Source organism: Pseudomonas sp. NPDC086278, from assembly GCF_050280905.1.
Classification (GTDB): domain Bacteria; phylum Pseudomonadota; class Gammaproteobacteria; order Pseudomonadales; family Pseudomonadaceae; genus Aquipseudomonas.
Window position 1 is genome coordinate 1 of the sequence record NZ_JBNNWE010000045.1, and the last position, 45,979, is coordinate 45,979.

50 protein-coding genes and 5 pseudogenes are annotated in these 45,979 nt (G+C 53.2%); 22 read left to right on the forward strand and 33 right to left on the reverse strand.

Annotated features, from left to right (window positions below; genetic code table 11):
* On the forward strand, positions 1 to 945 hold a 945-nt coding region (locus ACQKP4_RS15620; RefSeq protein WP_427634499.1), incomplete at its 5' end, for a tyrosine-type recombinase/integrase.
* Positions 946 to 1,195: 250 nt separating this feature from the next.
* Here ACQKP4_RS15620 and ACQKP4_RS15625 read toward each other — a convergent pair.
* Positions 1,196 to 2,440 carry an RES family NAD+ phosphorylase gene (locus tag ACQKP4_RS15625; RefSeq protein WP_427634561.1) on the reverse strand — a complete coding sequence of 415 codons (1,245 nt, stop codon included), beginning with the start codon at positions 2,438 to 2,440 and terminating at the stop codon, positions 1,196 to 1,198.
* 435 nt (positions 2,441 to 2,875) lie between these two features.
* Here ACQKP4_RS15625 and ACQKP4_RS15630 point away from each other — a divergent pair, with 435 nt between their 5' ends.
* From ACQKP4_RS15630 to ACQKP4_RS15650, 5 genes and pseudogenes are all read left to right on the forward strand, one after another.
* Positions 2,876 to 3,835, forward strand: a complete 960-nt coding sequence (locus tag ACQKP4_RS15630) for a restriction endonuclease (protein WP_427634501.1) — start codon at positions 2,876 to 2,878, stop codon at positions 3,833 to 3,835.
* Positions 3,836 to 3,877: 42 nt separating this feature from the next.
* A complete protein-coding gene (locus ACQKP4_RS15635) occupies positions 3,878 to 4,636 on the forward strand; it encodes a hypothetical protein (protein WP_427634502.1) in 759 nt (252 codons plus the stop codon).
* 230 nt (positions 4,637 to 4,866) lie between these two features.
* Positions 4,867 to 5,361 carry a hypothetical protein gene (locus tag ACQKP4_RS15640; protein ID WP_427634504.1) on the forward strand — a complete coding sequence of 165 codons (495 nt, stop codon included), beginning with the start codon at positions 4,867 to 4,869 and terminating at the stop codon, positions 5,359 to 5,361.
* A gap of 247 nt (positions 5,362 to 5,608) precedes the next feature.
* Positions 5,609 to 5,804 (forward strand): annotated as a pseudogene (locus ACQKP4_RS15645) (hypothetical protein).
* A gap of 259 nt (positions 5,805 to 6,063) precedes the next feature.
* Positions 6,064 to 6,486, forward strand: a complete 423-nt coding sequence (locus tag ACQKP4_RS15650; protein WP_427634505.1) for a hypothetical protein — start codon at positions 6,064 to 6,066, stop codon at positions 6,484 to 6,486.
* 253 nt (positions 6,487 to 6,739) lie between these two features.
* Here ACQKP4_RS15650 and ACQKP4_RS15655 read toward each other — a convergent pair whose 3' ends face one another.
* The 3 genes from ACQKP4_RS15655 to ACQKP4_RS15665 all read right to left on the reverse strand — a co-directional run bounded on the left by ACQKP4_RS15655 (position 6,740) and on the right by ACQKP4_RS15665 (position 12,430).
* On the reverse strand, positions 6,740 to 9,106 hold the full coding sequence (locus ACQKP4_RS15655; RefSeq protein ID WP_427634507.1) for a hypothetical protein: 2,367 nt from the start codon (positions 9,104 to 9,106) through the stop codon (positions 6,740 to 6,742).
* A gap of 30 nt (positions 9,107 to 9,136) precedes the next feature.
* The gene (locus tag ACQKP4_RS15660; RefSeq protein ID WP_173149720.1) at positions 9,137 to 9,310 is read right to left on the reverse strand and encodes a hypothetical protein; all 174 of its coding nucleotides are present in this window, start codon (positions 9,308 to 9,310) and stop codon (positions 9,137 to 9,139) included.
* A gap of 597 nt (positions 9,311 to 9,907) precedes the next feature.
* Positions 9,908 to 12,430 carry a UvrD-helicase domain-containing protein gene (locus ACQKP4_RS15665; protein WP_427634509.1) on the reverse strand — a complete coding sequence of 841 codons (2,523 nt, stop codon included), beginning with the start codon at positions 12,428 to 12,430 and terminating at the stop codon, positions 9,908 to 9,910.
* A 291-nt stretch (positions 12,431 to 12,721) separates the two neighbouring features.
* Between ACQKP4_RS15665 and ACQKP4_RS15670 the strand changes: the two genes are divergently transcribed.
* A complete protein-coding gene (locus tag ACQKP4_RS15670) occupies positions 12,722 to 13,012 on the forward strand; it encodes a hypothetical protein (RefSeq protein WP_427634511.1) in 291 nt (96 codons plus the stop codon).
* 90 nt (positions 13,013 to 13,102) lie between these two features.
* Here the strand turns inward: ACQKP4_RS15670 and ACQKP4_RS15675 are convergent.
* The 6 genes and pseudogenes from ACQKP4_RS15675 to ACQKP4_RS15700 form a co-directional block, all read right to left on the reverse strand.
* Positions 13,103 to 13,329: pseudogene (locus tag ACQKP4_RS15675) on the reverse strand (LysR substrate-binding domain-containing protein); the annotation flags it as partial.
* A 530-nt stretch (positions 13,330 to 13,859) separates the two neighbouring features.
* Positions 13,860 to 14,717, reverse strand: coding sequence for a toll/interleukin-1 receptor domain-containing protein (locus tag ACQKP4_RS15680; RefSeq protein ID WP_427634513.1), 858 nt, complete (start codon positions 14,715 to 14,717; stop codon positions 13,860 to 13,862).
* Positions 14,718 to 14,977: 260 nt separating this feature from the next.
* On the reverse strand, positions 14,978 to 15,448 hold the full coding sequence (locus ACQKP4_RS15685) for a hypothetical protein (RefSeq protein WP_427634515.1): 471 nt from the start codon (positions 15,446 to 15,448) through the stop codon (positions 14,978 to 14,980).
* 252 nt (positions 15,449 to 15,700) lie between these two features.
* Positions 15,701 to 16,393 carry an ImmA/IrrE family metallo-endopeptidase gene (locus tag ACQKP4_RS15690; RefSeq protein WP_427634517.1) on the reverse strand — a complete coding sequence of 231 codons (693 nt, stop codon included), beginning with the start codon at positions 16,391 to 16,393 and terminating at the stop codon, positions 15,701 to 15,703.
* Positions 16,394 to 16,920: 527 nt separating this feature from the next.
* A complete protein-coding gene (locus tag ACQKP4_RS15695) occupies positions 16,921 to 17,139 on the reverse strand; it encodes a hypothetical protein (protein WP_427634518.1) in 219 nt (72 codons plus the stop codon).
* A gap of 150 nt (positions 17,140 to 17,289) precedes the next feature.
* Complete coding sequence (locus ACQKP4_RS15700) at positions 17,290 to 17,598, reverse strand: helix-turn-helix domain-containing protein (protein ID WP_427634520.1); 309 nt, start codon at positions 17,596 to 17,598, stop codon at positions 17,290 to 17,292.
* Positions 17,599 to 17,729: 131 nt separating this feature from the next.
* Between ACQKP4_RS15700 and ACQKP4_RS15705 the strand changes: the two genes are divergently transcribed.
* The 3 genes from ACQKP4_RS15705 (at position 17,730) to ACQKP4_RS15715 (ending at position 19,454) form a co-directional block, all read left to right on the forward strand.
* Positions 17,730 to 18,239, forward strand: a complete 510-nt coding sequence (locus ACQKP4_RS15705; protein WP_427634522.1) for a hypothetical protein — start codon at positions 17,730 to 17,732, stop codon at positions 18,237 to 18,239.
* Between the two features lie 38 nt (positions 18,240 to 18,277).
* Entirely contained in the window at positions 18,278 to 18,469 is a 192-nt protein-coding gene (locus ACQKP4_RS15710) for an antitoxin Xre/MbcA/ParS toxin-binding domain-containing protein (RefSeq protein WP_427634524.1), read from the forward strand.
* A 250-nt stretch (positions 18,470 to 18,719) separates the two neighbouring features.
* On the forward strand, positions 18,720 to 19,454 hold the full coding sequence (locus ACQKP4_RS15715; RefSeq protein WP_427634526.1) for an HAD family hydrolase: 735 nt from the start codon (positions 18,720 to 18,722) through the stop codon (positions 19,452 to 19,454).
* Between the two features lie 160 nt (positions 19,455 to 19,614).
* Here ACQKP4_RS15715 and ACQKP4_RS15720 read toward each other — a convergent pair whose 3' ends face one another.
* Entirely contained in the window at positions 19,615 to 19,761 is a 147-nt protein-coding gene (locus ACQKP4_RS15720) for a hypothetical protein (protein ID WP_427634528.1), read from the reverse strand.
* A gap of 144 nt (positions 19,762 to 19,905) precedes the next feature.
* Here ACQKP4_RS15720 and ACQKP4_RS15725 point away from each other — a divergent pair, with 144 nt between their 5' ends.
* A complete protein-coding gene (locus ACQKP4_RS15725; RefSeq protein WP_427634529.1) occupies positions 19,906 to 20,967 on the forward strand; it encodes an SDR family oxidoreductase in 1,062 nt (353 codons plus the stop codon).
* Between the two features lie 203 nt (positions 20,968 to 21,170).
* A complete protein-coding gene (locus tag ACQKP4_RS15730) occupies positions 21,171 to 21,698 on the forward strand; it encodes an SH3 domain-containing protein (RefSeq protein ID WP_427634563.1) in 528 nt (175 codons plus the stop codon).
* Between the two features lie 22 nt (positions 21,699 to 21,720).
* Here ACQKP4_RS15730 and ACQKP4_RS15735 read toward each other — a convergent pair whose 3' ends face one another.
* The 5 genes from ACQKP4_RS15735 to ACQKP4_RS15755 all read right to left on the reverse strand — a co-directional run bounded on the left by ACQKP4_RS15735 (position 21,721) and on the right by ACQKP4_RS15755 (position 24,308).
* Positions 21,721 to 21,963: a hypothetical protein gene (locus ACQKP4_RS15735; protein ID WP_427634531.1), complete on the reverse strand. Its 243-nt coding sequence runs from the start codon at positions 21,961 to 21,963 to the stop codon at positions 21,721 to 21,723.
* The gene (locus ACQKP4_RS15740; RefSeq protein WP_427634533.1) at positions 21,960 to 22,646 is read right to left on the reverse strand and encodes a hypothetical protein; all 687 of its coding nucleotides are present in this window, start codon (positions 22,644 to 22,646) and stop codon (positions 21,960 to 21,962) included. The genes ACQKP4_RS15735 and ACQKP4_RS15740 overlap by 4 nt, the downstream gene beginning before the upstream one ends.
* Complete coding sequence (locus ACQKP4_RS15745) at positions 22,615 to 22,839, reverse strand: DUF2188 domain-containing protein (RefSeq protein WP_427634535.1); 225 nt, start codon at positions 22,837 to 22,839, stop codon at positions 22,615 to 22,617. The genes ACQKP4_RS15740 and ACQKP4_RS15745 overlap by 32 nt, the downstream gene beginning before the upstream one ends.
* A 149-nt stretch (positions 22,840 to 22,988) precedes the next feature.
* Positions 22,989 to 23,819 (reverse strand): alpha/beta fold hydrolase, encoded by an 831-nt coding sequence (locus tag ACQKP4_RS15750; RefSeq protein WP_427634537.1) that lies wholly within the window; start codon positions 23,817 to 23,819, stop codon positions 22,989 to 22,991.
* A 45-nt stretch (positions 23,820 to 23,864) separates the two neighbouring features.
* Positions 23,865 to 24,308 (reverse strand): DNA methylase, encoded by a 444-nt coding sequence (locus ACQKP4_RS15755; protein WP_427634539.1) that lies wholly within the window; start codon positions 24,306 to 24,308, stop codon positions 23,865 to 23,867.
* A gap of 406 nt (positions 24,309 to 24,714) precedes the next feature.
* Here ACQKP4_RS15755 and ACQKP4_RS15760 point away from each other — a divergent pair, with 406 nt between their 5' ends.
* Complete coding sequence (locus ACQKP4_RS15760; protein ID WP_080896102.1) at positions 24,715 to 24,924, forward strand: hypothetical protein; 210 nt, start codon at positions 24,715 to 24,717, stop codon at positions 24,922 to 24,924.
* Positions 24,925 to 24,981: 57 nt separating this feature from the next.
* A complete protein-coding gene (locus ACQKP4_RS15765) occupies positions 24,982 to 25,842 on the forward strand; it encodes an alpha/beta fold hydrolase (RefSeq protein WP_427634540.1) in 861 nt (286 codons plus the stop codon).
* Between the two features lie 67 nt (positions 25,843 to 25,909).
* Here the strand turns inward: ACQKP4_RS15765 and ACQKP4_RS15770 are convergent, their stop codons facing one another.
* Positions 25,910 to 26,125 (reverse strand): hypothetical protein, encoded by a 216-nt coding sequence (locus tag ACQKP4_RS15770; protein ID WP_427634565.1) that lies wholly within the window; start codon positions 26,123 to 26,125, stop codon positions 25,910 to 25,912.
* Between the two features lie 59 nt (positions 26,126 to 26,184).
* Positions 26,185 to 26,886, reverse strand: coding sequence for a glycosyltransferase (locus tag ACQKP4_RS15775; protein ID WP_427634567.1), 702 nt, complete (start codon positions 26,884 to 26,886; stop codon positions 26,185 to 26,187).
* Positions 26,887 to 27,073: 187 nt separating this feature from the next.
* On the opposite strand from ACQKP4_RS15775, the gene ACQKP4_RS15780 reads away from it, so the two are divergent.
* Both ACQKP4_RS15780 and ACQKP4_RS15785 read left to right on the forward strand, forming a co-directional pair.
* Positions 27,074 to 28,297, forward strand: coding sequence for a zinc-dependent alcohol dehydrogenase (locus ACQKP4_RS15780; RefSeq protein ID WP_427634542.1), 1,224 nt, complete (start codon positions 27,074 to 27,076; stop codon positions 28,295 to 28,297).
* 266 nt (positions 28,298 to 28,563) lie between these two features.
* A complete protein-coding gene (locus ACQKP4_RS15785) occupies positions 28,564 to 28,974 on the forward strand; it encodes a response regulator (RefSeq protein WP_350600188.1) in 411 nt (136 codons plus the stop codon).
* Positions 28,975 to 29,324: 350 nt separating this feature from the next.
* Here the strand turns inward: ACQKP4_RS15785 and ACQKP4_RS15790 are convergent, their stop codons facing one another.
* Together ACQKP4_RS15790 and ACQKP4_RS15795 are read right to left on the reverse strand one after the other, a co-directional pair.
* Complete coding sequence (locus ACQKP4_RS15790) at positions 29,325 to 29,618, reverse strand: DUF1652 domain-containing protein (protein WP_427634544.1); 294 nt, start codon at positions 29,616 to 29,618, stop codon at positions 29,325 to 29,327.
* A gap of 504 nt (positions 29,619 to 30,122) precedes the next feature.
* Positions 30,123 to 30,353, reverse strand: a pseudogene (locus ACQKP4_RS15795) (transporter); the annotation flags it as partial.
* Between the two features lie 122 nt (positions 30,354 to 30,475).
* Between ACQKP4_RS15795 and ACQKP4_RS15800 the strand changes: the two are divergent.
* Together ACQKP4_RS15800 and ACQKP4_RS15805 are read left to right on the forward strand one after the other, a co-directional pair.
* Entirely contained in the window at positions 30,476 to 30,733 is a 258-nt protein-coding gene (locus tag ACQKP4_RS15800) for a hypothetical protein (RefSeq protein ID WP_225571045.1), read from the forward strand.
* A gap of 38 nt (positions 30,734 to 30,771) precedes the next feature.
* Positions 30,772 to 31,302, forward strand: a complete 531-nt coding sequence (locus ACQKP4_RS15805) for a cupin (RefSeq protein ID WP_427634546.1) — start codon at positions 30,772 to 30,774, stop codon at positions 31,300 to 31,302.
* 10 nt (positions 31,303 to 31,312) lie between these two features.
* Here ACQKP4_RS15805 and cydB read toward each other — a convergent pair whose 3' ends face one another.
* The 11 genes from cydB to ACQKP4_RS15860 form a co-directional block, all read right to left on the reverse strand.
* Positions 31,313 to 32,314 carry a cytochrome d ubiquinol oxidase subunit II gene (cydB, locus tag ACQKP4_RS15810; RefSeq protein ID WP_427634548.1) on the reverse strand — a complete coding sequence of 334 codons (1,002 nt, stop codon included), beginning with the start codon at positions 32,312 to 32,314 and terminating at the stop codon, positions 31,313 to 31,315.
* Positions 32,311 to 33,702, reverse strand: a complete 1,392-nt coding sequence (locus ACQKP4_RS15815) for a cytochrome ubiquinol oxidase subunit I (RefSeq protein WP_427634549.1) — start codon at positions 33,700 to 33,702, stop codon at positions 32,311 to 32,313. The genes cydB and ACQKP4_RS15815 overlap by 4 nt, the downstream gene beginning before the upstream one ends.
* Positions 33,703 to 33,877: 175 nt before the next feature.
* A complete protein-coding gene (locus ACQKP4_RS15820; protein ID WP_427634550.1) occupies positions 33,878 to 34,111 on the reverse strand; it encodes a DUF2934 domain-containing protein in 234 nt (77 codons plus the stop codon).
* Positions 34,112 to 34,278: 167 nt separating this feature from the next.
* Entirely contained in the window at positions 34,279 to 34,779 is a 501-nt protein-coding gene (locus tag ACQKP4_RS15825) for a ferritin-like domain-containing protein (protein ID WP_116030805.1), read from the reverse strand.
* 152 nt (positions 34,780 to 34,931) lie between these two features.
* On the reverse strand, positions 34,932 to 35,765 hold the full coding sequence (locus ACQKP4_RS15830) for a ZIP family metal transporter (RefSeq protein WP_427634569.1): 834 nt from the start codon (positions 35,763 to 35,765) through the stop codon (positions 34,932 to 34,934).
* Between the two features lie 318 nt (positions 35,766 to 36,083).
* A complete protein-coding gene (locus tag ACQKP4_RS15835) occupies positions 36,084 to 36,968 on the reverse strand; it encodes a manganese catalase family protein (RefSeq protein WP_116030808.1) in 885 nt (294 codons plus the stop codon).
* Between the two features lie 131 nt (positions 36,969 to 37,099).
* Positions 37,100 to 37,327: a PLD nuclease N-terminal domain-containing protein gene (locus ACQKP4_RS15840; RefSeq protein ID WP_367241857.1), complete on the reverse strand. Its 228-nt coding sequence runs from the start codon at positions 37,325 to 37,327 to the stop codon at positions 37,100 to 37,102.
* A gap of 90 nt (positions 37,328 to 37,417) precedes the next feature.
* Entirely contained in the window at positions 37,418 to 37,864 is a 447-nt protein-coding gene (locus ACQKP4_RS15845) for a DUF421 domain-containing protein (RefSeq protein WP_427634551.1), read from the reverse strand.
* Positions 37,865 to 37,871: 7 nt separating this feature from the next.
* Positions 37,872 to 38,390 carry a hypothetical protein gene (locus ACQKP4_RS15850; protein WP_116030814.1) on the reverse strand — a complete coding sequence of 173 codons (519 nt, stop codon included), beginning with the start codon at positions 38,388 to 38,390 and terminating at the stop codon, positions 37,872 to 37,874.
* Between the two features lie 5 nt (positions 38,391 to 38,395).
* Complete coding sequence (locus tag ACQKP4_RS15855; RefSeq protein ID WP_427634553.1) at positions 38,396 to 38,896, reverse strand: CinA family protein; 501 nt, start codon at positions 38,894 to 38,896, stop codon at positions 38,396 to 38,398.
* A 13-nt stretch (positions 38,897 to 38,909) separates the two neighbouring features.
* On the reverse strand, positions 38,910 to 39,158 hold the full coding sequence (locus tag ACQKP4_RS15860; protein WP_225571055.1) for a hypothetical protein: 249 nt from the start codon (positions 39,156 to 39,158) through the stop codon (positions 38,910 to 38,912).
* 327 nt (positions 39,159 to 39,485) lie between these two features.
* Between ACQKP4_RS15860 and ACQKP4_RS15865 the strand changes: the two are divergent.
* A pseudogene (locus ACQKP4_RS15865) lies at positions 39,486 to 39,806 on the forward strand (low affinity iron permease family protein); the annotation flags it as partial.
* Between the two features lie 183 nt (positions 39,807 to 39,989).
* On the opposite strand, the gene ACQKP4_RS15870 reads toward ACQKP4_RS15865, so the two are convergent.
* Complete coding sequence (locus ACQKP4_RS15870) at positions 39,990 to 40,388, reverse strand: hypothetical protein (protein WP_427634554.1); 399 nt, start codon at positions 40,386 to 40,388, stop codon at positions 39,990 to 39,992.
* A gap of 262 nt (positions 40,389 to 40,650) precedes the next feature.
* On the opposite strand from ACQKP4_RS15870, the gene ACQKP4_RS15875 reads away from it, so the two are divergent.
* Together ACQKP4_RS15875 and ACQKP4_RS15880 are read left to right on the forward strand one after the other, a co-directional pair.
* Positions 40,651 to 44,787: a CheR family methyltransferase gene (locus ACQKP4_RS15875; RefSeq protein WP_427634556.1), complete on the forward strand. Its 4,137-nt coding sequence runs from the start codon at positions 40,651 to 40,653 to the stop codon at positions 44,785 to 44,787.
* 85 nt (positions 44,788 to 44,872) lie between these two features.
* Entirely contained in the window at positions 44,873 to 45,094 is a 222-nt protein-coding gene (locus tag ACQKP4_RS15880; protein ID WP_427634558.1) for a hypothetical protein, read from the forward strand.
* 174 nt (positions 45,095 to 45,268) lie between these two features.
* Here the strand turns inward: ACQKP4_RS15880 and ACQKP4_RS15885 are convergent, their stop codons facing one another.
* A complete protein-coding gene (locus ACQKP4_RS15885) occupies positions 45,269 to 45,508 on the reverse strand; it encodes a hypothetical protein (protein ID WP_427634560.1) in 240 nt (79 codons plus the stop codon).
* Between the two features lie 184 nt (positions 45,509 to 45,692).
* Between ACQKP4_RS15885 and ACQKP4_RS15890 the strand changes: the two are divergent.
* Positions 45,693 to 45,884 (forward strand): annotated as a pseudogene (locus ACQKP4_RS15890) (short chain dehydrogenase); the annotation flags it as partial.
* Positions 45,885 to 45,979: the final 95 nt, after the last annotated feature.

A 45,979-nucleotide genomic window follows, 5' to 3' on the forward strand; every position in this document is an offset into this window, starting at 1 on the left:
CTGTCCGTCGGGCTCGGTTATGTCGACTACAGGCAAGTCCGTCACTTGTCCCTCACTTGCAGTCAAAACGCACAGACGCCTTCTGAAGCGGACGTGTACGTGAGCATTTCGTCTGCATTGTCCACCGTTCTTGAATCTGCCGCTGACAGCTCTATCCAACCGAGCGCCCTGGAATCATTCGTCAAAACTCTTCCGTTGAAGGCGCTCAGCACGTTCAAAATGGTTAAAGGCGAGGAGGCTCAATCGCTGGATCCCCGAGCTGAAAAAGTCGCCATCACGCACGATCAACCGAGGTCTGTGAATGTCAGAGTTCCCGAGCGGGTACCCTCGCCTTCCGTGGCCGCGACTATCCGCGTGAAAAAAACCAAGAACCTCGAAAGCCCGCTCCGTTCGATGAGCCAAGACGAAATTAACAGTATGAGAAGGGTAGTCGAGGGCTCAGCTAATCTTCGCGACCAGTGCATCTTTGCAATGCTGGAGTCCGGAATTCTCGGGCACGTCTTCCTTGGCGCGAAGGTTTCTGAAGTGACAGATCTCGCTGTTGAAAGCCCATCACCGGCGGCGGCCATGAAAAGCGGGCTACCGCTGGTCGGTAACAAGGCGGAGGTTTTCAAACGCTATATTACCTCCCGGAATCTCTCCCCCGACGAGTATCTCTTCCCGTCAAACCTTGACCCTAAGCACCCCATGTCTTCACGGGAGTTGTTGATGATTTTCAGATCTTGGGAAAAGAAGGCGCAGTTGCCACCTCTTCGGCGCACACCGCACAGCCTGCGCAAAAGCTTCGTCAGACAACTCATCGCTGACGCCTCATCGCAGCCTCCAGCTTCTGACCTGATAAAATCGCAGATGGGACACACATCCACTTGGATGATAGATCATTACATCCAGCGTGAGGTGGCACCTCTGCCGGCATCACCGAAGGTGAAGCCTGAGGAAGACTGACCAGACTGCATGACCAAGGCCTGCCCTCCTTAACGTGGAGGGCGGCTCGCTTCAGGCACACACCCGTGATGTTCGCGTGATCCTACCCGCCGACAAGTCTCTGATGTCGAATGGGTTGATCCTGTTCTGCCCCCTTAAGCGTTGCACACTGCTGAGCCCACGGCGCGATCACGCGTTCATAAGGCTAAGCCGTCCGCACCTGCAGTCCCCCAGTTCGCCGCTACCACTCATAACTTGCAGGGGCCTTGGCTCAGGGCTTGTCATCCGGCATCGGCTCTTGATGATCGTGGTATTTCACACCCCAGATCGAATGATGCGTCAGGCTCCCTGGCATATACTCGATACGCGGCGCATCCGATTGCACGGCCCCCCAGACCGTGTGAACGCCGTTCAACTGCCACATTATCGGTGTTGCCGCACATGCCACATGCGAGAACAGGACGATATTGCTCCCCTCTGGGTTCTGCACTGACTTGAAGATCACGCCGTCCAGTTTGGGTTTGCAATGGGTGTACAGGTACTCGGCAATGACTTGCGGGATCAGATAGTTTCTCTCTGAACCAGGCAGCACCGGAATGGTGATCTCGTTGTGCAGATACGTCAGAAGATTCCTGCGCCCGACTTTTGCGAAGTATCTGGGCTCGAAGAAACTGGGCTTCGGCTCAAGGTCAGCTTTCTCAAACCTGCCAAAATCCAGAATCCTTACGTCCTTGTTCAACCGAAATTCACCGCTCACCACAGTGCCTCCTACGGGAGGACGCAGTTCGGCCACGCACGTTTCCCGCTCAAAGGCGCCATAAAATGCCGGGACACCCGCAGGATTCATCCGCCCTTCCCCGGCTCTTTCTTTGGGTGGGGCCGCGAGATTTCGAGCAGGATCAGCGGTGATGTCGCAGACGGTATCGACAGTCATACAGGTGCGAGCGCGAAAGATCGGGGGAGCATCCTCCGGCGTCAGCACACGCACGACGGCATGTTCATCTGATGAGGCCGAATACTTGTCCAGGCCTTCGAAGACCCAGTCTAGGAATGCCTTCGCCCCCTCATTGAAAAAGCGATTGCCGTGCTTTATTCCCTCTTGGAATTTGCCCCACTCGTTGCCAATGTCTTCGGGGTTGAAAGGGGATTTCTGATAGTTCAAATCCCGGTGGTACGCCGTCAAATTGCCGCACACCGCCTCCACGATGGGCTCGACGTTGTCACAATCGAAAATTTCGCTGACCCAGTGCTCAATACTGTCGCCTGACTGGCCATCAGAGAGTCCTCCGCTGTTCCAGAAGAGCCGCCTTTCTCCCTCATAGACGTATTTGTCCAGAATCCCTTCAACACGAGAGACGATTTCAGAGAGCGGCATGCACTTGCGTTTCAACGCACACAGACTGCACGACGTGGATGTTCCACTGCGCTGGATTTGACGACTGAGGTAGGGATCTACTACGCACTTGAAACATACAACAGAATTCACAGCCATGGCGGTCTCAACATCTCTTCGCATAAGGTTGGCAAAGCACGGGGCAATGGGACGGAATGATCGCCGAAGATCCGAGCAGCACCAACGCCTGATTTGCAAATGTGTTTCCCTAATGCCTAACCGCTATGCAAATAGCGGAAGGGGCAGACACGATGAGGTCGGTTAAGGGCTATCTCTTTAAGGTTGGTCAGGAGAGAGGCGTTGCGAGCCTGTTCAGTCAGCGTGCGCCAATGACGCATCAGCATAATTCCCAGACGACAAATGCAATATGCAAATTTTGCACATAGCTGACAAATCACTGTGCCCCTGGTGGCCTGTTACTCTCAGACTTTTGACAGAAGAGAGTTCGCCGGACTCCCCCCTGAAAACGGGTATTTACCTTGTAATTGGCAGGCGTCATGATGCTCCGAAGGCGGCTCCCGGCGGAGCCAAAGTTGGTTCAGGATTGCGAGATCTGTCATGGCTGACCACTTCCACTACCCTCACGACATCCTTGACCTCTTGGTGGAGACGATCCCCCGCCTCGTGAAAGGGAAGAAAGACGTGATTCTGTTTTTCGAGGGTGCAGGCGTAGACGAGGCTGACCTTCGAGACGCCCGCGCTACCCTCGCCAAAGCCTCTCAATCTATCAACAAATTTGATATCGCGCGCGAAGTCCTGACCCGTTTGAATAGGCGCCAGGACAGTGGTCTTGCGGCTCGGCGCGAGATCATCAAGCGGGTTACCCAGTTCGAGAGTTTTGAGACCTGCTGGGAAAATGAGAGGCTCAAAGCTAAAGGGCTGGTGGCAACTATTCGCGAAGCCGTCAATGCGAAGGATGCCTTCACCCGCATGAAAAATGAGCGGGATTCGGAGCGAGAGCAAGTTCAAGCTCGTCATCGTGATGAGCAACTCCAGGCCACTAAGAGGCGCACCGACATCGATGACATCAAGTCTCGACTTTTCGCGCTGTTCGCCATGGACGACAGACCGAAGGAACGTGGGAAGCTCCTCGAAGGCGTCCTCAACGATCTGTTCAAAACGTATGGCATTCAGGTCAAAGAAAACTTTGTTCGAACCCCGTTGGAGGGTTCCACGGTGCTGGAGCAGATCGACGGAGTGATCGATTTCGGTGGCGGGATTCATCTGGTCGAGATGAAGTGGCTGAAAGACCCTGTGGGTGTACAGGACTTGGCCCCTCACCTGGTGAGAGTAATGGGTCGCGCAGATGCTTCAGGTATCTTCATCTCCAGCAGCGGATTTACCCAGCCCGCCATCACACAATGTGCAGAGTTTCTAAATCAAAAAACGATGCTCCTGTGCTCGCTGGAGGAAATCGTAATGCTCCTGCAGCGCCAAGGTGATCTCGTGGACTTGTGGAAGAGGAAGTCCCAGGCCGCGATTCTCAGCAAACAGCCATTCCTGAAGATCCTCAACTGAACCCTTGCTATCTAGTACCCACGAAGCCAAAGGACAGACGTCATGAGCTCGGTTAAGGATTATTTCTTTGAGGTCGAACAGGAACGATGCCTCGTGTGGATCAAGGAGACCTACGGGATTGATATCGACCCTGATGAACCTTCGGAGGAATGGGACAGCCTGGCTTCCGAGTACCAGGCGATGCTCGACGCGGAGTCGGAGGAAGCGGAGGCCCGGTGGCTTGAGCGGCACTCTTACAACGAATTCTTCTTTGAGTTTTCAGAGGAGCTTACGACCGCGTCCAGTCTGCTGAGTCTTAAAGGCGACTCATACCAGACCAGCACGCTCTGCAGACTCGTTTATGCACAGGCAGTCACTCTGCTGGAAACATTGATCAGCTCAGTCATTCGAAAGCTGGTAGTGAGCGATCAGAGCCTGATGCTGAAACTGGCAGCCAAGCACGAAAACCTGCACAAGCGGACGATCACGCTGAAGGAGATCGCCGAGCAGCCCAAGGTGGTTGAAGCGATCGTTCTCAAGGTGCTATCCGAACTGAGCTTCCACAACATAGCCACGATCAAGGAAGTTCTAGGCGCAATGTTTGGTGATCACATGAAGGGGCTTGATCTGGGCGGGATCGGGCGAATTTGTGCCAAGCGGCACGATATTGTCCATCGCAATGGCAAAACGGTTCAGGATGAACCTGTCGTACTGACTCCCGTAGAGGTCAGGGAGGCTATAACGACAATCAGAGCATTCGCCGCAGACCTCAAGGTTAGAATTTACGACGCCATTAACGACCTCTCCTCCACCGCACCCTGAATCACAAGCCGCCTGACTACCCCCAGCCTCGCGGGCCGACACCCCGCAGATGGCCCAGAACCCTCAAAGCTCTGGGTATCAGGTGTAGAAGGCCAACTGGCCTCAGCGAAGGGCCACCTGAATAGCCTTGCGATCGTGTAACCGACCAGTCAGCCCACAACCGTGCCGGTAGAGTTACAATCCACGATACAAGCTCCTGAGCCCTATCTCACGTGGAAACGGATCGCGGTATGGAAGAAACCATCGGCTACCTGCAAAACCGTTTCAAGGATGAGCAATCCAGGTTCGATCATTTCGAAAACAAGTGCGCAAAATTTCTGACTGCCGTTTCGATCGTGATCGCAGCACTGAGCGCGTTGGCCGGCCTGAAGAATGGCCTGCTGTTTCAGCTGTCGTCCCCGATCTCCGTGCTGATTTTTTGCTCATTCGCTGCAGCTGCCATCTGCATCGGCTGCTCATGGGGCCATGCCTTCAGCGCCTTGCGGATCAGTGACTGCCCTGCCCTTCCATCGAGCAGGGTCACGGCTGAGTACCTGAGGAACGTTGATGCCGAACAGCAGCAGCTCCACATTTACAACTGTTTCATCGATACCCTGGAAAAACTCAAAGCTGCGATCGACGAAAAGTCCAAGCCGTTAGAGCTCGCCTATTCAGAGCTCGTATACGGTGCGGGTTTCATCGCCCTACTTGCAGCGCTCATTACTCTTAGAGAACTCAGCGCATGACCGATTCGAAGAAGCCCCAGAACAACCAGAATCAAACACCGCCACCGCCTCCCACGACTGAATATCAGCGAAGATCCGAAGAGCAGGTGGTCAACCGCACCACACCGCCAGGGAAGCGTTGATAATGTGTGCCGGCCTCGAAAAAAGGCCGGCAATCCCAGCCCGCCAGTAATACCCCTCCCGCAGAGGGTTGAGGCATCTGCCGTCAAGAAAGCCTCTGAAACGCTACCCAGTAACACGAGTCCCCATGAACCTCACCCACGCTACCCTCGTCCTTCTTTTGGCCGCAAAGATCCACGGCACAGATGCCGGCGTCAGGGCCGCAGCAAAGAATGTGGTTAAAAAAACTCCCTCGCAGTCAGCGCGATCTCATCTACCTCGTCATCGATAGCAAGCAGCCACTCGAAATGGTCTGGCAAATCGCGCTGAATCTCGACGCTTGATCCCCATTGGCGCCATAACCGGCGAAACAGGGCGAAACGCCGTCCGGTATCCGCACATCCTGATCAACCTGATCAATCTGATCAACCTGATCATCGACTACCCAGGCCATTGATCTCGCAACGGTGCCCAATACGACCCCTTTCGCCAGGTATGAGTAAGTGCAACGCATCGAGTGGAAACGAAGATCGAGGCCCGTTACGTTGGTAAAAGCCGGGCGCGTCCGCCTCGGTTAACCATGAAAAACGGAGCACAGATGTAATGACGCCAGTAAAGGGTATCGACCCTCGCATCACCACACCCGAAATGCAGACTGCATATCGCTACATGAACCGACTGGGCGGCCTCGCGAGCACGATTCTCGGGCTTATGTGGGCTTTGGCAAACGTGAAAGTCACACCATTCGTGGCTGAGGCCGCAGGTATCTGCTGCTTAGCCTACATCATGTACATTGGTCGTGATTACCGTCGGCAATACAAGGAAATCGCCAAGGCATTCACTGGGCTTAACTGGATGCGTCTCGTGTTGAGCGCCTGGCCAATGCTCGTGGTCATCGTGATCGTATCGGGGCTGCTGTCTAAAGGCCTCAGCTGGCAGCAGATAGGCGAGTACAAAGAACACCTGCTGGCCCTGGCGGCTTTTCCACTGTATCCCTGGCTTAAGCAGTGGTGGAAAGGTCAGTAATCGCGGTGCGGCTGCCCTGGACTGACATGACGTAAACCGCCCAGGACATACTCGCAGCATCCGCGTAGCTGCGCAGGAGAAGGTCGAACATGGATCGTTCGACCGTCCCGATTGGCCTGCTTCATCCCAGTGCCAAGCTGAGCCCCCATTCTAGAACCTTACCTCTGTACGCTATCGCCGTTCCATACACTTTGAGGCGGCTGGTACACGACCCTCTTGATTCGACAATCCGCACTCCCTGCGACCGCAGGGGCTAACGATTGACCCTGACCCCGGCATTCCAGGCAACAGTAGAGAGATTCCGAGATTTGGGAGGCAGCTCCTCCAAGCCGAAGGTGTCTGAAGGGAAGAACAGCCTGAACTTTTCCAGACAGTTATCCATGAGCGTCGTCGCGTTTTCGTAATCCCCGCTGTAGCGCCCGGACATAGGGTTGATCACCCAGCCGCCCTCCACCTTCCAAAGCTCACCTGCAATTCGGGCAGGCCTGAACTTGGTGATGCACGGATGGCCGCACGGTTTTTCTACACCCTCGACCGGTAGGTAGATCTCCTCACCTATCAGCAGCGCCCCATCGTGGCCGATCGCCCAGATCAAGTAGATCACCCCTTCCTCACCGAACCGTCCGTGAAGCGCTTCAAGTCGCTTGCGTTGGGGATCACGCAACACCTGCCGAGTAGGGTTGGTAGAGATCTGGCCGTCTAGGAACTCTTGTTCCTTCAGCTTGATCGGCGCTCGAAGTGGGCCATAGGTGGTGTCGAGGTAATCCTCCAGTGTTTCCTCACGATCGCGCAGCGTCGCGAGGAATGACTGATAAAAATGAACGGGCGCTGCGCGCTCGGCAATGTATGAGCCATGTGTCGCGAAGATCTTCAGAAGCGGTGTGCTCAGGACAATGTTATCGACGTAAATGGCCGAAACGGCGTTGCCCTGCGGGATATCGCTTGCGTCGATGAAAACGCGAAACGCTTTTACCTTGCCGTAGAAGAACTGCACTTCCCACTGCAGGCGGGCGTAGCTGGAAGTCAGGAATGTAACTTTGTCCCGCTTCCAGGAAGCCAGAGCATCCGCGCTAACCGCAACAGACTCACCCGTGGAAGGATCGACGTACTCGGCTGGGGCAGCGTGCTTTCTGAGTTCCTGCCGAATCTCGGAGATCGAACGCAATTTCACCGCGTAGGTGAGCTCCTCGATCCCCTGAGTTTGCGCCTGAGACCCAGCGTGAGCCTCCGCCTGAGCCTGCGCATGATCTTCCGTTTGAGCCTCTGGTTCAGTGGCGGCGTTGGACAAAAAACTGGCCAAGTCTGCGAACGCTGTTGAAATTTTCTGGCCAGTGTAATGGGCGTAGAAAAATGGCAGCCTGGCCTTGGTGTCAGTAGGCATCGCAAGAAATTCTGGAACGATCAGCTCGTGAGGATCCATCCATTGATCGGTGCCTTCGATCATCCGCTGCAGCCCGAGCGCCCAGTCATCGGCACTCGCATCGGGATCATACCGGTTGAGCTTGACCAGCTTCGCACGCGCATAAGGCCCTAGACGGTCATCGTGCACGTAAACGACGCTGTCGCTGTCCACTTTATAGCCCAGGATGCATACCGCATGACCGGCATCGTAGTCTTCCAGCGTCCCCTGATCGGTGACTTTGGAGACGGAGCCCATCACGAGCAAAGGCAGATGGCTGTCGATGTGCCCCGTGACAGTGGCCAGGAAATCTTCTTCCGACAGCTTTTGCTTTTTCAGATCCTCGGAGTGATGGCGAAGGCCTTCGACATCAAGGCAGCGCAAGATCTGCTTGTTGGTCAATTCCTTGTTGGGGAAGCTGTTGGAAGAGCCGTCAATGTGGTTGATCGCATTGAGTGTGATCTCGCTGCAGGAATGGATAGCTTTGACGTCCCGCCATTTCAGCGAGTGTAGCGATGACCAGATCGCCGTCGACGCACAGGCCGATACCACCTTGTCCTGTTCCTGGAAAGCGATAGACCAAACACTCAGTTTGATGCCAAACAGATCCACCGTGTATTCACGGGACAACCGGCATTTACGTTTGCCGACCTGGCCGGTCTGGCCAATCTCGATATCGGGTTCCTGAACCTCTGGCTCAGACTCAACCGCTGCGCTCTCTATCGCCGTGTTGTCCGCGTCCGCGTCGGCGATCGGAGCGACAACCGGCGGCGCATCTACATCCGACATGACCTTCAGGCAGGTCTTGCCAATGAACGTCTTGGGCAGTGGCTTGATCACCATGAATCCCAAGTAGCTCGCATTGAGTTCAAAGGCCAGCTCTTCTGAACCTTCCCCAGCCTCAAGGATGGTGTCGATAAGCTTGTGATCCACGGGCCTGGTGAAGAAATGCATCCGCGCGCACTGGTGCCCAGCGTTCCCGAATCGCTTCACATAGTAGTGAGAGAAGTCTTCCAGATAATCCTTGTCGACGTAGTTGCGCTCAAGCAGCACAGAGACGGCGCCCATGTCCTTCAGGTAGTTGAAGATGTAGTCGACCTGGGGCTTTTGAAGGATGTCAGGGAAATCTGAGCCGAAGCATTGCGTCACCAGATTGCTCAGGGTCTGCTTCTCGAAGCTGGAAATCAGGAAAGGATTCATTGGCATAAAAAAAGCAGCCATCAGGCTGCTTTTCCTTACAAAAAAGGTGAGTTAAAGGCTGCACGTCTTCGCGAGCAGCGCGTGGCCGACTGCCTTGTTGGCAACCTGCTTCTCAATCTTGTGGTCGTATTCACGCTGACGCTGGCGAGCTTGCTCAAGCCGGTCGTTACTGTCGCGGTTAAGATCGCGAACGCGTGAAAGGTCAATCAGTGCCTGTAAGCTCATGGATTCTCTCGCTGAAAATGCACGTTGATTCAAATTAGCATGCGCAAACACAAGCGCACAACCGTCGAACCGTAGCCAAATGCATATGCATTGGCGCAAAAGCGCGCACAAGCGTCAAAAACGAAGGTCGGGCATTCTATAGCCGAAACATGCGCTCAGAAAGCTATTTTGCACAGACCTTACGAACGGTACGATAAACCAATAGCGTAATCAAAAGCGTATGTCGCATGCATCCGTTCGACTGCGACAGTGCGTTGATGTTCCGTTTGCGCTTGCGTGAGCGCTTGTGTGACCAGCGTCACCTGCAGGTGAACCTATGACTGTATCGACCCAACTCAGCTGAACTTGAAGCCCGCGAATCCTGGGATCTTGCTCAATACTGAACAGCAAGAGCAAAGCCGTCGGTGAGCAATCCCGCCATCGGCGAGTGGACTTCCCTCAAAGCTTCGACCTTAAGCACCGTTTGCAATCAACTTCAAATGGACGCAGTTTCTACCTGCGACCCCACTGAGGACTGCAGCCAGCGAAGGCCATGGTGCCTTACCCGCTATGAGCAGCGAGATGCGAGATGCGAGATGCGAGATGCGAACAACACGATCAAAATCGTGGCCCCCGCCACGGCTTGGCCCCTGGTTTCTTGCTCGCAGGAATATTGGCCACGTGAAACAACGCCTTCTGATCGACCTCCCAGAAGTCGGCGGACTCATCGATGTACCGGCTCGCCTTCTCCATCACTCTCGTTTTCGCCTCCTTACGATCCACGTACCAGTAGCAGGACTTGATTGCACGGGTGATTGCAACGTAGGCCGTGCGCAGGGCTTCATGGCACTGCGAGGTATCGTATCCACAAGGGTCGCCCTCGGCTCCCATCTTGGCCTGTCGGTAGAGGTCATTCTTGTAAGGCGAGGAGGATTTGACCTCACAGTCCCCCAGCAGGAAGACCGCATCAGCCTGCAACCCCTTGGAGGCGTGATACGTGAGGATCTTGATATCGTCTTCACGGCCCTCGGCGGCGGCTCGTTTGGTCAGGCGCGTGAGCTGACTGGATATATCGTCCCTGTCCTTCCTCCTGCGGGAGAGGATGAGAATGGTGTCGTCCTGTTCGTAGTGCCTAAGCACCTCTTGCTTCAGGTGCCCATAGTTGGGAGCAAGCACCTTTACCGGTGCCTTGTCGTGCATGACGCCAGGATTGGCCGCAAGGCCGCCCTTGTCGGCAGCGCCCCCGGTACGTATGACGATTTGTTCTGCAGCGTCGATGACCCACTGATGGGATCTGTAGTTGTCCCGAAGCGTCACCGTAGTCGTAGCAGGAGACGGGAACTGCTTGTCAAAATCGGTGAAAAAGTGAGGGGAACTGCCCCGCCAGCCATAGATGCTCTGCCAGTAATCCCCCACGGCCATCAGCGATGCGTAGGCGGGAGGCCCATCCGTCGACACACGCATATTGCGGCGCTCGATTTCTGCAAACGTCGCTCGCACCCAGGAAATCGTGTTCGCGCCCACATCCTGAAACTCATCGATCATCAGCGTCGTCATAGGCTGAAGGACATGGTTGGGGACAGCTTGAAGGTTCAGCGCTCCACGTTCACTGAACATAGCGAACATGGCGTTGAAGGTCATGACAGGAGGACTCATCTCCCCGAGCATGTTCTGAAATCTATTCCAGAAGATGCTCAAAGCCGCGAAGAAACGGCGATCTGGATCGTCGCTCGACAGTTTCATTTTCTTAACCGCCTCGATGACATCCAGACCGAGGTTTTCCATAAAGGATGCAGATGAATAAAAAGCATCCATGATGGGCAGTGCGCCCAGCTCGCCCTGTACTTGGTAGTTGAATTTCGGGCAGCTGGTCGCGAGGTTTTTGATGGCCTCAATGGAGCCAGCAGCTTCGTGGTAGCTCTTCAGGTAGATAACCGGCGAAGAACAGAAAGCCTGAAAGAGCAGTCGTTTGTCTTTGACGTTGGCGTTCATGTACGAGCTCTGGCCAGGTGTTTTGAGCCCGTCAGGTTCGTTCTTGTCTACTCCCAGGAGTACATACGCACCAAGCTGCGGAATGTAACCGTCGGCGTGAAAAGTCTGCCCCAGTATGGAGATGTCTCTACCCGCTGGATCGACTCCCTCGATGGGCCATCGCCCTGCTTTGCTCCAAAGCCCCTCCAAGGCGTTGCAAAGAGTTTGATCCAAGCCAGCCATGTCCTTTGCCTTGCGTTTGCGATCAAGCACATCAGGATGATCTTGGTCGAGATGCTCAAGAATGATTGATCGGCGAACGAGATGGCCTATGAGATCCTTGAACACGGCGTTGCCTGCATAGAGCTCGTCGTAGCAACGGTTCATCAGGTCAAGCTGTTCCGACTTCAACGTGACGTTGAGCATGGAGCCGGCTTTTTCATCCTCATCATTTTTGTTGTCTAGAAACTCAAACGCCCGGACTTTTTCAAGGCCCTTGATGCTGCGGGTAAACGCCAGGATCCTTGAGTGGAACGTGCGGACAATGTCCAAGGATCCTTCCTCAGTAATCGTGCGCCCCCAACGTCCAAAAACCTCCCGGACTTTGCCTGCAAAGTCGTGCTTGGACTCCTTTGTGAAGGTCACCACTGTCAGGCTTGAAAAATCCACACCCAAGTAGTGATTCAGCAGTAGGAGCCTCAAAACCATCGTTGTGGATTTACCACTCCCAGCGCCCGCGACCACTGAAGTAGTAGGCGTGGTGGACAGGATCATTTTCCACTGCTGTTTCGACGGTTGTTGGTGCTTGGGCAGAATACGACCAACATCGTTAACGAACTGCTGTTTTATCTCGGACGAAATATCAAACTTCCACTCCTTGAAAAGTGTTCGCTCCTTGACCCCAGGTGCACCTGGCTCGGACAAAGGGCCTGGGCGAAGTACAACGATTTTCTTGCCGTCCTCAACACCACGATCATAGCCCTCCTTGTCCCCATCTGTGTGACCTTCAAGCCAGCCGAACTCCCGGCCCCTGCGCCACGCAGACGCTTGCTCGATACCCCAGTTGTCCAATAACCGGTCGAGAATTCTGTGCATCCAACGCTTGTTGACGTGATGATCGGGCTTGCGGATTGGTTGAGTCACGGGTGGCTTGGGGGTTGGGACATCCACTGCGAGGAAAACTCCAGGACGAATGAGGGGCTCAACCTTTATCGGACAGGTGAGCTGGAATCTGGCTGAGCAACCTGCCATCACCTACTCGCAGTGCCACTGCGAACATAGGGGAAGCAGAACCATTGGCTAGAGCGAGCAGATGATCAGCGCGTCGTAATTTCGGTTATCGGCAAAATGAAGGATATCTCCAGCTGCGGACTTGATTTACGGCAGAACGCCATCACATCACTGCTACCGGTGGCGATAAGGAATTCATCCAGGATTGCCCGGACTCAGGAAGCAATGAATATGGCAAAGCCAACCACGATCAGTGAAATCAACGCCAAATACTCGTATACCGACGAAAACCCAGGCGGTAAGCGCGATGCCTCGCTGGTTTCGTGCGCCCAGTGCGACGACTACAACGAACTGCAGTACATTTACGACAAGAAGCTGCTGCCGCTGGTAAATGCTGGAACGATCACCAAGCAAGGGGCAATCGATGCGCTGTCGGAAAGCTGTGCGGAGCTGGCGAACCCTCGTACCCGCGTGAAGTTCTACGCCCTGCTGACCAAAAAACTGGGCCACACGATCGGTTGACTCGCGGCACCTGATACAGCCCGTAAAACGATGGCCGTCTCGGCGGCGGCCTTCTGATCATTAGCCGATACACGCCCCCACCCTGCTTCTTTACCGAGCCGATACGCCCGCATCTTTTACACTGCCGCAAGGCGCCAAGTGCTCGCCCAGGTATTTGAGCAAGAGGCTGACCTTAGGAAGTGCCTCTCGGGTTTTGAGCCACACCAGATTCATCGGCAGCCCGTCAGTGGCAAGGTCGGGTAGCACTCCACAAGTCTTCCTTCATCCAGGTGCGTCTGGACAAGCCAGGTCGGTAACTGGGCAATGCCGTGTTCAGCCCGCTATCATGGATGCTTACGAGCACCGAGCAACCTGTTTAGCCGAACGTGCGCCAGAGCCAAATATGAATTACGTTGAGTTGATCCAACGCCAAGCCAAGCAGGTTTTTGGCAACAAAAATGAAGCCGACATGTGGCTAACCCCAACCGAAAGCCAAATTCGCAAGTAGTTCACCGCTACAAGCTGCCCAAAATGAAATGGGATACGAACTCGTGAAGGCTGAACTAGAAAGGCTAAGCCACGGGTTCTCCTATTAGCATGAGCCCCATTCTCCAAACCTGGTATCAACGCGATTGGTTTTGATCTCAAACCACCGTCAGTGAGGCAAACAGGTGAGCATTTGCTTTGTAGCTACTCTGACCTGACAGCAACGCTCCATCGAGCATGGATGGCTGCCGGCATCGAAATGGAGTGAATGCAGAGCCGATGACGCAGATAGGGAGATCGACACTGCCCGCACTGTGGGTTGACCGGGCGCACAAAACATCCCGACCCGAGAACCATATCGGTAGGCACGTTGCACAGGCTCCTACCGTTGCAGCCGCTCCAAGAGTTGGGCCCAAAAGAATTCAGCAGCCCCCTCTTGGCTCAGCTTGTTTGCGCGACCTGAATAGTGCGACCCCATCAGCGTCTTAAAATAAATGGCCTGATCGTCAACCTCGACCGACAACGCCTCATTGTATCCGTTGCTGGATATCTGGCCCGAATAGGTAATGCTGTTTCGATCGAAGCTTTCACCAATAGCGATGGCACACTCTGTAGCGACCTTTCCTTCTCGGTAGATCGAAGCCGTAAATCGCACATCACTGACGCGTCGCAAGGTGCCCTGGATACCTGGGTTGCGCGCCTCAAGCTCAATTAATGAGTTCTCAAAAAAAAGCCGCATGTAGTCGAAGCTATCGTGAGCAAACTGGTCTTTGTCAAAGTCGGTAAAAGTTTTACGTAACCTGAGGTTGCTTGACCGGACGACATCCGCCGGGGCTGACCTCGTCACGGATGTGGAAGGCGCTCCCTGAAATAGTCCTCGCTCAATCGAATTTCCCGAACTACGGGACATCTCCTGAATGAGCAATCGGATCTGCCGTACCACGTCGGTAAAGGCCTCATCAAGATTCGTCCAGCTTGTGATCGGCTTGCCATCCCGGGGTACCGCCATTAGCTTTCCGAGGGGGCTATGACTCCAGTCACAGGCCCGCAGGATCACAGGTACGACCTTGCACTCACCTTTCGCATGTCGCTCCAATGCGCGCTGCATCTCAATTGAGTAACAGTAATGTGAGCTCAAAAAGCTCGCACTTACCAAGAGCAGGATCACCTCGGCCGAGTCGATCTGCGAGTCAATTGCCGCATCAAGATCTTCCCCAGCAAGAATGGACGGTCGTGCCACGACTCCACGGAACCCTCATGTTTCAAGGAAGCCAAATGTTTCTCTAGCTGGTCTCTAAGAGCTTCGTCGTCATGACGTACGAAAAGAAGATATTGGCCATTGCCTTCCCCAAATGCATCCATTGTCACGACGTTACTATGGCTTCTCAGGTCTGCATGAATCTGTGGAAGGCACTCTGGCGTCGTCGAGATCGAAAAGTCATCCCAGACGACTTTGCGCCACAATGACCGCCTCATTGTGGTATCTCTGACAAATTTACTCTAAGCCTGCGACACCCAAAAAACCTCGGATTCCCCTCCTCCACTTTCCGTCGTCCACCTCAACTTGACCTGGTACCGAAGCGGACTCGCCAAGTGGAAACTCGCCAACAGTCTCACCGTGCTTTGAGGCTTGAGCTCGGGACACGGCAAGAGATCACTCGCCGTCACCAGAGGGTTGTCGGGACTATCAATCAGCTCCAGATCAACATCGAAAGCGCTCCCTTGCCCCGTGTTCGTGATGATGAAATAGCTTGTTTTGGCCAAGCTCGTGATATGCACACCCAGTTGCGGAACCGCTTTTTCCAGCTTGGCGATGTCCAGTGAATCAATCTGTCGCCGGGCGAGTTCGGAGGTGATCTTGGCCAGGTCTTCCTGCACCTGACCCAATTTACGACCGCGAACCAAAGACACGGTGGACACCACGAGTGCGACGAGAGACGCCAGTAGCGTCAACGTCTCATACAAGGTCATTTGAACTTGCCCTTGAACAAGCCTTTCAGCATTTTTTCAACCTCAGCTTTGATTTCAGGAATCACGACCTCCAGCGCCTGGTCGACTCCCACCTGACGAAAGTCGTCCAGTGGAAAAGACTGAGCGCAAGTCACGCAGGTGACCCAATCACGTCGCTCACAACCTGCGGCTGTTCGAATTGAGTACCACCGCATTGAGGACATTGAATGGTGTGCTGCTCGGAAATGTTCATGTTGATCTCCAGGTTGGATGTCATGGCCACACCACCAGTCCGAGCTCTTTGATCCTCAGCGCCATTGCGCTGTCGGAGACCCGAAATTGTTTGGCTAAGGAATTCATTCTTCGTCCTCCAAAGCTCTCACAGCGAGCCAAGGCGAACTCACGATCCAAGGAGCCCTGCGCAGCATATTGCAAGGAGTCGGGATCGTTATGGCTCAGGTGGAAGGACGTCGTTTCGGTAAACTTAAAGGCACCTTTGCATCCAAACTGCGCTTCAAAATGTGCCGTAAGGAGGTTCGGCGGCATGAGAAAGCATGCCGCAAAATAATCCGCTTCTCGTTCGATGTCAGATCGATGCCCCGCATTGGCAGAGCCGTCCAATGGACGGTCACGGTGCATGATCTGGCCCTCGTGCAGCATGAAGTGCCCCACTTCATGAGCGCCAGTAAACCGCTGAACTTGCTCAGGGTACGCCATCGAAATGGCAATCTTGTTGGCTTGGCGATCAATGAGCCCCGCGATGCCTGGGCCTTGGCCAGAACGCATGAATTTGGCGGAGCCCAGGTTTGGAAGCGTCAAGTACTCAACATCTAGCAGATACGCTGCAGCGTCGGGTTCCAGCATTTGCAGGGGAATAAGCTGTCGCTCGGGCCACAGCATTTCCTTTTGCTTCCAAATTTCCCGGTGCAACAGAGCGACTTCTTGCTGAATACCCGATCTATTCATAAAAAAAACCACCACATGATGTGTCTTTATATAAATTAAAGCACAAGATGTAGATTCAGCAATTTTTGGATCCGTCTATCGCCAGTTTTTTATGCCGATAGCCGCGAGCCGCTCTATGTGGCGATTCAAGGGCCAATAGAATGTGACGAAGTGCTTCCGAATTCCGAACATAACCACCGTCCCCAAAGCGGTTGGTGATCAGGCCATGCAGCTCTAGCAAGTCCCCGCCTGCAGCCAGAACATCAGCCGATACGACAACGACAGCGCGTCGCAAATGGCAGATATCCTCTGCACTCGCTTCTGTCGGGCGTATGTGAAATAGCAGCACGGCCACGCGCTCACGCAATCTCATCCAGCATCCCCTCCGAAGTATTTGTCGCCCGTAGTTAAGCCGTATGGCTACGCCACCCAGTCGTCACGGAACAGCGCAAGCGAATAGGTATTTTTGCGGATCTAAGTGATTTTTTTCGGAGCGCCGCCGAGAGCATCATCTTTAAATCGGCGACAGCATACGTAGGGGGTAAGGCTCATGACCTGCGACTTCGCTTGAATGCAACCAAGGCCTCAAGCGCCTGCGCGATACTCATCCCCTCTCGCTCTTTATTGATAACAAAGTCCGCGTCGAAGGTCGCAGGATCACTCGGCGTAAAGTCTGGATAACCTGCTTCGGCATGCTTTCGTGCGTTATCAACCACCGATTGCAACCCCTCACGCGCCACCAGTGAAACCGTCTTTTTCCGATTCAACAGGGTTACTCCAGTCAGCGGTTGGAGCACATCATAGACTAGGTCGGCGGCAGCGTAATTGCCGACAATGGCAGACCGAAAGCAGCGCGATCTGCTTGCCCCACCAGCGTGGGGGCAAAGCGATTTCAAAACTTCTATCCGATCCAGACATCAGTGATTGAAAGCCAGACTCTCAGCCAAATCGAGCACCCGTTTTCGATCATCGCCTTTCAGGCAGTGAAAGCACTGGAGCAGATGCGCCGTCTCGTCATCCTCGCAGTAGAAGTACGCCGTTGGCAGGTTCAGTACCGCAGCAATCTGCAGCACGATGCTCTCGCCTGGCAGGTGAACCCCTTTCTCATATTGGCTCATCCGAGCTGACGCCGATGCAGGATCAATTCCAGCATCGATTCCCAGACGCTCCTGGGACAACCCTTGTGCCTTCCGCGCCTCTTTCAAGCGCATGCCGAACGTGCTCATTTTCTCATCGCCGAAAGGCTAAGAGATTCTTAGATTTGGCTTGAACGCATACTAAGTATTCCTTAGTATTCTGAAGAAATATCCTTTTGCCATCACTCCAAGCGCTCAAACAGGGACTCAAGATGAAGGAAATGCAAATCGTAGACGGCCGGCTCGACGAAAAATCTCGCGGTTTCGGGGGCGAGATGGTGAGCTACCATTTCTGGAAAATTGACGGTAAGAAACTCGAACCGATCGAAATCCCGGATGTGCTGGACGCTCATGTCAAGGCGGGGGATCGGGTTCGAGTGACAGCACAGCTGGGTAAAGACAAGGTCAACCGGATCTGGGCCATTCAGGCGGAGGGAGAGCCTGTTCGTTCGGTTGTTAATGTCCCGTTCATTGCCGTTTCCCTGGGACGGCTCAGCATCCTGCCTCTGGCCGTCGCCATTTTCACTATTTTCGTTGCGTACGGCTTCTGGGAAAACAGTGCGAACCATCGGAGCTTTCATGGCTCGTCCTACCAGTTGGGCTGGATCGCGCTCAACTTGTTCATCAGCTACCGCTACATGATTAAGCCAATATTGATCATTACGCGCGGTATCAAGGCGTTTCGCGAGTATTGCGCCAAAGCCCAGACTTCAACCTCGACTGCTAGCTAAGCAGAGCAGACACCGGTGATTCTCCCGAGAACCAGAAAATGAATTACGTCGAGCTGATTCAGCTTGAAGCAGAGCTGGTATTTGGCAACAAAGCCAAAGCAGACACATGGCTGAATCAACCGAAAACTGCTTTCGGTGGAGTCACCCCATTGGAGCTCGCTATCACTGAAGCGGGATACGAACTCGTGAAGGCTGAACTCGATAAACTCAGCCACGGATATGCCTGCTGACGCTACCCCCTCCTCCAAATCCCCAGGCTCAACATGATTGTTTCTGATCTCACCACAAACGACACCGATGCTTTACTCAGGCACGTTGAAGCGTTCAAGCCGAACTCAGGCGATGCTCGTGAGGATTCACGACTGCGATAAGCGTTGCTTGAAAACTATTCAAGGCCATCCCAATTGGAGCTCGCATCTCGATGACGATTCCGAGAGAGGGTGAAATCTGGAGGCTCGCGGTTGAAACGTTCGGTGCACAATGCTTGAGGAGCAGCCACCCCACCACTCAGTATTGATCCAAGGTATTCTTCCCATATTGCGGGGCAGCTTCGGCCACACCATCCATTTAAGCGCCCAGATGACTATCAAATTCGTTCTCTTCGACGCTTTCGGCACCCTCCTTCAGATTCCTCAAGGCCGACACCCCTATCGCCAAATTTTAAAAGAAGGCACTCGACAAGGGCGCCGGCCTCAACCAGACGACCTTCGTCAGATCCTGACTCGTAACCTGAATTTGGCCGAGGCGGCAGAGCTGTTTGGAATCAAAATCCACTCAGCCCACATGGCTAATATTGAAGGAGATCTAGAAGCCGATCTTCAGAGCATTGAAGCGTTCGAAGATGGTCTTCGCGCGGTCGAAATGCTGCAGGCTAAGGGCATCAAAATAGCCGTAGCGTCAAATTTGGCTGCACCTTACGCATGGCCTATTCGGCGCCTGTACCCGACTGTGGATGTCTACGGCTTCAGCTTCGCGCTCGGGGCCATGAAGCCCGAGCCTCTCTTTTACAGGGGCACATGTGAGCTTTTGGGAGCAGACACCAGCTACTACTCTGGTGGCGACAATGTGGCCATGATCGGCGATTCTGAAAAATGTGACCGTGATGGCCCCAACGCGCTGGGCATATCGGGGTTTCTTCTGAACCGACAGGGCGGTAAAGACTTCAGTAGCCTCAATGAGTTCAGCGATATGGTTCTGAGCTGCAAACGTCAGTGAACATCTGGCGTCTGCGACTGATCGACATTGCAGTCCGCCCCCCATGGCGTTAGGGAATAGCACTCTAACCGCAAAACCTTTTCAAACTTGTCGCGCTGCGCATCGGCGTTCGACCGACAGCATGGGGAACTTATACAAACCAAGCCCCCGTCATGAGGCTTTAAAGAGCCCCCGCTTTAGGATCAAGCAGGTATGCGATTTCAGGAATTTTATCCTCCAGAGTGTCATTCAACCTAAGCCGCAGGTGGGTATCTTCCTTTTTGTGTATCCGAATCTTCTCAATAGCCAACGCGATGACAAACTCCATGGCAGCTTCTCCTCGCTCATAGCCATAAGCGACTATTCGATCCGAATGATCTGCCTGGCATACAGATACCGCCAATGCGGATCCGGTTTATGTTGAACCTCTGTTGCTCATGCGGACTCCCAAACCTAAATCCAGGAGAAACGTATGACCCAGACAGCTTTGGTCGTGGGCGCCAGCGGCATCGTCGGCAGCGCCATCATACAGTTACTAATCGACAACAAGTGGCAGGTCGCCGCGCTATCGAGGCACCCGTCTCAATCGCAAGGCGTGATCCCTGTCGCGGCAGACCTCCAAGATCCAGCTTCGCTAGAACATGCGCTGGCGGATTTGAAACCCACTCATGTGTTCATCACCACATGGTCACGGCAAGCCACGGAGGCGGAGAACATCCGCGTTAATGCCGCCATGGTTCGCAACGTGCTCGCCGCCATTCGCCCAGCCAAGAGCGTTGAGCACGTAACGCTGGTCACTGGCCTAAAACACTACCTCGGCCCATTTGAAGCGTATAGTAAAGGGAGTCTTCCGCAAACGCCGTTTCGCGAAGAGCAGGGTCGTTTGGACATCGAAAATTTCTACTACGCCCAAGAAGACGAACTCTTCGCTGCTGCTGAAAAAGACGGCTTCACGTGGAGCGTTCATCGCCCGCATACCGTCACCGGGGTTGCTGTAGGCAACGCGATGAACATGGCAACCACCCTCGCCGTCTATGCCTCGATTTGCAAACAAACCAATCGCCCTTTTGTATTTCCGGGATCAAGAGTGCAGTGGGATAGCCTTACCGATATGACGGATGCTCGGCAGTTGGCGAAACAACAACTGTGGGTGGCCACCACGCCGGCTGCGGCCAACCAGGCATTCAACGTTACTAATGGCGATGTGTTTCGTTGGAAATGGATGTGGAGCCGAATTGCCGAATACTTCGACTTGCCTGCTGCCGATTATCCCGCTTCCCTCTCCCCCCTTGAGAAGCAGATGGCTGACGATCAAACCGTATGGACGCAAATAGTCGCGGAGAACGGCTTGAAAGAATCCGATATTGGTCGCCTGATATCCCCATGGCATACCGATGCAGACCTTGGACGACCAATCGAAGTTGTCACGGACATGTCAAAAAGCCGCGCAATGGGCTTCACCGCCTACCAAGCGAGCGATCAAGCATTTTTCGATGTTTTCGACAAACTACGCGAGATGCGCTTGATACCCTAGGCTGTTCCAGACGGATAGCTGAGTGGTTTCCATCCATGGAATGATAGCGATTGCTCGCGACGCTTCCTGTGGGGAAACCCAAGATTCAGGGTTAAGTAGGCTGCAGAAAATGGAGATTTGGCTAAGCTCGCAATAGGTTTATGAAGCTAGGTTGGTCAGGGGAGGACAGGCTGGATAGTGCTTACTGAGGGAGAGCAATGGAAATGCGCAAGAAATCTCAGTCATGGTTTGTCCCGCTCCTTATTCTTTTTGCTGTCCTTTGGGCGATAGGCACAAAAGACCCGCCTCCCGCTCAGGTACAAACGAGCCCCCCTCCCACTCCGAATACTCTGGTCTCATCTACCTCGGTTCCATCATCGACACCTGCCCCCTCGGTTGATCAATACGTAAACACAGACAAGCTAAATATCCGAGATCAACCAGGCGGAAAAGTTATTTCCAAGTTGAGCCGGGGAGCCAAGGTTCAGGTCTTCGAAAAACGGAATGGTTGGGTGCGCATAAGCGTCGACGGCCAGCCTGCGAAATGGCTTTCTTCCAAAAGTTTTTGTACCGGATCGAATTGCTACAGCGCCTCTAAACCGAAACAGTCGCCTACGCCGGCACAACCAATCCGAAGGCAGGCTGCAGAATACGGCTCCTCCTGCCCTTGTTCTTCGGGAAACATTTGCATCGGGCCAAGAGGCGGTCGGTACTGCATTACTTCTGGCGGGAACAAGCGTTATGGCATGTGATTTTTGCCTCAATGACGATCCGCTAGAGCTTCGGTGCATCGCCTGTGGCTTCCGCAATGGTGGCCAAAGCCTCCTCCATATTGGCGATGTTGTCTTGAAGCTTCTGAAAAACCAATAGGAAAGCACCGTCCACATCCACGGTCTGGTGGCCGCGAAGCGTACCTACTCTTTCGTCCTCTATCTGCTGGAGACGGTTGACGCTCTCTCGCAGAGCCAGCAGCTGATCAAAGATAGCGCCGATTTGAGCTTGGCTTTGTGCACTCATTGATGCCACCCAAGTCTTGAATTGATCTCCCTTCGATAGGACGTATCGATTTGAGCCGGCACCTGCCTGACGTAATCTCGTGCGTGCTCCTGCGCATCTGCACTCAAACCAGCTAGATATGAAACAGCGTCATCAACGGTTGGGATCAAACCTTCAATGTCTTCGAATCTGGGCGGCAGTGCAGTCCAAATGACTGCGTCCAATTGGTGAAACAGTGCCCATTCGGCGATTACTCCCACTGGGGAGCTGCTGGTGGTAAAGACACCGATTCCATCCTCCCTGTCCTCTGGAATTTGTTCTCGGACACGCAAGGCCTCGCATGCCTCCTCAAGGTTTTTTACATTCAACACTGCCCATAGAACAGTGCATGGATGTGCATTCGCGCAGATCGCCGTTGCGAGCTCGCCCCCCTCACCGACTCGCGCAAATTCGATGGGCAAATTGGGCCCATCCAAAAACCATTTGCTTGCGAGCGGTAATGCTCCAGGTTTCCAAATCAGAGATCCCCATCCTAGACATGCAATTACCATTGAAGAGTTCCTGTGGTGAGACATGCGCCGGCGGGAATGGAAAGCGAACTCTTGATAAAACTGACTTCCTTGATAAGGATCGAAAGTCTTCTTCACAGCCGCCCATTGTTTAGTATTCGACTCAGCCTTTTGTTTTCCTAGGGTCAGCGGCACGAGGAAAGGTACGTTCCTCTTGAATCGTCCCAACCTCTTTGTGGATTTTCAAAGAAGCTGTTTTACCTTGCAAAAATTCGCTGGCTATTTCAGTGATTTCTGCTTTCGTAGAGGCCGTTTTGGAAGCACGTTGCGAGCCCTCTTTGACAAGCTCCCAAGCGTTTTCTTTTTTCGTGATGTGGTAGTTATCCATGGATCACCTCGACATGATTAATCAACAAGAGCTAGTAAGGTTGACCCTCGTCGAACTGGAGAGTTTGAAAGGATTGGCGAAGAAACTAATGCTACTTACGACTGCGTGTGCGCCCCCCCACAACGACGTCAACGAGCGGATTAACTGACCTAGGTGCGCTCTAGGCTAGCCTTAGCGTTTCCGTTTGCGACCTTCGGGGTCATCTCTTCATCCTCGTGATGGCGGCAAAGAAATTCGCGGATCAATACGGCAGTTCGTTTAGCGCTGGTCACCACAAAGAAGTGCCCCTCTCCCTTCAGAATGCGAAGTTCTGAACGTCGAATCGTGCGGCGCAGGATATGGGCGTTGTATGCCTGTATTAACGGATCGCGGTCGCCGGTAAGAACCAGCGTGCGTTGAGGAAGCCGGGACAACCGAAGTAGGCTTGTCCATCCGATCAAGGCTGCGAGCTGGAAATAATAGGTTCGCGGATTAACAGAGAGCATGCCTTTCATCACACCGAACCGCAGCAGCGTCTGAATGGAATTGCCGGATCTTTCTTGCTTGGGCATTTTGGCGTTTTTACTCTTGCGGAAAAAATCCATAACGTCGGCAGGCTTCATCAACAGCACTGGGCCGGGAGAGGTCGCCGCGAGAATCAGCCTGCGTACCATGCTCGGGTAACGAAGAGCGAATTCTTGAGCCAATGCACCTCCCCAACTCACCCCGAACACATCGACCTGGTCGATTCCCAATTGCTGGAGCATCTCTGCAATTACGTCAGCATGGCGTGGCAGGCGAATGGGCCAACGGGGCATTTGCGACTTGCCGACCCCTGGCACGTCCAGCGTGATAGTCGTGAAGTCGTCCAGTTCATCGCGCAACGGATCGAAAGTACGAATCAAGCCACCCAAACCATTGAGCAGAAGCAGCGCCGAGCCTTGACCGCAGATCGAAACGTTCAACTGCAAGCCCTGCGTGGTTAGCCTGTGCGTTGTCATGATTTCTCCTTGCTGCACGCAATTGGGAGGCAGTATTGGTGAGAGTTAGGGGGAAGTTCCGAAGAGCTCCGCAGCCGCTTCCCTCATAAATATCTCGATGGTTTTCGGCCCTATCCCTTCAAATTCAGATAGCCGTTTTTCGAAGGCCTTACGATCTCCGCTTGCCACGACGATGTTGCTGACCTTGCCGTGATATTCAGCATTCATCTTGTTAGCCAATGCCAACAACCGCGACGCGGTGGTCTCGTCGTAACGCACGTAGTGAGCCTCACCAAGCATCATGACCAGCTGGCGGTGAGTGCAGCTCGCCAATTTGTGCGGCGTATCCCGATGGTGTTTATCAACGATCACTTGATAGGCGTTGGCGGCAATTGGCCCCTGGATTCTCTTGCCCATCAGGAAACTGGCAAGAAGCCATTTGAATAAATCGGCGTCATTCGCACCTTGAAGGTCGATTTGTAAGTCATGTGCGCAGATGATTTTGCTCACTGGTTCACCCTCAAGCGATGGTCTCAATGTAGACCAGGCGCTATCGCGAATGATCCACTGAGCGAGGCAGCGATAAAGGAACCCTTATTCATGCTCGACACCTAATGTTTGATCACTAGAATTTGAGAAAGTCGAAATGCATTTATCTGAAACAATCCAAGTAATGGAAGCGCTATCAACCAACGAAGCAAATCTAAAGCTTCAAGAAGGCTGGTCATTGATATCTGTGGTCGTCACAACCCACCCCAACGGGCAGCTTCATCCTTGCTACATTCTCGGCAAATCGAAAACCTCATCCAACCATCAGAAGCCCGATAACTAACGTGGCATCGACCTTGCGATTCACTTCGCTGAACTGTACCGGGGGGATAACTTGGCTTATCTGGATTGGATTCAATGGCCAGCGATGGTTGTTACCGTTCTCGCCGCATGGCTAATCGGATCGCAGCGGCCAGGACGGCGGATGATCGGATTTGTATGCTTCAGTGTGAGCAACGTTTTGTGGGTGATTTGGGGATTTTACGCAGGCGCGTATGCATTGATCGTATTACAGGTTTGTCTTTTCCTGATGAACCTTCGAGGGCTCAAGAAAAACTCAAGCCCCAATGAAACATAGTCAGCCAGCAGGGTGATTGCTAATCGAAGAGCAGTGGACACCGCCAAGGACATTGGAATGTTCGATAACTTTTCGCTCGATATCGTAAAACTCCCAGAGGCAACCCTCAGAGTCAGGCATGGTGGGAGCGGCTCTCCCGTCTTATTACTCCATGGGCATCCTAGGACTCATGCGACCTGGCATCGCGTTGCTCCACTCTTGGCAAAAAATCATTATGTTGTCTGCCCTGATCTAAGAGGCTTTGGCCAGTCATCAAAGCCTGAGGATACATCCGATCATGCAGGCTCCTCCAAGCGCGCTAAGGCCCGGGATTGCATCGCCCTAATGCGACATCTGGGTTATCAGCGGTTCGCCGTAATTGGCCATGATCGAGGTAGTTACACCGCCTTTCGCACGGCTATGGATCATCCCGAGGCCGTCACACATCTAGGCATATTGGACGGTGTACCGATACTTGAAGCTCTCGAGCGCTGTAACGCCCAGTTCGCGACGAAATGGTGGCATTGGTTCTTCTTCGGGCAACTCGAAAAACCGGAGCAGGCAATCCTGGCCGACCCTGATCGATGGTACGGCGGCACAGCCGAGGCGATGGGTGCAGACGCCTACAGAGACTATCAAGCAGCTATCCATGATCCAGCAACCGTTCATGGCATGGTCGAAGATTATCGAGCAGGCCTTGGAATCGACCGTATTCACGATGAAGTCGACCGCCGCGAGAGCCGCAGGGTCGAGTGCCCGACAATGATTTTATGGTCGCTACGTGATGATCTTGAGCTTCTGTACGGCGATGTTTTAGGCGTGTGGGAACCGTGGACAACACGACAACGTGGTCGTGGGCTCGACTGTGGGCATCACATGGCGGAGGAAGTGCCCGACGAGCTCGCGAGAGAAATAATCGAGTTCCTGCGTGAACAATGATCTCTCAGTACACTAATCCGTAATCGCTTCGGGCTACGTAGGGTCAAAGTCATTCGAGCTACATGTCTTAGGTTGATGACTCGGAAGCATTGAGGTTCTTCCTGAAGCCTCGGGCATTCATCCCCAAAAGTATGCATTCGAGCAGGATCAGCGCGTAAGCGTCGGCGTGAAGCCCCCAGATCACCCAAAGCGCATTACTGGTGATATATCCCCAAAAGGCGATCATGCGCCTATACGCTCGTTGCGAACCGATGAACCACGCTGAGGCTACCGTCACTACCATGGCTGGCCATTGCAGGTAATCGATGTACTCCAACTAGCCACCTCCTTCCGACAGCACTTTCAAAGAGAGACGCCGGCGCTAACCTGTGGATCAAGCGCAGGCAATCCCAGTGAGGCACCCAGATTAACCAGATACTCTCCAAACCCTCCGCGACATTTGTAATCCTTGCGGGCGCTGGTTATTACCGGATTCGTGGCTGTCCAAACGATATGAGCACCAACCCGCTTCAGGTCAGCAACCAAATGGACGTCTTCGTGTGCAGTGAGATGCTGGAACCCGCCAGCGTTCCGGTAGGCCTCGGCACTCAGTCCAAGATTGGCGCCGTGGATGTGCCGGTGATTCTCGATAAACTGGTAAAGCTCCATGTACTTTGAGCGAACTAAATCTCCATGGATATTCCAGCTATCCACCTCGACTGTCCCACAAACTGCATCAGCCTTGAACTCAATCTGACGCGCCAGCCAATCATGTGGCACTACGGTGTCGGCATCGGTGAAGGCAAGCCATTTCACGCCAGCGGCCAGCATATGATCTGCGCCGGTTGCTCTCGCCTTACCCACATTCTGAAAAGAAACCGCGATCCCGCTTACACCGTGTGCTGAAACGATCTGTTCGGTCTGATCAGAGCAATTGTCTAAAACGACGACTACGTAGACCGGCTGGCCTGCCAATGCAGGATGCTCAGCGGCGAATAGAACCGATGTTAAACACGCAGCAATGTGGTGCTCTTCATTGTGGGCAGGTATGACAACACCGATCATTAACGTCACCTCCGACTACCTGAGTTACTGACTCCTGCAGTCGACCTACTTCCGCTCCATTAGGTTTAAAAAATCAGGTGCGTGCCTACTAAGACGACCGCTAGTCATTTGCGTCTATATCACTCTGAACTTACTTTCTTCGATCCTCCTCTCCCACTTACCATCCAGCTGAAGTAGGTAAGACGTCATGAGAGCACTCACCTATCACGGCGCGCACAGCGTCAAAGTCGACACGGTTCCCGATCCGGTTATTGAGGACAGTGATGACATCATTCTTCGGGTTACCGCGACGGCGATATGCGGATCTGACCTCCATCTCTATCGGGGAAAGATTCCAACTGTCGAGCATGGCGATATCTTCGGCCATGAATTCATGGGGATAGTTGAAGAGGCAGGCTCAGCTGTGACCGCCGTGCAACCCGGCGACCGCGTGGTAATTCCCTTTGTAATCGCCTGCGGCAGCTGTTTCTTCTGCGCAATGGATCTGTTCGCGGCCTGCGAAACAACAAATACAGGGCGCGGAGCGATCATAAATAAAAAGGCAATACCACCAGGAGCCGCGCTGTTCGGCTTCAGTCACATGTACGGAGGTGTGCCTGGCGGGCAAGCCGAATACGTGCGCGTACCTAAAGCCAACACCGGGCCGTTTAAAGTGCCGGGGACGCTGTCGGATGAAAAGGTTCTTTTCCTTTCAGACATCCTTCCAACTGCTTATCAGGCTGTAACGAACGCGGGGATTGGTAATGGCTCGAGCATCGCCATTTATGGTGCAGGCCCCGTTGGGTTGTTGAGCGCGGCCTGTGCAAGGATGCTCGGTGCAGACCAAATTTTCATGGTCGATCACCATCCATACCGCTTGGCATACGCGCGGAAAACATACGGTGTAATTCCGATCAACTTCGATGAAGACGACGATCCCGCAGATACGATCATTCGACAAACCAAAGGAATGCGCGGAGTTGATGGCGTCGTGGATGCGGTCGGGTTTGAAGCAAAAGGTAGTACGACGGAAACAGTTCTCGCGACACTCAAGCTTGAGGGCAGCAGCGGCAAGGCTTTACGTCAGTGCATCGCCGCCGTTCGACGCGGCGGCATCGTCAGTGTTCCTGGCGTTTATTCAGGGTTCATTCATGGCTTCCTGTTCGGAGACGCATTCGACAAGGGGCTGACCTTCAAAATGGGTCAAACCCATGTGCATCGTTTCCTACCTGAGCTCCTCGAACACATCGAGACTGGTCGTCTTTCACCGGAAGTCATCATCAGCCATCGCATGTCACTGGAACAGGCCGCTGAGGGATATAAAATCTTTGATAAAAAAGAAGAGGACTGCCGAAAAGTCATTTTGACACCCGGCGATAGCCACATCGACATTCCGGAGAGCAATAGCAGCGCAATACTGTTGACTACCTAAGTCTACCGGTAGTGAAAAGGACGAGATGGTTCGGTTTTTTACCGAAAGCTCTCGTCCTTTTTTCATTTGGGGGGCGATCCGAAAATGGTAACGGTTTTCCACCCTGGTCGGCCTCGCCTATTCAGTTCGTTCAGGTACTCAAGTCTAGATGTGATCTGTGTCATCAAACCAATCGGAAGAAGGATCACAAAATACCGAAATGCGAATAAACTCAGAGACTGACTCATCAGACGCCGGCCAGGAGCGCTCGGCTAAGGGATCTTTGATTGATCGTCCAGTGGGAAGGTTTCTTGCCTATCGAAGGATCGGTGATCGTCATCGAAGACGATCCGACCTTGCGAGCACTAATGGAAGAAATTGTGTCGGAAGTCGGAGGACGGGCAATCTCGTTTGAGACGGCAGATGATGCGTTAACCTATCTGCTTCAAACTCATGAACAGTGCCGTCTAGTGATCGCAGACCACGGCGTACCTGGCCAGATCCAGGGGATCGAGTTCATCGAGATGGTAAGTAGTAGATGGCCATCTATTGCAGCAATCCTGACTTCTGGATATTTGATAGATCCTGCAGCTGTTCCAGCCTCTAGCATCTATCTGCACAAGCCGTGGTCGCTTGATGATTTCGTGATCGCTATGGCGACTGTGTTGCAGCCCGGCATTGCGATTCACAAAGCCTGACTCATGGGATCGGAGATGCGAGGTAGGTCGGGCTCGACTTTGTAACTCCTCTCATCAGAAGCTTGGTGAGTGCTTCCTCTATCTCATCAGCAGCGCCGTTTTTATGCTCCGTGAGCGACCACTGCCAGTAACGATCTGCCATCAGGCCGCCAACCGCTTCTGCACATAGTGCATCACAGCTCACACCCATCTTTGTGGCTGCCGCGATGACGGCTAGAAGTGCTTGCTCAAGTTGCTGTGTTCTATCGGAGGACACGGGACGGGCTCCATGAAAATGAAGCCATAGTATGGCTGATACCAGTTTGACATCAAAGGCAGTTATGGACGGCTACCCTTGTGCATGGATCTGCTCAACGCTCGTGGGCTCTGCGCTCGCTCGATTCGAACCTGGTTTTGCGTGCCGCCATCTCACTGCGTAGCTCGCCAATTAGACCGGCAATCGCCCTGCTAGACGTGAGCGCTGGCGTCGAAACACCCGTCACCAAAAGCTCCACATTGCCTGTTGAAGGATCAATAACCTTAATCATCAACGAGCCATCCGCATTTGTCGTGCATGTGCAGGACAATGGTAGAAAGCCACACTCAATCATATGTCGGAGCTCAAGGGCGGAGATCATGGTATTCGTCCTGAAAGCAGTTTCCATTAAGTATTGTTCATATGCGGAGGTAGTCAAAAATTCCACGACGGATTAATCGACAGGACATTTCACGATGATTTTGCTGAAACGTTGCACTTGCCGTGGGCCCGTCGCATATTTTTGGAGGCTTCGTGCGCCTCGAGCTTATCTTTCTCGTTACCACCGTTCAGACCACCCAATCAAAAGTCATCGAGTCCAATGGGAGAGAGAATTCTCACCGAAAAGCGCCCTTTTAATCGTACTGGAAACTCACCTGACGCATATCGGGTTCAACCGCAGCGCCAATCTGGAACCGTTTTGGCTGAGTTTCTTAAGGGACTGCCCGTAGCATACCAATCGCCAATAATCCATTGGTGAGCGAGGCACCCCGCCACTGCAATCACCGTACTGATCGTCACCATTCTTCTCGACGATATCAGGAGGATAGGTGGTAAGCATCCAGCGAACACACCGACCGCATTCGGTCATTGACGTACACATGACACTGCCCGCTATTACCACCAAGGCTTTTTACCAGGCGTATTGGAGGCGTAGCGTCCACGTATTTACGTCCGGATATCCAGTTCTTTCGGAAATCGTATCGGAATACGCGATCAGTCCGCCGAATTGAGGCGATAGCATGAAACCGACGCTGGCACCAAGCAGGCCGTTTTCCTGCTTGTTGTCCTGCCAGTCTCCATCGATCTTGGTCGCTCCGCCACGATTGTAGGTCGCGTCCAGGGATGCCCAGAGCGCACGGTTGAAGGCATCAAGCAAGGAACCATGACTCCATGGCGTTGAACTCATCTGTCGTGGGTGTCGTCTACCACACAAATGGAGCACGAAAATGATGCTTTAAAAACCTGGCGTCAGAGGACATATCCATGACTAAGCGCGCACGTTTGAATTACTTAAACGACACCCTTTTCGGCCCTATCGCCAAAACTATTGATTGCGACGTACTCATCACTCCCATCACGCCAGGTGCCTTCCAGGTGCAGGTGCTATCCCCAATACCTGATGATCTACACAAAGCTCACTCCTTGACCATGATTCTCTCTTCGGGAGAACGCTTGAACGGTACGGTGGCCCACGCCCGCACATTGGATAATGCTGATTTGGAGTTGCAGATCGATGTGTGAAATTCCATTGCCACATCAGGGTTTCGGAGGATCCTTGAATGAACAAACTGCGAGCTGAGACAGCTACCGTGCAAACCCTGATGTTTGAACGCAACCAATGGGTTCCCAACAACCCGCGCCTGCCGGTACTCATTTACCCCAACGCGATTGCAATTCAGGGCGATGATCCGGCTGCGCTGTTCGAGCAAACCTTCATCGCCAATGGGTGGCCATCACAATGGCGATATGGGATTTACAGCTACCACCACTACCATACCGAAGGTCATGAAGTGCTTGGCATCGCCAGCGGTCGAGCTCGACTGATGCTGGGCGGCCCGGAGGGTCATGTACTTGAAGTCGGTGCAGGCGACGTATTGCTATTGCCTGCCGGCACCGGCCATTGCAATTTAGATTCAAGTGAAGATTTTCTGGTAGTCGGTGCCTATCCGTCGGGGCAACGTGCAGATATCTGCCGAGAGGCCCCCACCAATGCTCAACTGGCGAGCATCGACACGCTGCCGTTTCCCGACCAAGATCCGGTGCAAGGCTCGCAAGGCGCCGTACATCGGTATTGGGCTGGCCAAGGTTGAGATATTGCAGTCAATCACGAATGGCGCGAACCTTTCCGCTGAACACTCTGAAGCCGTAGGTGTTGTAGAGGAGCGTCACCGGGATCAGCATGGCGAACCCGACCAGCATAAAAATCTGACTGGTGGGACTTGAGGCTGCTTCTTGCAAGGTCAGGTTAGGCGGGACAATCAATGGAAAGAGCGCTGCGACCATCAATGCGAATGCCAAGATGAAAATTCCCAGTGCGGCGAATAGCGGCAGATATTGCCGGCGGCTTCGAAAGCTCAAGGCGAAACTGAACAGCAATGCAGTAAGCAGCATTGCCGCCGGCAACCAAATAAGTCGATTGGAAAGCCGTTGCGCATATTGAGCATCCAGCGTCGCTGTCCAGGCCACCAGCACGGCCAAAAGCATTATGGTCACGATGGCCAACGCCCTTGCCTGTCGACCTGACCTACATTGCAGATCGTCGACAGTACGCCAATACAGCCAGCAGGCGCCCAACCACATATAACCCACTACGAGCACAGCGCCGCAATACAGCGGAAATAGGCCCCACCACTCCCAGCCGTTCCCGCTGTACTGCCCATCCTGATTCGGCACCCCTTGTACAAGCGTTCCCAACACAATCCCCTGAGTTGCCCCGGCCAGCAGTGAACCTACCAGCAGCAAGCCATCGACCCTGCGCTTCATACGATAGCTTTTCGAGTAATCGCGAAACTCCAGCGCGACCGCGCGAAGAATTAATGCCAGGAACATCGCGATAAACGGCAAATAAAGCGCCGGCAGCAGGACAGCGTAAGCCAGCGGAAACAACGCGAGCAGACCGCCGCCACCGAGCACTAGCCACGTTTCGTTAGCGTCCCAAATCGGAAGGATAGTCACCGCCATGGCACGTCGGTGCTTGCTGCAACGAGTAAGGCCCAGCAGCACCCCCACACCAAGATCAGTGCCATCCAACAGCACGTAGTTCAAAACCGAAAACCCCAGCGCCGCAGCGGACAGTAGTGTTATCCAGTCATTGTCCATCATCGATGTTTGCCCTCAGGATTACCCGTCTCGTTGGCCAAAGAGGGTTGAGGCCCAGGCTCGTCTTCGTGAGGTGGTTCCCGCAAAAGTCGTAGCAGTACCCAGAAACCCACGCCGAAGATCACCAGATAAAGCGCCAAAATTGTCCACGTTGCTCCTACCACCTGCTGACGAGACACCGAAGAAAGACTGTCAGCAGTTCGCATCAATCCATAGACAGTAAAGGGCTGACGGCCAACCTCTGTCACAACCCAACCACTTAGCATTGCCAGAAATCCAGCAGGCGCCACTAGCACACTCCCTCGCAGCATCCAACGCGCAGAGTACAAGCGATGCCGCCAGCGTAATACCAGACTGATTAACCCCTGCCCCAGCATCAATAGTCCCAATCCGACCATGATACGGAAAGCGAAGAACACGGGGGGCACAGGTGGTATGTCCTCAGGCGGGAATTCATCAAGCGCTGCAATAGTGCCGCTCAGGTCATGTCGCAAGTACAACGACGCTACGCGCGGAATCGCTACTTCCCAATGGTTGCGTCGCTCAGCCATATCTGGAATGGCGAATAAACGTAATGGTTCCCCCTCTCCTTCCGCCGGTCGTGTCCAGGAACCTTCGATGGCGGCAACCTTTTGCGGCTGAACTTTAAGGCTGTGCTCACCATGCAGATCGCCTACCAGTAGTTGCACAGGCGTCAGCAACGCAACCACCCACAACGCCATGGAGTAGGCAAGCCGGGCTCGCGGGTTCTGTGGCACACGCAACAACTGCCAAGCGCTAACACCGGCCACCAGCGAGGCGCTGCCTATAATCGCGGCCAATGTCATATGCACAAGCCGGTAAGGGAACGAAGGATTGAAGATGATCGCCCACCAGTTTTCGGCAATAAAACGTCCACCAGCTCCAATTGAATAGCCGGCGGGTGTTTGCATCCAGGAGTTGGCTGACAGGATCCAAAAGGCGCTGATCAAAGATCCAAGTGCGACGGCGCAGGTGGCGAAGAAATGCAGCCTAGGGCCCACCTTCTTCAACCCGAACAACATGATGCCGAGAAAACCCGCTTCCAGGAAAAATGCCGCCAGTACCTCGTAGAACATCAACGGGCCAAGAATGTCTCCCGCCTGGGTCGAGAGGCGTGACCAATTCAATCCGAATTGGTACTCCAAAATCAGACCCGACGCTGTGCCTACCGCAACGTTGAGCGCAAACACCTTTAGCCAGTAAAGGTAGACATCCAAGTAGATCCTTCGCCTGCGCCACAGCCACAGTGCCTCCAGCACCATGAGAAAATTGGCCAAGCCAATGGTGAAGGCTGCCAGCACGATATGAAAGCTTATGGCAATCGCGAACTGGGCACGCGCTGCCATAAGCGCCGAATCAATCGCATCCATACAGCCCTCTAATGATTGGCCTGCATTTGCGGAAATTTTCGCAACGCAAGCTCGTAGCTTAGCTGCGTGAAGAGCCAAATGGATGCGTCGATACAGGCGTAGCACTTGTCCGAAAATATTGCCCGTTGACTCTTCCTGACTAATTGGCGGTCATAAAAAGTAGGGAACATCGTTCTCACGCCGACTCTCGCTTCCTGGAACGTAAATTTACTTCATTTTTTTTCTTGCCGATTTTGTTAAAAAACTTATCGTTTCCATCGCACACATCACTCTCGACGGAAGTTCTCTTGAGCGCTGTTTCAAGCTGCTCTCGAGCAAGAAACCAATAAAAAAGATCAGCGTCCTCAGGGCAAGCATCCTTTACCCAGAGTGCATACGCCCTTTCGCGAATTACCGATTCATCAATCATCGTTTTCTCCTGCTTGGCTATCCTGGAGCTAGTTAGGAAAATTCGGCACCATGGATCAGCGCATCAAGCTCGCCAGAACTGGATCGAGCTTGAATTGATCATGATTTTCTATCGAGGCTGGTCGACGAAATCTCGCCTTTGTCGACCAGCACGTTTGCTGATACCGTTTATTTAGAATCCATGGTCGCCGCTTGATTACCACCTTGCTCCGCAATCTTGGTCAGTTTCTCGTCCGCACCTTTTTCTTCAGCAAGCGTTGCTGCTAATAAGGCTGCCGCGTCGTCGAGCTTTAGATGCTTGGCCATTGCTATCAAGGTGCCGTAGGCAGCAATTTCGTAGTGCTCCACCTTTTGCGCCGCACCAATCAATGCTGCGTCGAGGACAGCTCCCTTATCGATCTCTTCCAGCAGCTCTTTCGATTCTTCGACAAGTCCCTCCATGGCCACGCACTTCATGCGCTTCAGTTTGATACCGGTCAGCTCGACCAGTTGATCAATGCGCTCAATCTGCCCATGAGTTTCCTCTAGGTGCGCCGTAAATGCTTCTGCCAACAGTGGATTGGTCGCTGCTTTCGCCAAGCGCGGCAACGCTTTGGTGATTTGTTTTTCCGCACTGTAAACATCAGAGAGTTCATGGATAAACAAGTCTTCGACGGTTTTTCTAGCCATTTCTAACTTCCTTCTGGTCTGTATTGGCGTCGCCTGGTGAGCGTCCGCATGGGATCGACATGCATGCAAAATTTGCCGTGCATGAAGAATGACCAGCCTGATTTAAAAGGTGTTCCGAAAATTTTCAGGGTGACGGATAAAAGGCTTCATCGCTAACCCAAAGCGGTATCCAGGAACATCATCACCCCAAAACCGAGCATCAGTCCTAAAGTCGCCGGGGTCTCATGACCGTTGCGATGAGTCTCCGGAATGACCTCATGAGACACCACGAAAATCATGGCTCCTGCTGCTAAGCCGAGCGCAATGGGATAGCCCAATGCAAAGCTGCTGGAAATGCCCAATCCAACAACGGCGCCAATGGGTTCCATCAATCCTGAACCCACCGCGATAAGCGCTGCACGAAGCGATGAGATGCCTGTCACACGTAACGCCAGTGCGACAGCCAAGCCTTCGGGAATATCTTGAATAGCGATAGCTGTAGTTAGCGGGAGCCCGACCTTCATGTCGCCGTTTGCGAAGCTCACACCAATGGCCATGCCTTCCGGCAAGTTATGCAGTGTGATTGCCAGGACGAATAACCAAACACGATTGATGCGCTGCGCGTCCGGCCCCCTGCGTCCGCTTTTCTCATGTTCGTGTGGGACAAAACGATCAAGACCGACCATCAGCGCTACGCCCAATCCCAATCCCGCCACAACTACGCATGCTGCGAGCAATTGGTTTCCGCAAAGTGCTTGAGCTGCTTCGATACCAGGGAGAATGAGCGAGAAGGAACTGGCGGCCAGCATCATGCCGGCGGCGAAGCCCAGCATGGTGTCTTGAGTACGGGTGGCGATGTCTCGTAACGCAATCGCTACGACAGCTCCCATGGCCGTCGCAGCGAAACCTGACATGCCACCGAGAAAAGCGAAGTGCAGATTTTGTTTGTTGGCGCCGACAAAGGCGCCATACCCGCATATGAGTAAGAACAATGTTACGCAAATCAAAATTGACCAGAAGGCGCGCCCGCCCCACCCAGTTCCTGAGAACCGGGCGAACCAGGAGCGAGGCGGTGCGCCTGATGAGGTCAACGGATCGGGCACGGATACCTCCTATTTTTTTGAATCGTACTTTTCAGTAGATACGGAAAGCGACCGTAGGAACTGCCTGGATACGCGTTGCGCGTCACGTTCAAAAGCGACGCTGGTGGCAAAGAGCATCTCAGGGCCAGTTAAATTCCGACGCGCTGATTTTTTGTTAACCATGATGTGATTCCCCTCTGACTAAGATGGAAGACCGCACGCCAGAGGGCGTGCGGCTGCTCTTCAAGGTTGAGGTTCGCCTTGTACCCCCGCCCCTAAGTCCGCCCCTGTGATCGGATTGCTGTCTGGGTCGGACATCGTCCTTGCTTTCATATCCATGAGCAACGCCTCGTCCTCAGCGCTCAATTGCACAGAGGCGGTGCCGTCCCCACCATCCACTGCGGGCGCCGGATCTTCCACGAAGTCCCAATCGTCCCCTTCGTTCCAAGGGCCGCGAGTGCTGCCTTCGCCCTGTGACATGTTGAAGTAGACGTTGGTGAACTCCGGCATGCCCGGCAGTTTGCCCTGAGGGAAATTTGGCTGGATGGCGTGCAGTGCTTTTTCGAAAGATAACTGGTGGGCGATTTCACGTGTCATCAGAAATCCCAGTGCCTCTTTCACTCCGGGATCGTCGGTGACATTCATCAAACGCTCGTAAACAATCTTCGCTCTCGCCTCGGCGGCGATATTCGAGCGCATGTCTGCTGTGGGTTCGCCGATGGTATCGACGTATGCCGCCGACCAAGGTACGCCTGCCGAGTTAGTCAAAGGAGCACCTGCGCCATACAACAGACTCGTGATGTGAGAGTCGTTACCGGCTCCGTTGATGGCGCGGTATAGCTCGCCTTCTTCCTCGACACCTTCGGCCATTCGTCCCTTGGCGCCCTTGTTCAACATCACGATGATCGAGCCGACGATCTCAAGGTGACTGAGCTCTTCGGTAGCGATATCCATAAGGAGATCCTTCCTGCCAGGATCATCTTCTGCCAATGCCTGCGTGAAGTAGCGTGACGCCGCCGCGAGCTCCCCTTGAGCTCCGCCGAATTGCTCCAGTAGAAGATTGGCCAACCCAGGATTGGGCTGAGCAACGCGCACGGTGTATTGAAGTCGTTTGTTATGTAGGAACATGACATTCTCCTCAGGCGAATAAGGGCTGCTGTCACTCGGTGATAGTCCGAATGCCAGCCCACAAACATCTGAAGCAAGTGCGCCAGGGTTAATTTCAAAAACCTTCAGCGCGAACGACAAACGGATAGTGACTAACCTTTGCTGTGTTCTGGCGACGATGGGCCTTCTTTGATCCCACGAGGCCCCGCAAGACCCCAAACGATCAAACCTAAGACTGGGAAGATAATGAGGCCAAGCGCCCACGCGGCTTTTATCCCTACCGTTTTGTCGCTTCGAAACACACTAACAATCGCCCAAAGATCGACGAGCAGAATGATCACGGCGACAGCAATCGCGAAATAGCTGGTAGCTTCAGACATGATGTAACCCTCCTCAGATAGTTAATTCTTAGGCCGCATTCCAATCAGGGTGTTCCAAGCAAATCTCGGGACGCATGTGAGCGTCAGAAATTAATTCTCTCGGGCAATGATGGAAATCTTGCCGTTGCGCTCAATGATCGCGAACTTGATCTCTTCCAGCTTCTCTATCCCCTGACTGGATCGCGCAGCTTCCATGACGTCAGCTTCAACCAATCGAGCATGACGCAATCGTTGATGAAGGAGCTTTCCGTTTTCGACAATGATGGTGGGCTCACCATCGATCAGTCGTGAAATCCATCCCGAGCGCTGTTTGAGCAAGGACAATCCGACGTCGATAGCGATCAACGTGACGATGACTATCATCGAATTGGTCAGCGAGAAATCATCACCTAGCAGCGCCTGCTGCGTAGCTTCGCCAATCATCATCAATAGGACGAAATCGAACGTCGTCAGTTCCGCCAAGGAGCGCCGCCCAGCGATCTTGAAGAGCACCATGAGGGCCACATACATCGCACCTGCACGCAAAACCGAATCCATAAATCACCTAAGGGAAAATGAACTGCACAAGCTTTAAGCTGTTGGTGCCCGGTGACGAGATTTGACTGCGGTAGAAGCCAAGGCCATCCCCTCGCAGAGTGATGTACAGCGTCGCTTGACCATCGAGGTCGGTCTGTAGCCAAAGCCTGATGCCATGTGAAGAACTTCTTGAGCGCAGAGGTTCGGGTTGAAGAGTTTCAACACTGAAGCCTTCTAATAGCTGACCTGCGAGCTCCAGCTCTACCTGAGAATCTGACGTTGAACTCAAAGTAATTTTCATCGAGTTAGTTGAGCCATTGCGATGAAACATTTCATATTCCACTCTGACTTTACCGTCCTCACTGCGGACATCTCTTGAACTGAGCAAGCCTCTGGAAAAGACGCCCACTAACCCCATCAACACGACTAAAACCAATACGTACCAGCCAACGCGCTCGAAACGCCAGACCTTCAATTGATAGGCCATGTCCTCGCGAATCGGATGTTCGCGGCTTCTCATATCTGCGTTATCGGAGTCTTCGTTCATCAGGCTTAGGCCTTCTCGCCAGCGCGCGCAAGGCGATGAAAATGCGGTAGCCACTGCAACGCATATTCCGTCGCCTGTGCCTGAACCTGACAACGTCCTCCGAAGAACCGGTGTTCATGACTGAAGACGTAGCATTCATTATTTGCCTGAAACGCCCAAGCGAAACAAATCGTACCTGCAGGGATGCCATCGACATCGTCCGGCCCGAGAATTCCCGTAGTCGCGATTGCGGCATTCGCGGTGCTATCTCGCAAGGCCCCCCTAGCCATTTCTCTCGCCACCTCGACGCTCGTCAGGTTGAAGGTTTCGATAGTCTGCGGGCTGACATGGAGTAGGCGCTCTTTAGCCTGGGGCGAGTAAACGACATAACCACATTCAATAAATTCGCCGCTACACTCTATCTCGGATAACAGCGTGATGATCTTGCCCGCCGTACACGACTCCGCTGTGGTTATCACCAATGCGTTGTTACGCAGGTACTGGACTGTGTCACTGGCGATGGACATAACTTGAATAACCTCAGTGGTAATCGTCTCCGGCGACTGCTCGGAGGTACGCCACGTCCGCTTCTCTTCGCAAGTCGCGCCACTCATCCCAGCTGAGTATGCCGAGGCGATCCATTTCATCCGACTGGCGCAGCAGTTCGTCGTGATAGGCGTCTGGGCTATCCATTCGCAATTCACGGTTTTCCAGTGCACGTTGCCAAGCTGCCAAGGCGAGCAATTTGATTTCTTGCGTGAATGTCAGTTGGTTCTTGAAAGCGTTCATTCTGCTTCCCCCGACCATTTTCCAATTGAGCGACCGAATTCGAGTTAGGTTCAAAATGTCTGACGAAAATCAGATACCGGAACGAAAAAGTAGGAGGAGGCGCCTAACCCCGCGAGAATGAACTGCGCTCGTAGACCTAGTGGCGGGTGGCCTGTCAGATCCAGTCTGCTGACTCGTTTTCGTCAAGGTATCGCGTACAAAGAATTGTATGGTTTTTCACCTTGTCGACCCTTTGAGCTAAAACGGGCTTACAGAGGGGGAAGAACTGCCAGCAAACTTCTCAGGGTTTCACCTAGATGAAGCTGATTCCTGTGATAGAGAAGTCCGCAGCTGATCATCAATACGTCAACGACCATCATCACCTTCCTGATGGTCTTTCTTATTCAGAACACGCAAAACCGTGACAACGACATTTTGCATCTCAAAATCGACGAATTGATTCGAGCCACTAAAGACACACAAAACGCGACGTTGTGCTTGGAGAAGATGGGCTCAAAAGACCTTCGAGAGCTCCGGGATCAGTACAGCTCTCTCGGTGAAAATGATCAGGTCAATCTCGACACAGCCGGCACGAACGAGTTGCTTTCCGTTCAACCACCTCGTCAAGCCAAAACATCTAAATCCGATCTAGGAGGCCTGCAAATGTAAAAGCCTTCTCCGCACATTGCTGTAGTCATTTACGTCTTTTGCCCGCGAAAGTTGTGGTGAGGCCGACAGTGGATAGAAAGCATCTTAGCTAGTGTCTTTTGTGTTTACCTTGTCGGTTGCCACTCAATCAGCTCATCCCTGGATGACCTGCGCGACACGTAATTTCAGCACGCAAGCCGACCATCATCTAATATCTTCGGACAGGTGAGCGCCCTGCGATTGCGCCCGCATGCCCTTAAGTGCCTTGGCCGAGCCCTCCACTGCCCGCCGATAATTCGCAGTAGCCTTCTCGATCATCCGTCGACGATCCTCTCGGGTGATAAATCCCTCCTCGCAATACTCCTCAGCGAGGCGCAATAATTCGTCGTACTGTTCTGGAGCGGTCATTCGGATCTCAGGGTGTTCCAAGAGCTGATTCCAGGTCGTCAATGCGTGTGCTTTTCTGTCTTCATACATGATGAAAATCTCCACGATGTCTGCAGTAGAAACAAAAGCATCTGTACGGTTCAGGCCTGTCGATGAATGGCGGTTTGCCATTGCTTTCACCGTCATGTTCCCAACTAATTTGGCATCGTAGATCAATGGGTTTGTCCTATAGAGGACTTTGAATTGCGTTCGCCAGTGGGCCGATCTACCTCGATAAAATTCGCCTAACCTGTCTTCCGCTTCAAACCATCCGCAGTACGTAAAAGGATCTCCAGCACGCTCTCTATGGGCTATTATTGAATATCTCCTTTCGAGGTGTTCGCTCGCTGCAGATTGTGGTTCGCCATGGACAACCGTAGCTGACAGGCTGGCTCTAAAGGTGATTTCCATAACGCGCGACCACGATAGGACTTACGTGATGAACACCGAAAATGATGCAAGCGCAGATCGACCTCAGCGACAGGATATTCAACCCAGCCATCTAGGCTTTCCGGTGGTAGGTATTGGAGCGTCCGCAGGTGGTTTGCAGGCTGTGCAGCAATTCTTCGAGCACATGCCAGCTGACAGCGGTATGGCGTTCGTGGTGGTTATGCATTTGTCACCCGATCATCAAAGCAGTGCGGGAAAACTGATCGCTTCCCGAACTAAGATGCGGGTCACTCAATTGGTTTCCGCTACGCCCATCGAACGCAATCATGTTTATGTGATTTCTCCCGCGCAGCGCCTTTCGATGAACGACGGCTATCTTCGTGGCTTGCCTCCAGAGCCTAGAAGTGGACGGCATGTAACCATTGATCTCTTTTTCCGCGATCTAGCGGACGCTCACAAAGAACACGCTTTCTGTGTCGTGCTATCCGGCACCGGATCTGATGGAGCTGTCGGCTTGTCACGTATCAAGGAGCAAGGCGGTGTCACATTAGCCCAGTATCCCGAGGATGCCGAATTTGAGGGGATGCCGCAGGCGGCGATCAATACTCATAAAGTCGATTTCGTATTACCAGTTGTAGAAATGCCGCAGAAAATTCTGAACCTATGGCACAACGCCCAGCGTATTCAACTTCCAAATGCTGCAGATATCCAGCCGGGTACTCCGCATAAGCTAGATGAGCGAGCTGTCGAACAGGCAGAACAAGCGTTGCTTGATATCCTTACCAAGCTACGCGCAGCTACCGGCCATGACTTCAAGCACTATAAACGTGCCACGGTCTTACGCCGTATCGAACGGCGCATGCAGGTAACTACGCAGCCTGATTTGCCCGCCTATTACCGTTACATCTGTGAGCACGCCGATGAGACCAAGGCGCTGCTCGATGACATGCTCATCGGAGTAACCAATTTCTTCCGCGACCGTGAGTCTTTTGAATCATTGGAACGCGAGGTGATTCCCCAGTTATTCGCTCGTCAAAACGACATCGATAGCGCTCATGAGATTCGAGTCTGGTCGGCGGGTGCATCCACGGGGGAGGAAGCCTATTCACTTGCAATCCTGCTCAATGATTACAAAGCTGAAACGTCGTCTGATTTCAAAATCCAGGTGTTCGCCAGCGATATCGATGACCGTGCCATAAGCACGGGACGTACAGGACTGTACTCTGAAGCAATCATCACTGACGTCTCACCCGCACGCTTGCGGCAATACTTCATCAAAGAAGATGCCAACTATCGCGTCCGCAAGGATATTCGTGAACGAGTGCTCTTCGCCAAGCACAGCTTGTTGGCTGACCCACCTTTTTCTCAGATAGACCTGATCGTTTGCCGGAATCTACTTATTTATCTAGATCGCGACATTCAGCGCGAAATTTTGCAAATGTTTCATTTTGCGTTGCGTGCAGGTGGATATCTCTTTCTCGGCACCTCTGAATCAGCGGATGCTTGCCCTGAACTTTTCACCACCGTTGACAAGAAGAATCGCATTTTTCGTGCTCGCGGCGGCCCCAATACTCACCGCCTACCTGCCATGCCTCGGGGGGGGTATGCGCGCACCATTGCATCGTCTCTACCTAGTGATACACGACCAGTGAAAAAGCCGTCCACGGTCGAAATATATCAGCGGGCTGCAGAGCGCTTTTCCCCACCCAGCATCATCGTCAACAGCGAAGCCGATATTCTCTACATCAGTCAAGGCGCTGGTCGATACCTGCAGCACATGACCGGCGAGGTCAGCAATAATCTCCTATCGCTGGTGAGCGGAGATCTGCGCCTGGAACTACGCACAACCATCTACCAAACTCAACAATCCGGCCAATCCGCTCGGGCCCGCCCGATCAATCATAAACGCGACGGACAGCATTACCAGGTGCAGGTCGAGGTACACCCGTTCACTGATGCTGAAACAGAGCTGAACTGTCTTTACATCTCGTTCACCGAGGAACAAATAGACGCACAAAACGTCAGTTCCAACGCATCGGTACAGTCTGAAAATCAAATGCTTTCCAACCTCGATAGGGAGTTGCAACGTACCAAGCTGCAACTTCAGGACGTTATTGAGCAGTCGGAGGTCTCGAGCGAAGAGCTGAAGGCCTCCAACGAGGAAATGCAGGCAATCAATGAAGAGCTTCGTTCAGCATCTGAAGAACTCGAAACCAGCAAGGAAGAGTTGCAGTCGATCAACGAAGAGCTCCTCACTGTAAACCACGAATTGAAGATCAAGGTTGAGGAAACAGACCAGGTCAACGACTACCTGAGCAACCTGATCAGTTCCACCGACATTGCCACTGTTTTCGTTGATAGAGAGCTGCGAATCAAATGGTTCACCCCTCGAGCAACGGATATTTTTAGCATGCTGGCGGTAGACGCCGGTCGGCCCTTGTTGGATATCACTCATCGCCTCAAATACGACGGAATGGCCGAGGATGCCATGTCAGTATTCGAGACTCTCAAGGGCATCGAACGCGAAGTCGCGAGTTCCGATGACCGCTGGTACATCGTGCGAATCTTGCCCTATCGTTCCAATGTGGATCAGATAGGCGGTATCGTTCTGACTTTCATTGATATCACCTCACGGCGCGAGGCTGAGCAAGAGCTTCGTTTGAGTGAGGAGCGAATGCGTCTGGTCACAGAAAGCACCCATGACTACGCGATCATCGTGCTTAATGAAGAGGGCTTCATCACTGACTGGAACGACGGGGCGAGAAACACTTTTGGCTTCAGCCGTGACGAGGCGGAGGGCCAGCATTTTCGCTTCATCTTTTCCGCCGAGGATCAGCGCGCAGGAATACCAGAAATGGAGTTGGAAACGGCCCGTACTAAAGGTCGTAGTGACGATGAGCGCTGGCACGCACGCAAGGATGGTAGCAAGTTTTATTGCAGCGGCGAGGTCACGGCATTGGCGAGCAAAGGCTTCCAAGGCTTTGTCAAAATCGCGCGCGATCTGACTGACCATATCAAGTTGCACGAAGAGCAACAGCGGAACCTTACGGCATCCCTAAATTCTAGCCAGCAAAAAGACCAGTTCTTTGCGGTCATGTCGCATGAACTCAAACATCCGCTGAACCTCATTCAACTAAACGCTCAATTGGCTCGTCGGCTTCCTGTGTCAAAGAAAGACCCGACGCTACAAAAAGCGATCACCACCATCACTGATGCGGTAGCTAGCCAAGCGCGCATCATCGATGACCTAATGGACGTCGCTCGGGTACGCAATGGCAAGCTGCAGTTGCAATGCAAACCACTGGATCTCGTGGTCGTACTCAATGAAATTCAACAAGTCGTGCTGAAAGCAGAGCCCGGATGCAAAATTCATTTCAAGACACCTGAACAAAGTCTGTTCATCGATGCAGATCAGACCAGGATTGAACAGATCATTTGGAACCTGATTAGTAATGCCATCAAATTCACCCCCGCTGAAGGCACAGTCCAAGTTGTCACGACGAAGCTGGAGGAAGCGGTACGTATTGAAGTGATCGACACTGGGCCGGGTATCGCGAAGGATCAATTGGAACGTATCTTCGAGATGTTCGGACAGGCTGACCATCGCCCTTCGGGCCAGCACCGAGGTGGCTTGGGAATAGGCTTAGCTTTGGTCGAGCAACTGGTTGAAAGTCACCATGGCAGCATCCACGCCTATTCCGACGGTATAGGTAAGGGATCACGCTTCACCGTAGACCTTCCACTAACTGAAGCGCCAGATCAGCACGCCATTAATGATCCCGACAACGACCAAGGTCAGTTGGCTGGGATTCGCATACTCCTCGTCGACGATTCACCAGAGGTCTTGGAAGCGTTGCAGCTACTGCTCGAGTTGGAGGACGCGCACGTCCTGGCATTCGATCACCCCTCTAAAGCTCTGTCAGTGGCGCAGACGCAACGCTTCGATATAATTATCTCGGACATCGGAATGCCGCACATGGATGGTCATGAGCTACTCGCTGCGCTACGTAAACTACCGGATTACGCAGCCGTGCCGGCAATTGCTTTGACAGGCTACGGTGCAGCCGAAGGTACTAAATATCAAGGGGAAGGCCGCTTTGATGCATCCCTCGGAAAACCGGTAGCCGTGGAAGATTTGACAACCATGATTTGCGGGTTGGTTACTGCGGCTGGTCAGCGATCCTAGCTCTGCCGACAGCGCAGGATGCGGAAATGGGCATGCTCTCGCAGTTCCGCTAGTCTCCCGAACCGAACAGTCAAGGAAGATACCGATGGCATCGTCTAATTCTGAATCGAACGTAGCTGCGGCAGACGCTATTACATTGCTCCTTCACAACCAGCACGCAATATGTGCGGCTATTGAGGAGATTACGACGTGGCTTTCGGGGAACGGTGCCGGGAATGCTGCAGTCAACGCCGAGGCAGCAATGGAAACTCTGGACAAAAATGCTCAAGGAATCACCGAAGCCATTTACCGGCTACGCCAATCATAGGGTATCAAATCATACTGAACACCTTCATCAACAGCTCTATTGGCGCTCTCGGATCTCACTGCTCGCTTTTAAGCATTAACTGAGATCGAGTCGATAGAGCCCATTGTTCTTCTTATATGGCGGGCCGTCCCTGACCCGCTTGCATCAAAGAGTCGTGGAAGGAATGTCCGGCTTTTAGCGTGGATCCTGCTGATTATCCATCACCGCATTATCCGTCTCCTCCCGCACACGCTCAGGGTCAAGCCCGACGCCGTCATCATCAAGCGGGCGCTTACCTTCGTTATCCGGCAGTTCGTCAATCCCCTCTTCCTTCATTGGATCAACTTCGGTGCGGCCTGGGCTCAATGGATCAGGTGATGTAGGGATAGGGTCATCTTGACCAATCCCTCCTTGCAGCTTTGGATCGCTATTCATACACACCTCTCAGCACCCTCAATGGTGGGGGCATGTAGCTTGGAGCGGGATGGTATTTCGAGTGTTCGATTTATTGGCTTACCGACCGTCACCTTCCTGCCACTCAGCCTTTCAGTCATCTCGATGGAACATTGCGCCAAGTCGCATCCTCTATCGCAACACCAGCGAATCTGAGGGCTTCATCATGATCGACCCAGCAACCGGTATGAAGGCGGGCGAGCGCTACATCGTAGAAAGTCTTGAACGCACACGACATTTCCCAGGCTTCTTTCTTGACGGGAAGTATTACCTGAGCCCCGAGTTGATGACGGCCATAGGTTGGCTGGAAGGACAGCAGTTTTATTACGATGAGCTTGATCCAACGGGGGAGCCGGTATGAACTGGTCAAGTAATCCCGGACACCGGTTACGGTGTTTATGCCGCTTTTTGCTCCATAGCTATTGGCGACAGGTAGTGGTTGTAGCTGTGGAG

Excerpts from the sequence above, each read along its gene's own strand:
- ACQKP4_RS15625 (WP_427634561.1), bottom strand. The coding sequence starts at position 2,440 with ATGCGAAGAGATGTTGAGACCGCCATGGCTGTGAATTCTGTTGTATGT.
- ACQKP4_RS15630 (WP_427634501.1), top strand. The coding sequence starts at position 2,876 with ATGGCTGACCACTTCCACTACCCTCACGACATCCTTGACCTCTTGGTG.
- ACQKP4_RS15635 (WP_427634502.1), top strand. The coding sequence starts at position 3,878 with ATGAGCTCGGTTAAGGATTATTTCTTTGAGGTCGAACAGGAACGATGC.
- ACQKP4_RS15640 (WP_427634504.1), top strand. The coding sequence starts at position 4,867 with ATGGAAGAAACCATCGGCTACCTGCAAAACCGTTTCAAGGATGAGCAA.
- ACQKP4_RS15650 (WP_427634505.1), top strand. The coding sequence starts at position 6,064 with ATGACGCCAGTAAAGGGTATCGACCCTCGCATCACCACACCCGAAATG.
- ACQKP4_RS15655 (WP_427634507.1), bottom strand. The coding sequence starts at position 9,106 with ATGGCTGCTTTTTTTATGCCAATGAATCCTTTCCTGATTTCCAGCTTC.
- ACQKP4_RS15660 (WP_173149720.1), bottom strand. The coding sequence starts at position 9,310 with ATGAGCTTACAGGCACTGATTGACCTTTCACGCGTTCGCGATCTTAAC.
- ACQKP4_RS15670 (WP_427634511.1), top strand. The coding sequence starts at position 12,722 with ATGGCAAAGCCAACCACGATCAGTGAAATCAACGCCAAATACTCGTAT.
- ACQKP4_RS15685 (WP_427634515.1), bottom strand. The coding sequence starts at position 15,448 with ATGACCTTGTATGAGACGTTGACGCTACTGGCGTCTCTCGTCGCACTC.
- ACQKP4_RS15690 (WP_427634517.1), bottom strand. The coding sequence starts at position 16,393 with ATGAATAGATCGGGTATTCAGCAAGAAGTCGCTCTGTTGCACCGGGAA.
- ACQKP4_RS15700 (WP_427634520.1), bottom strand. The coding sequence starts at position 17,598 with ATGAGCACGTTCGGCATGCGCTTGAAAGAGGCGCGGAAGGCACAAGGG.
- ACQKP4_RS15705 (WP_427634522.1), top strand. The coding sequence starts at position 17,730 with ATGCAAATCGTAGACGGCCGGCTCGACGAAAAATCTCGCGGTTTCGGG.
- ACQKP4_RS15710 (WP_427634524.1), top strand. The coding sequence starts at position 18,278 with ATGAATTACGTCGAGCTGATTCAGCTTGAAGCAGAGCTGGTATTTGGC.
- ACQKP4_RS15715 (WP_427634526.1), top strand. The coding sequence starts at position 18,720 with ATGCTTGAGGAGCAGCCACCCCACCACTCAGTATTGATCCAAGGTATT.
- ACQKP4_RS15720 (WP_427634528.1), bottom strand. The coding sequence starts at position 19,761 with ATGGAGTTTGTCATCGCGTTGGCTATTGAGAAGATTCGGATACACAAA.
- ACQKP4_RS15725 (WP_427634529.1), top strand. The coding sequence starts at position 19,906 with ATGACCCAGACAGCTTTGGTCGTGGGCGCCAGCGGCATCGTCGGCAGC.
- ACQKP4_RS15730 (WP_427634563.1), top strand. The coding sequence starts at position 21,171 with ATGCGCAAGAAATCTCAGTCATGGTTTGTCCCGCTCCTTATTCTTTTT.
- ACQKP4_RS15735 (WP_427634531.1), bottom strand. The coding sequence starts at position 21,963 with ATGAGTGCACAAAGCCAAGCTCAAATCGGCGCTATCTTTGATCAGCTG.
- ACQKP4_RS15745 (WP_427634535.1), bottom strand. The coding sequence starts at position 22,839 with ATGGATAACTACCACATCACGAAAAAAGAAAACGCTTGGGAGCTTGTC.
- ACQKP4_RS15750 (WP_427634537.1), bottom strand. The coding sequence starts at position 23,819 with ATGACAACGCACAGGCTAACCACGCAGGGCTTGCAGTTGAACGTTTCG.
- ACQKP4_RS15760 (WP_080896102.1), top strand. The coding sequence starts at position 24,715 with ATGGTTGTTACCGTTCTCGCCGCATGGCTAATCGGATCGCAGCGGCCA.
- ACQKP4_RS15765 (WP_427634540.1), top strand. The coding sequence starts at position 24,982 with ATGTTCGATAACTTTTCGCTCGATATCGTAAAACTCCCAGAGGCAACC.
- ACQKP4_RS15770 (WP_427634565.1), bottom strand. The coding sequence starts at position 26,125 with ATGGTAGTGACGGTAGCCTCAGCGTGGTTCATCGGTTCGCAACGAGCG.
- ACQKP4_RS15775 (WP_427634567.1), bottom strand. The coding sequence starts at position 26,886 with ATGATCGGTGTTGTCATACCTGCCCACAATGAAGAGCACCACATTGCT.
- ACQKP4_RS15780 (WP_427634542.1), top strand. The coding sequence starts at position 27,074 with ATGAGAGCACTCACCTATCACGGCGCGCACAGCGTCAAAGTCGACACG.
- ACQKP4_RS15790 (WP_427634544.1), bottom strand. The coding sequence starts at position 29,618 with ATGGAAACTGCTTTCAGGACGAATACCATGATCTCCGCCCTTGAGCTC.
- ACQKP4_RS15800 (WP_225571045.1), top strand. The coding sequence starts at position 30,476 with ATGACTAAGCGCGCACGTTTGAATTACTTAAACGACACCCTTTTCGGC.
- ACQKP4_RS15805 (WP_427634546.1), top strand. The coding sequence starts at position 30,772 with ATGAACAAACTGCGAGCTGAGACAGCTACCGTGCAAACCCTGATGTTT.
- cydB (WP_427634548.1), bottom strand. The coding sequence starts at position 32,314 with ATGATGGACAATGACTGGATAACACTACTGTCCGCTGCGGCGCTGGGG.
- ACQKP4_RS15815 (WP_427634549.1), bottom strand. The coding sequence starts at position 33,702 with ATGGATGCGATTGATTCGGCGCTTATGGCAGCGCGTGCCCAGTTCGCG.
- ACQKP4_RS15820 (WP_427634550.1), bottom strand. The coding sequence starts at position 34,111 with ATGATTGATGAATCGGTAATTCGCGAAAGGGCGTATGCACTCTGGGTA.
- ACQKP4_RS15825 (WP_116030805.1), bottom strand. The coding sequence starts at position 34,779 with ATGGCTAGAAAAACCGTCGAAGACTTGTTTATCCATGAACTCTCTGAT.
- ACQKP4_RS15835 (WP_116030808.1), bottom strand. The coding sequence starts at position 36,968 with ATGTTCCTACATAACAAACGACTTCAATACACCGTGCGCGTTGCTCAG.
- ACQKP4_RS15840 (WP_367241857.1), bottom strand. The coding sequence starts at position 37,327 with ATGTCTGAAGCTACCAGCTATTTCGCGATTGCTGTCGCCGTGATCATT.
- ACQKP4_RS15845 (WP_427634551.1), bottom strand. The coding sequence starts at position 37,864 with ATGGATTCGGTTTTGCGTGCAGGTGCGATGTATGTGGCCCTCATGGTG.
- ACQKP4_RS15850 (WP_116030814.1), bottom strand. The coding sequence starts at position 38,390 with ATGAACGAAGACTCCGATAACGCAGATATGAGAAGCCGCGAACATCCG.
- ACQKP4_RS15855 (WP_427634553.1), bottom strand. The coding sequence starts at position 38,896 with ATGTCCATCGCCAGTGACACAGTCCAGTACCTGCGTAACAACGCATTG.
- ACQKP4_RS15860 (WP_225571055.1), bottom strand. The coding sequence starts at position 39,158 with ATGAACGCTTTCAAGAACCAACTGACATTCACGCAAGAAATCAAATTG.
- ACQKP4_RS15875 (WP_427634556.1), top strand. The coding sequence starts at position 40,651 with ATGAACACCGAAAATGATGCAAGCGCAGATCGACCTCAGCGACAGGAT.
- ACQKP4_RS15880 (WP_427634558.1), top strand. The coding sequence starts at position 44,873 with ATGGCATCGTCTAATTCTGAATCGAACGTAGCTGCGGCAGACGCTATT.
- ACQKP4_RS15885 (WP_427634560.1), bottom strand. The coding sequence starts at position 45,508 with ATGAATAGCGATCCAAAGCTGCAAGGAGGGATTGGTCAAGATGACCCT.